The 57,028-nt window shown below is 56.9% G+C and carries 54 protein-coding genes and 1 tRNA gene (1 of these 55 only partly in view); 16 read left to right on the forward strand and 39 right to left on the reverse strand.

The annotated features are described in order from the left end of the window. A protein-coding gene (yfbR, locus tag MXM41_RS06235; protein WP_325930556.1) for a 5'-deoxynucleotidase crosses the window boundary here: on the forward strand, positions 1 to 301 show its 3' portion. It extends 299 nt beyond the left edge of the window; only the last 301 of its 600 coding nucleotides appear in the window; its start codon lies off the left edge, out of view; the stop codon is at positions 299 to 301. 79 nt (positions 302 to 380) lie between these two features. On the opposite strand, the gene MXM41_RS06240 is transcribed toward yfbR, so the two are convergent. The 4 genes from MXM41_RS06240 to yfbV all read right to left on the reverse strand — a co-directional run bounded on the left by MXM41_RS06240 (position 381) and on the right by yfbV (position 4,004). Beyond that, positions 381 to 2,213 carry an SLC13 family permease gene (locus MXM41_RS06240; protein WP_325930557.1) on the reverse strand — a complete coding sequence of 611 codons (1,833 nt, stop codon included), beginning with the start codon at positions 2,211 to 2,213 and terminating at the stop codon, positions 381 to 383. Positions 2,214 to 2,290: 77 nt separating this feature from the next. Further along, positions 2,291 to 2,950 carry a sugar phosphatase gene (locus MXM41_RS06245; protein WP_325930558.1) on the reverse strand — a complete coding sequence of 220 codons (660 nt, stop codon included), beginning with the start codon at positions 2,948 to 2,950 and terminating at the stop codon, positions 2,291 to 2,293. Between the two features lie 11 nt (positions 2,951 to 2,961). Beyond that, positions 2,962 to 3,456, reverse strand: a complete 495-nt coding sequence (locus MXM41_RS06250; RefSeq protein WP_032612801.1) for a YfbU family protein — start codon at positions 3,454 to 3,456, stop codon at positions 2,962 to 2,964. A 92-nt stretch (positions 3,457 to 3,548) separates the two neighbouring features. Beyond that, positions 3,549 to 4,004: a terminus macrodomain insulation protein YfbV gene (yfbV, locus tag MXM41_RS06255; protein WP_325930559.1), complete on the reverse strand. Its 456-nt coding sequence runs from the start codon at positions 4,002 to 4,004 to the stop codon at positions 3,549 to 3,551. Positions 4,005 to 4,340: 336 nt separating this feature from the next. On the opposite strand from yfbV, the gene ackA reads away from it, so the two are divergent. After that, positions 4,341 to 5,543, forward strand: a complete 1,203-nt coding sequence (ackA, locus tag MXM41_RS06260; RefSeq protein ID WP_325930560.1) for an acetate kinase — start codon at positions 4,341 to 4,343, stop codon at positions 5,541 to 5,543. Between the two features lie 76 nt (positions 5,544 to 5,619). Next, positions 5,620 to 7,758, forward strand: a complete 2,139-nt coding sequence (gene pta, locus MXM41_RS06265) for a phosphate acetyltransferase (RefSeq protein ID WP_325930561.1) — start codon at positions 5,620 to 5,622, stop codon at positions 7,756 to 7,758. Positions 7,759 to 7,812: 54 nt separating this feature from the next. Here pta and yfcD read toward each other — a convergent pair whose 3' ends face one another. The 3 genes from yfcD to yfcF are packed head-to-tail and all read right to left on the reverse strand — an operon-like array spanning position 7,813 to position 9,662. Further along, a complete protein-coding gene (gene yfcD, locus MXM41_RS06270; RefSeq protein ID WP_325930562.1) occupies positions 7,813 to 8,355 on the reverse strand; it encodes an NUDIX hydrolase YfcD in 543 nt (180 codons plus the stop codon). Positions 8,356 to 8,410: 55 nt separating this feature from the next. Beyond that, positions 8,411 to 8,962, reverse strand: a complete 552-nt coding sequence (yfcE, locus tag MXM41_RS06275) for a phosphodiesterase (RefSeq protein WP_325930563.1) — start codon at positions 8,960 to 8,962, stop codon at positions 8,411 to 8,413. 55 nt (positions 8,963 to 9,017) lie between these two features. After that, a complete protein-coding gene (yfcF, locus tag MXM41_RS06280; protein WP_325930564.1) occupies positions 9,018 to 9,662 on the reverse strand; it encodes a glutathione transferase in 645 nt (214 codons plus the stop codon). A 142-nt stretch (positions 9,663 to 9,804) separates the two neighbouring features. Here yfcF and yfcG point away from each other — a divergent pair, with 142 nt between their 5' ends. The 4 genes from yfcG to MXM41_RS06300 are packed head-to-tail and all read left to right on the forward strand — an operon-like array spanning position 9,805 to position 12,328. Further along, complete coding sequence (yfcG, locus tag MXM41_RS06285) at positions 9,805 to 10,434, forward strand: GSH-dependent disulfide bond oxidoreductase (RefSeq protein WP_325930565.1); 630 nt, start codon at positions 9,805 to 9,807, stop codon at positions 10,432 to 10,434. Between the two features lie 51 nt (positions 10,435 to 10,485). After that, entirely contained in the window at positions 10,486 to 10,848 is a 363-nt protein-coding gene (folX, locus tag MXM41_RS06290; protein WP_325930566.1) for a dihydroneopterin triphosphate 2'-epimerase, read from the forward strand. Between the two features lie 19 nt (positions 10,849 to 10,867). Further along, the gene (locus tag MXM41_RS06295; protein ID WP_325930569.1) at positions 10,868 to 11,761 is read left to right on the forward strand and encodes a TIGR01777 family oxidoreductase; all 894 of its coding nucleotides are present in this window, start codon (positions 10,868 to 10,870) and stop codon (positions 11,759 to 11,761) included. Between the two features lie 57 nt (positions 11,762 to 11,818). Continuing rightward, positions 11,819 to 12,328: a GNAT family N-acetyltransferase gene (locus tag MXM41_RS06300; protein ID WP_325930570.1), complete on the forward strand. Its 510-nt coding sequence runs from the start codon at positions 11,819 to 11,821 to the stop codon at positions 12,326 to 12,328. Between the two features lie 79 nt (positions 12,329 to 12,407). On the opposite strand, the gene hisP is transcribed toward MXM41_RS06300, so the two are convergent. From hisP to pdxB, 15 genes are all read right to left on the reverse strand, one after another. Further along, on the reverse strand, positions 12,408 to 13,181 hold the full coding sequence (gene hisP / locus MXM41_RS06305; RefSeq protein WP_139563302.1) for a histidine ABC transporter ATP-binding protein HisP: 774 nt from the start codon (positions 13,179 to 13,181) through the stop codon (positions 12,408 to 12,410). Between the two features lie 8 nt (positions 13,182 to 13,189). Continuing rightward, on the reverse strand, positions 13,190 to 13,903 hold the full coding sequence (locus MXM41_RS06310; protein WP_325930571.1) for an ABC transporter permease: 714 nt from the start codon (positions 13,901 to 13,903) through the stop codon (positions 13,190 to 13,192). Beyond that, the gene (locus tag MXM41_RS06315) at positions 13,900 to 14,586 is read right to left on the reverse strand and encodes a histidine ABC transporter permease HisQ (protein ID WP_103180501.1); all 687 of its coding nucleotides are present in this window, start codon (positions 14,584 to 14,586) and stop codon (positions 13,900 to 13,902) included. The genes MXM41_RS06310 and MXM41_RS06315 overlap by 4 nt, the downstream gene beginning before the upstream one ends. A gap of 83 nt (positions 14,587 to 14,669) precedes the next feature. Further along, a complete protein-coding gene (hisJ, locus tag MXM41_RS06320) occupies positions 14,670 to 15,452 on the reverse strand; it encodes a histidine ABC transporter substrate-binding protein HisJ (protein ID WP_032612831.1) in 783 nt (260 codons plus the stop codon). A gap of 241 nt (positions 15,453 to 15,693) precedes the next feature. Further along, positions 15,694 to 16,476, reverse strand: coding sequence for a lysine/arginine/ornithine ABC transporter substrate-binding protein ArgT (argT, locus tag MXM41_RS06325; protein ID WP_039030953.1), 783 nt, complete (start codon positions 16,474 to 16,476; stop codon positions 15,694 to 15,696). Positions 16,477 to 16,772: 296 nt separating this feature from the next. Then, entirely contained in the window at positions 16,773 to 17,342 is a 570-nt protein-coding gene (locus MXM41_RS06330; RefSeq protein WP_325930575.1) for a UbiX family flavin prenyltransferase, read from the reverse strand. An 89-nt stretch (positions 17,343 to 17,431) separates the two neighbouring features. Further along, positions 17,432 to 18,949: an amidophosphoribosyltransferase gene (gene purF, locus MXM41_RS06335; RefSeq protein WP_325930576.1), complete on the reverse strand. Its 1,518-nt coding sequence runs from the start codon at positions 18,947 to 18,949 to the stop codon at positions 17,432 to 17,434. 33 nt (positions 18,950 to 18,982) lie between these two features. Further along, complete coding sequence (gene cvpA / locus MXM41_RS06340) at positions 18,983 to 19,471, reverse strand: colicin V production protein (RefSeq protein WP_039030950.1); 489 nt, start codon at positions 19,469 to 19,471, stop codon at positions 18,983 to 18,985. Between the two features lie 255 nt (positions 19,472 to 19,726). Beyond that, positions 19,727 to 20,428, reverse strand: a complete 702-nt coding sequence (dedD, locus tag MXM41_RS06345) for a cell division protein DedD (RefSeq protein ID WP_325930578.1) — start codon at positions 20,426 to 20,428, stop codon at positions 19,727 to 19,729. Continuing rightward, positions 20,418 to 21,686, reverse strand: coding sequence for a bifunctional tetrahydrofolate synthase/dihydrofolate synthase (folC, locus tag MXM41_RS06350; RefSeq protein WP_325930579.1), 1,269 nt, complete (start codon positions 21,684 to 21,686; stop codon positions 20,418 to 20,420). Before folC ends, dedD begins: the two co-directional genes overlap by 11 nt. Before the next feature lie 68 nt (positions 21,687 to 21,754). Beyond that, complete coding sequence (gene accD / locus MXM41_RS06355) at positions 21,755 to 22,660, reverse strand: acetyl-CoA carboxylase, carboxyltransferase subunit beta (RefSeq protein ID WP_103825166.1); 906 nt, start codon at positions 22,658 to 22,660, stop codon at positions 21,755 to 21,757. Positions 22,661 to 22,802: 142 nt separating this feature from the next. Then, positions 22,803 to 23,462, reverse strand: coding sequence for a DedA family protein (locus MXM41_RS06360; protein ID WP_250584995.1), 660 nt, complete (start codon positions 23,460 to 23,462; stop codon positions 22,803 to 22,805). 27 nt (positions 23,463 to 23,489) lie between these two features. Further along, positions 23,490 to 24,302, reverse strand: a complete 813-nt coding sequence (gene truA / locus MXM41_RS06365; RefSeq protein WP_325930584.1) for a tRNA pseudouridine(38-40) synthase TruA — start codon at positions 24,300 to 24,302, stop codon at positions 23,490 to 23,492. Beyond that, on the reverse strand, positions 24,302 to 25,315 hold the full coding sequence (locus tag MXM41_RS06370) for an aspartate-semialdehyde dehydrogenase (RefSeq protein ID WP_325930585.1): 1,014 nt from the start codon (positions 25,313 to 25,315) through the stop codon (positions 24,302 to 24,304). Before MXM41_RS06370 ends, truA begins: the two co-directional genes overlap by 1 nt. 67 nt (positions 25,316 to 25,382) lie before the next feature. Next, positions 25,383 to 26,519: a 4-phosphoerythronate dehydrogenase PdxB gene (gene pdxB / locus MXM41_RS06375; RefSeq protein ID WP_325930587.1), complete on the reverse strand. Its 1,137-nt coding sequence runs from the start codon at positions 26,517 to 26,519 to the stop codon at positions 25,383 to 25,385. 114 nt (positions 26,520 to 26,633) lie between these two features. Between pdxB and flk the strand changes: the two genes are divergently transcribed. Continuing rightward, positions 26,634 to 27,638 carry a flagella biosynthesis regulator Flk gene (flk, locus tag MXM41_RS06380; protein WP_325930588.1) on the forward strand — a complete coding sequence of 335 codons (1,005 nt, stop codon included), beginning with the start codon at positions 26,634 to 26,636 and terminating at the stop codon, positions 27,636 to 27,638. A gap of 41 nt (positions 27,639 to 27,679) precedes the next feature. Here the strand turns inward: flk and MXM41_RS06385 are convergent, their stop codons facing one another. Beyond that, complete coding sequence (locus tag MXM41_RS06385; protein WP_325930589.1) at positions 27,680 to 28,858, reverse strand: MFS transporter; 1,179 nt, start codon at positions 28,856 to 28,858, stop codon at positions 27,680 to 27,682. A 67-nt stretch (positions 28,859 to 28,925) separates the two neighbouring features. Beyond that, positions 28,926 to 30,143 carry a beta-ketoacyl-ACP synthase I gene (fabB, locus tag MXM41_RS06390; protein WP_325930590.1) on the reverse strand — a complete coding sequence of 406 codons (1,218 nt, stop codon included), beginning with the start codon at positions 30,141 to 30,143 and terminating at the stop codon, positions 28,926 to 28,928. Positions 30,144 to 30,301: 158 nt separating this feature from the next. Here fabB and mnmC point away from each other — a divergent pair, with 158 nt between their 5' ends. Then, a complete protein-coding gene (gene mnmC, locus MXM41_RS06395; protein WP_325930591.1) occupies positions 30,302 to 32,302 on the forward strand; it encodes a bifunctional tRNA (5-methylaminomethyl-2-thiouridine)(34)-methyltransferase MnmD/FAD-dependent 5-carboxymethylaminomethyl-2-thiouridine(34) oxidoreductase MnmC in 2,001 nt (666 codons plus the stop codon). Between the two features lie 95 nt (positions 32,303 to 32,397). Here the strand turns inward: mnmC and MXM41_RS06400 are convergent, their stop codons facing one another. The 6 genes from MXM41_RS06400 to prmB form a co-directional block, all read right to left on the reverse strand. Beyond that, positions 32,398 to 32,676: a YfcL family protein gene (locus tag MXM41_RS06400; RefSeq protein ID WP_325930592.1), complete on the reverse strand. Its 279-nt coding sequence runs from the start codon at positions 32,674 to 32,676 to the stop codon at positions 32,398 to 32,400. A gap of 9 nt (positions 32,677 to 32,685) precedes the next feature. After that, the gene (locus tag MXM41_RS06405; protein ID WP_325930593.1) at positions 32,686 to 33,234 is read right to left on the reverse strand and encodes an elongation factor P hydroxylase; all 549 of its coding nucleotides are present in this window, start codon (positions 33,232 to 33,234) and stop codon (positions 32,686 to 32,688) included. After that, the gene (locus MXM41_RS06410; RefSeq protein ID WP_325930594.1) at positions 33,234 to 34,043 is read right to left on the reverse strand and encodes a sulfite exporter TauE/SafE family protein; all 810 of its coding nucleotides are present in this window, start codon (positions 34,041 to 34,043) and stop codon (positions 33,234 to 33,236) included. The genes MXM41_RS06405 and MXM41_RS06410 overlap by 1 nt, the downstream gene beginning before the upstream one ends. Beyond that, positions 34,043 to 34,867, reverse strand: coding sequence for a penicillin-insensitive murein endopeptidase (gene mepA / locus MXM41_RS06415; protein WP_325930596.1), 825 nt, complete (start codon positions 34,865 to 34,867; stop codon positions 34,043 to 34,045). Before mepA ends, MXM41_RS06410 begins: the two co-directional genes overlap by 1 nt. Positions 34,868 to 34,869: 2 nt before the next feature. Beyond that, the gene (gene aroC / locus MXM41_RS06420; RefSeq protein ID WP_325930598.1) at positions 34,870 to 35,955 is read right to left on the reverse strand and encodes a chorismate synthase; all 1,086 of its coding nucleotides are present in this window, start codon (positions 35,953 to 35,955) and stop codon (positions 34,870 to 34,872) included. A gap of 74 nt (positions 35,956 to 36,029) precedes the next feature. Further along, positions 36,030 to 36,962: a 50S ribosomal protein L3 N(5)-glutamine methyltransferase gene (gene prmB / locus MXM41_RS06425; protein WP_325930599.1), complete on the reverse strand. Its 933-nt coding sequence runs from the start codon at positions 36,960 to 36,962 to the stop codon at positions 36,030 to 36,032. 157 nt (positions 36,963 to 37,119) lie between these two features. Here prmB and smrB point away from each other — a divergent pair, with 157 nt between their 5' ends. Continuing rightward, positions 37,120 to 37,671 carry an endonuclease SmrB gene (smrB, locus tag MXM41_RS06430; protein ID WP_325930600.1) on the forward strand — a complete coding sequence of 184 codons (552 nt, stop codon included), beginning with the start codon at positions 37,120 to 37,122 and terminating at the stop codon, positions 37,669 to 37,671. 45 nt (positions 37,672 to 37,716) lie between these two features. Here the strand turns inward: smrB and sixA are convergent, their stop codons facing one another. From sixA to MXM41_RS06450, 4 genes are all read right to left on the reverse strand, one after another. After that, complete coding sequence (gene sixA / locus MXM41_RS06435; protein ID WP_325930601.1) at positions 37,717 to 38,202, reverse strand: phosphohistidine phosphatase SixA; 486 nt, start codon at positions 38,200 to 38,202, stop codon at positions 37,717 to 37,719. A 210-nt stretch (positions 38,203 to 38,412) separates the two neighbouring features. Then, positions 38,413 to 40,560, reverse strand: a complete 2,148-nt coding sequence (gene fadJ, locus MXM41_RS06440) for a fatty acid oxidation complex subunit alpha FadJ (protein WP_325930602.1) — start codon at positions 40,558 to 40,560, stop codon at positions 38,413 to 38,415. Beyond that, a complete protein-coding gene (gene fadI / locus MXM41_RS06445; RefSeq protein ID WP_325930603.1) occupies positions 40,560 to 41,870 on the reverse strand; it encodes an acetyl-CoA C-acyltransferase FadI in 1,311 nt (436 codons plus the stop codon). The genes fadJ and fadI overlap by 1 nt, the downstream gene beginning before the upstream one ends. A gap of 156 nt (positions 41,871 to 42,026) precedes the next feature. Beyond that, a complete protein-coding gene (locus MXM41_RS06450; protein WP_325930604.1) occupies positions 42,027 to 42,311 on the reverse strand; it encodes a YfcZ/YiiS family protein in 285 nt (94 codons plus the stop codon). Positions 42,312 to 42,682: 371 nt separating this feature from the next. Between MXM41_RS06450 and fadL the strand changes: the two genes are divergently transcribed. Next, a complete protein-coding gene (gene fadL, locus MXM41_RS06455; RefSeq protein ID WP_325930605.1) occupies positions 42,683 to 44,005 on the forward strand; it encodes a long-chain fatty acid transporter FadL in 1,323 nt (440 codons plus the stop codon). Between the two features lie 47 nt (positions 44,006 to 44,052). On the opposite strand, the gene mlaA is transcribed toward fadL, so the two are convergent. Further along, complete coding sequence (gene mlaA / locus MXM41_RS06460) at positions 44,053 to 44,805, reverse strand: phospholipid-binding lipoprotein MlaA (protein WP_250585033.1); 753 nt, start codon at positions 44,803 to 44,805, stop codon at positions 44,053 to 44,055. Between the two features lie 316 nt (positions 44,806 to 45,121). Between mlaA and MXM41_RS06465 the strand changes: the two genes are divergently transcribed. The 5 genes from MXM41_RS06465 to MXM41_RS06485 all read left to right on the forward strand — a co-directional run bounded on the left by MXM41_RS06465 (position 45,122) and on the right by MXM41_RS06485 (position 47,676). Next, positions 45,122 to 46,063 carry a formate/nitrite transporter family protein gene (locus MXM41_RS06465; RefSeq protein WP_325930606.1) on the forward strand — a complete coding sequence of 314 codons (942 nt, stop codon included), beginning with the start codon at positions 45,122 to 45,124 and terminating at the stop codon, positions 46,061 to 46,063. 75 nt (positions 46,064 to 46,138) lie between these two features. Then, positions 46,139 to 46,210, forward strand: a tRNA-Arg gene (locus MXM41_RS06470). Positions 46,211 to 46,372: 162 nt separating this feature from the next. After that, the gene (locus MXM41_RS06475; protein WP_325930607.1) at positions 46,373 to 46,594 is read left to right on the forward strand and encodes a hypothetical protein; all 222 of its coding nucleotides are present in this window, start codon (positions 46,373 to 46,375) and stop codon (positions 46,592 to 46,594) included. A gap of 273 nt (positions 46,595 to 46,867) precedes the next feature. Next, entirely contained in the window at positions 46,868 to 47,044 is a 177-nt protein-coding gene (locus MXM41_RS06480; RefSeq protein ID WP_325930866.1) for a hypothetical protein, read from the forward strand. A gap of 92 nt (positions 47,045 to 47,136) precedes the next feature. Next, the gene (locus tag MXM41_RS06485) at positions 47,137 to 47,676 is read left to right on the forward strand and encodes a DUF2058 domain-containing protein (RefSeq protein WP_325930608.1); all 540 of its coding nucleotides are present in this window, start codon (positions 47,137 to 47,139) and stop codon (positions 47,674 to 47,676) included. A gap of 42 nt (positions 47,677 to 47,718) precedes the next feature. Here the strand turns inward: MXM41_RS06485 and MXM41_RS06490 are convergent, their stop codons facing one another. The 4 genes from MXM41_RS06490 to MXM41_RS06505 form a co-directional block, all read right to left on the reverse strand. After that, positions 47,719 to 49,083, reverse strand: a complete 1,365-nt coding sequence (locus tag MXM41_RS06490; RefSeq protein ID WP_325930609.1) for an HlyD family type I secretion periplasmic adaptor subunit — start codon at positions 49,081 to 49,083, stop codon at positions 47,719 to 47,721. Further along, positions 49,070 to 51,256 carry a type I secretion system permease/ATPase gene (locus MXM41_RS06495; RefSeq protein ID WP_418936765.1) on the reverse strand — a complete coding sequence of 729 codons (2,187 nt, stop codon included), beginning with the start codon at positions 51,254 to 51,256 and terminating at the stop codon, positions 49,070 to 49,072. The genes MXM41_RS06490 and MXM41_RS06495 overlap by 14 nt, the downstream gene beginning before the upstream one ends. Before the next feature lie 102 nt (positions 51,257 to 51,358). Continuing rightward, positions 51,359 to 52,708 carry a TolC family outer membrane protein gene (locus MXM41_RS06500; RefSeq protein ID WP_325930610.1) on the reverse strand — a complete coding sequence of 450 codons (1,350 nt, stop codon included), beginning with the start codon at positions 52,706 to 52,708 and terminating at the stop codon, positions 51,359 to 51,361. A 169-nt stretch (positions 52,709 to 52,877) separates the two neighbouring features. Then, a complete protein-coding gene (locus MXM41_RS06505) occupies positions 52,878 to 56,915 on the reverse strand; it encodes a retention module-containing protein (RefSeq protein WP_325930611.1) in 4,038 nt (1,345 codons plus the stop codon). Positions 56,916 to 57,028: the final 113 nt, after the last annotated feature.

Raw genomic sequence — 57,028 nt, forward strand, 5'->3', positions numbered from 1 at the left:
CCAGCAAAAGCTGGTTGAGATGGTGCCGGAAGAGCTTCGCGATATCTTTGCGCCTTTAATAGACGAGCAGAGCTACAGCCAGGAAGAGCACTTCATTGTGAAACAGGCCGATGCGCTATGCGCCTACCTGAAGTGTCTTGAGGAGTTGTCTGCCGGCAACCACGAATTTTTGCTGGCCAAAACCCGGCTGGAAAAGACGCTCGAGGCGCGACGCAGCGAGGAGATGGATTACTTCATGGAGGTGTTTGTCCCGAGCTTCCAGCTGTCGCTGGATGAGATAAGCCAGGATTCACCGCTGTAGTTTTGTGCCGGTTAGCGGCTACGCGTGACCCGGCCTACTCCCCCGTAGGCCCGGTAAGCGTAGCGCCGCCGGACAAGTCTCAGAACGGAAATAACACCGGGATCATCACCACGCACACCACCATCACCAGAAGGGTGAACGGCACGCCGAGTTTTACAAAGTCGCTGAAGGTATATCTTCCGGGTCCCAGTACCAGCGTGTTAACGGGTGACGAGACCGGCGTCATAAAGGCCGCGGAAGCGGCCATCGCCACCATCATCGCGAAAGGATAAGGTGATACCCCCATCGATTTAGCCATCGCCAGGGCAATAGGCGCCATCAATACGGCCGTCGCGGTATTGGAGATAAAGAGCCCGATGGTGGCGCACATAATAAACAAGCACATCAACATCATATAAGGGCCATAGCCGCCGCCCAGCTCCATCAATCCTTTCACCACTAAATCGACCCCTCCGGTTTTTTGCAGCGCCAGCGCAAAGGGCATCATACCGACAATCAAAATGATGCTCGGCCAGTGGATCGCTTTGTAAGCGCTTTCAGCGTCGATGCAGCGAAATTTTCCCATCAGTAAACAGGCGATAATCGCCGCCACCGGATTAGGAATTTCGTCGGTCAGCATCAGAGCGACCATCAGCACCAGACAAAAAATGGCGTGCGGCGCCTGACTGTGGGCGGGCGACGCATCGCTGACTTCAACAGGCAGGTTGAGCACGACAAAGTCTCGCCCTCTCTGACCCAGTTGGGTAATCAGCTTCCAGTTGCCTACGACCAGGAAAATATCCCCCAGCTGCAGCGGCTCATCCACTACCGAGCCGTCCATCGCCTCGCCGTCGCGCTTTAACCCGACGACGTTTAAACCGTAGCGGGTACGAAATCCTATTTCGCGAATAGTTTTACCCAGCAGCTCCGATTCGGGGATCAGCGAAACTTCGGCCATCCCCACATCCAGCGCCTGATCGGAGAAGTACTCCCCGCGCAGGACCATCGGCTCCAGCAACTGTTCGCTGCAAAATTCGCGCAGGTCGACCTCTGCGGAGGACATATCAATGAGCAGCACGTCCCGGGCGCGAAACTCCGATACGCCGTTTACATTGACGATAACCCGGCGAAAACGGCGCCAGCGTTCAACGCCGATGACGTTGGCGCCATAGCGTTCGCGGAGTTTTAAATCATCCAGTCGCTGTCCAATCAGCGGCGAACCGGGGCGGATCGCCAGACGGCGCGCCCGTCCGGTGAGGCGATACTCTTTGATCAGATCGCGAAAGGTGCGGCGCTTCCAGCCGTCGCGGGTTTTGTCCTGCTTTTCGCTTTTCAGGGCAAAGCGGGTCAACAGCATGTAGATAATGCCCATCACCAGGATGACCAGCCCCAGCGGGGTGACGCTAAAGAAGCTGAAGCCTTCCAGACCTTCTCGCAACAATTCACTGTTTACCACCAGGTTTGGCGGCGTGGCCACCAGCGTCATCATGCCGCTGATAAGCCCGGCAAAGCTCAGCGGCATCATCAGTCGGGATGGCGAGATCTGCATACGCATGGAGACACTCAGCACCACGGGAATAAAGATTGCCACCACGCCGGTGGAACTCATAAAAGCCCCGAGCCCGGCGACGGTAAGCATCAAAAAGACCAGCATTTTGGTTTCGCTGTTGCCCGCCACACTCACCAGCCAGGAGCCCATGCTGGTCGCCACACCGGTCCGCACCAGGCCGTCCCCGATAATAAACAGAGCAGCAATCAAAATAACGTTGGGATCGCTAAAGCCGGAGAAGGCTTCCGTGAGGGTTAAGGTACCACTCAATACAAAAGCAACGATCATCAGCAGCGCCACGGCATCCATGCGGACTTTGCCGGTAGCAAAAAGAACAATGGCAATAAGGAGCAGGCTTAACACCCAGATAAGTTCACCGTTCACAACAGATCCTTGTCAGAAGAGAGTGATACCGATAGTGCCATAAAAAAGCCCCAACAATGTGGGGCTAAATCATGGGATTACATTTTCCGCGAGACTGTTACATTCCCGTCAGGCGTGCGGCTTACGGTAAGTGACTCCAGCGTGGTGAGCACAAAGTCCGCCTCATCCAGACGCGGTGAGTTGGCAGGGACATTGACGGCAATGACGTGGCTTCCGGCATTGAGGCCCGCCAGCACGCCGGCTGCGGCATCTTCTACCACCACACACTCTTCAGGCGCCAGACCCAGCATCTCCGCGCCCAGTAAAAAGGCATCGGGCTCCGGCTTACCGCGCTTGACCCGCTCCGCGGTGATAAAGACTTCCGGCAGCGGCAGTCCTGCTGCTTTATGACGCGCATGGGCCACAGGAATCGAACCGGAGGTGACGATAGCCCAGGGGATCGCCGCTTCATTCAGGTGCCTGAGCAGCGCCTGCGCCCCTGGCAACGCCGTGATACCGTTGGTATCGGTGGCTTCGACCTGCTCAAGCCAGGTAAACTCTGCCTGGATATCCGCTTCACTTCTTCCCTGGAGAAAATGCCGTAAAGAGGTTATGGCCTGTTTGCCATGGATAAAATTCAGTACGTCCTGATGGTCGATGCCATGTCTGTCGGCCCAACGGCACCAGGAGCGTTCAACAACCGGTAGCGAATCGACCAGCGTACCGTCCAGATCAAACAGAAAACCTTTACACTGCACATCTACCTCCGTCAGGCATTAATAATTTGTTGGATTTCGTTGCTGCTCAGATGGTACTGACGCGGGCAAGCGTGCCACACGCTGAGCATGCGCTGATATTTGTCCCACATCGGCGTCTGGGCATTAAAGCCATGCGTACCGGCATCGAAATGGGTGTAGCGACCTTCCACGTTGACCATAAAGCGGACATAGCTCAGATAACGGGATTCGGTGGCCGCATCATAACCCAGGAAGGTCACACGACGTTCGTCGATAGTCTGGGCATCTTTCAGGTTGGTCCAGGAAACATGCAGGGCGTGATACATCTCCATAATGTCGATGACGGTGCGGCAGGTCTCTTCTTTCAGTTCGCCAAACTCGCGATCCAGCTCGCGCATCTGCAAACCAAAGCCACGTTCGACGATAGTCTGCAAGCGGCGATAGCGCTCTGCGTTGTCGGGATCAAGCATAGTCATCATTTTGTACTGGTTAGACAAAATCAGACGTTGAGCGTGGGTCATTTCCATCTTTCGACTCCTGTTGCGCATGGCAGCTTTAAAAAAAGACACGGTAACGGTGGGTTACTGTGCCTTCTTTTGGTCATCGTTTCGATGATCAATCACAAGTCATCGAGGAATGTTTTATCAAGTTGCTTGAATGCCCGCTTCAGGGTATCGGCCAGTGCCTGATAATCGGGTTTCCCCTCTACCGGTGCGAGCACCTGGCCGGCATCCTGCAATTTACCGCGCACTTCATAAAACCAGGACAACACGGACGGTGGCAACGGCGTGACCGAACGTTTGCCCAGCCACCACAGCCCCTGCATCGGCAGGCTCAGGGCAAAGAGCGCGGTAGCAACGGCAGGGCCAAGCTGGCCGCCCAGTGCAATCTGCCAGCACAGGGTAAAAACCGCGACAGGCGGCATCAGGCGAATAGCGTGTCGGGTAGCGCGGATTACGCGGTTTTCAATAAAGACGGGCGCCAGGCGCTTTTCCATAGGCCACGTCTTTGAATAATGCTGTCCCCGGCGAAACAGGCTAAAGAAGCTCACGGAAGGATTCTCGGGTGTCGACATGGCTTACCTCAACTTCACATATAAAGATTAAAAAATTCATGCAAAACCACAACTGGTCATGACAACGTTCAAAAACTTTTGTCAGCGCTACCCAGTATCGGGTATCCTGTGCCGGCCTGCAAAGGCCTTAGACGAGGAACATTCACTCGTCAAATTATCGCATATTATGCCATTGCCGGAAAAATGCGCAAAATGGCATAAAATCATATGTATTCTTTTCGTCATGCCAGAATGTCCTTCCGGCATGATGTTAATCATAAATGTCAGCGATATCTTGCGCTACGATCATTGACTCACTGACGTTTTTTTAGCCACGTATCAATAATAGGTACTTCCATGTCGAGTAAGTTAGTACTGGTTCTGAACTGCGGTAGCTCTTCCCTCAAATTCGCCATCATCGATGCGCTCAACGGTGAAGAGTACCTTTCTGGTTTGGCCGAATGTTTCCATCTTCCTGAAGCACGTCTGAAGTGGAAAATGGACGGCAGCAAACAGGAAGCGGCTTTAGGTGCAGGCGCCGCTCACAGCGAAGCGCTGAACTTTATCGTTAACACTATCCTGGCACAAAAACCGGAACTGTCCGCGCAGCTGACCGCAATCGGTCACCGCATCGTGCATGGTGGCGAGAAGTACACCAAATCTGTGATCATTGATGACACCGTTATTCAGGGTATCAAGGATGCTGCACCATTTGCGCCGCTGCACAACCCGGCTCACCTGATCGGTATCACCGAAGCACTGAAATCCTTCCCGCATTTAAAAGACAAAAACGTGGCCGTGTTCGACACTGCGTTCCACCAGACCATGCCGGAAGAGTCTTACCTCTACGCCCTGCCGTACAGCCTGTACAAAGAGCATGGCGTTCGTCGCTACGGTTTCCACGGCACCAGCCACTACTATGTGACTCAGGAAGCCGCGAAAATGCTGAACAAGCCAGTGGAAGAAGTGAACATCATCACTTGCCACCTGGGCAACGGCGGTTCCGTTTCTGCTATCCGTAACGGTGAATGCGTTGATACCTCCATGGGTCTGACCCCGCTGGAAGGCCTGGTGATGGGTACCCGTACCGGTGACATCGACCCGGCTATCATCTTCTTCCTGCACGACAACCTGGGCATGAACGTTGATCAGATCAACACCATGCTGACCAAAGAGTCCGGCCTGCTGGGTCTGACCGAAGTCACCAGCGACTGCCGTTACGTTGAAGACAACTACGCTGAAAAAGAAGACGCTAAACGTGCAATGGACGTTTACTGCCACCGTCTGGCGAAGTACATCGGCTCTTACACTGCGCTGATGGACGGTCGTCTGGATGGCGTAGTCTTCACCGGCGGTATCGGTGAGAACGCCGCAATGGTACGCGAGCTGTCCCTGGGCAAACTGGGCGTGCTGGGCTTTGAGGTTGACCATGAACGTAACCTGGCTGCGCGCTTCGGTAAGTCTGGCTTCATCAACAAAGAAGGCACCCGTCTCGCAATGGTTATCCCAACCAATGAAGAGCTGGTTATCGCGCAAGACGCGAGCCGTCTGACTGCCTGATTCCACACCGCCAGCAATGCTGGCGGTGCTGTTTTGAAGCCCGCCTGTTTTCGGCGGTAACGAAAGAGGATAAATCGTGTCCCGTACTATTATGCTGATCCCGACCGGAACCAGCGTAGGCCTGACCAGCGTCAGCCTCGGTGTGATCCGTGCGATGGAACGCAAAGGCGTTCGTCTGAGCGTGTTTAAGCCAATCGCTCAACCGCGTGCTGGTGGCGATGCCCCAGACCAGACTACCACTATTGTTCGCGCAAACTCCAACCTGCCCGCCGCTGAACCGCTGAAGATGAGCCACGTTGAGTCTCTGCTCTCCAGCAACCAGAAAGACGTGCTGATGGAAGAGATCATCGCTAACTATCATGCTAACGCCCAGGATGCGGAAGTGGTGCTGGTTGAAGGCCTGGTCCCAACGCGCAAACATCAGTTTGCTCAGTCACTGAACTTCGAAATCGCCAAAACCCTGAACGCGGAAATCGTGTTTGTAATGTCCCAGGGTACCGATACCCCGGAACAGCTGAAAGAGCGTATTGAGCTGACTCGCAGCAGCTTCGGCGGCGCGAAAAACAGCAACATCACCGGCGTAATCGTTAACAAGCTGAACGCCCCGGTTGACGAGCAAGGCCGTACCCGCCCTGACCTGTCCGAAATCTTTGACGACTCGTCTAAAGCGAAAATTGTGAAAATCGATCCGGCTAAGCTGCAGGAATTCAGCCCGCTGCCAGTACTGGGCGCGGTGCAGTGGAGCTTTGATCTGATCGCGACCCGTGCAATCGATATGGCGCGTCACCTGAACGCCACCATCGTGAACGAAGGCGATATCAATACCCGTCGCGTGAAGTCCGTGACCTTCTGCGCGCGTAGCATTCCGCATATGCTGGAGCACTTCCGTGCAGGTTCCCTGCTGGTAACCTCCGCCGACCGTCCTGACGTGCTGGTTGCAGCCTGCCTGGCCGCGATGAACGGCGTGGAAATCGGTGCAATCCTGCTGACCGGTGCCTATGAAATGGACCCACGCGTCAGCAAGCTGTGCGAGCGCGCGTTCGCCACCGGCCTGCCGGTGTTCATGGTGAACACCAACACCTGGCAGACCTCTCTGAGTCTGCAGAGCTTCAATCTGGAAGTGCCTGTTGATGACCACCAGCGTATCGAGAAAGTGCAGGAATACGTTGCCGGTTGCATCAATCCCGACTGGATTGAGTCCCTGACCGCAACCTCCGAGCGTAGCCGTCGTCTCTCTCCACCAGCCTTCCGTTACCAGCTGACCGAGCTGGCACGTAAAGCGGGCAAACGCGTTGTTCTGCCAGAAGGTGACGAACCGCGTACCGTTAAAGCGGCGGCTATCTGTGCCGAACGCGGTATCGCGACCTGTGTGCTGCTGGGTAACCCGGATGAAATCACCCGCGTTGCCGCCTCTCAGGGTGTTGAGCTGGGTTCTGGTATCGAAATTGTTGACCCGGAAGTGGTGCGCGAAAGCTATGTTGCCCGACTGGTCGAGCTGCGTAAGAACAAGGGTATGACCGAAGCCGTTGCCCGCGAACAGCTGGAAGACAACGTGGTTCTCGGGACGCTGATGCTGGAACAGGACGAAGTAGACGGTCTGGTTTCAGGTGCCGTTCACACTACCGCGAACACCATCCGTCCGCCACTGCAGCTGATCAAAACCGCACCAGGCAGTTCTCTGGTCTCTTCCGTGTTCTTCATGCTGCTGCCGGAACAGGTTTACGTTTACGGTGACTGCGCGATCAACCCGGATCCAACTGCTGAACAGCTGGCAGAAATCGCGATTCAGTCCGCTGACTCTGCGATTGCTTTCGGTATCGAACCGCGCGTAGCGATGCTCTCCTACTCCACCGGTAACTCTGGTGCAGGTAGTGACGTAGAGAAAGTGCGTGAAGCAACTCGTCTGGCGCAGGAAAAACGCCCGGATCTGGTTATCGATGGCCCGCTGCAGTACGACGCCGCCGTTATGGCTGACGTGGCAAAATCCAAAGCGCCTAACTCACCGGTTGCCGGTCGTGCTACCGTGTTCATCTTCCCGGATCTGAACACCGGTAACACCACTTACAAAGCGGTACAGCGTTCTGCCGACCTGATCTCCATCGGGCCGATGCTGCAGGGTATGCGCAAACCGGTGAACGACCTGTCTCGTGGCGCGCTGGTAGACGATATCGTCTACACCATCGCCCTGACCGCGATCCAGTCTTCACAGCAGTAAGCTGCACCCTAACGTAAAAAGGCGACCCCAGGGTCGCCTTTTTTATTATCGCCGTTAAGCTTCTTCGTGCTTTACCGGTTCGTTGCTGGCATTGCGGCTCATCCACAGGGCCAGCGCTTTTAACGAGTCCGGGGTAAAATCATCGCATCGGGCGGTGATCTCCGCCGGGGTCATCCAGCAGACTTCACTCACCTCTTCTTCCTGCAGCGCAAACGGACCGTGGGAGACGCAGCTAAACAGGCCTCCCCAGACGCGGCAGTGACTGTCTTCGAAGTAGAACTGGCCATGTTCGGCAAAGGGCACGCCGGCAATCCCCAGCTCCTCTTCCGCTTCACGGCGAGCGGAATCAAGTAACAGCTCATCGGCCTGGACTACGCCGCCGGCAGTGGCATCGAGCATGCCGGGCATGAAGTCTTTTGTTTCGGTACGGCGCTGCACCAGAATATTGCCCATACCATCATGCACCACGATATAGGTCGCGCGATGACGCAGGCGCTGAGCCCGCATCTGCTCGCGGCTCGCCTGTGCGATGACTTCATTGTCTTCGCTGACTATATCTACCCACTCAGTACTTGCCAAATGACTCTGCTCCACCATCGGGAAACCTTCTCTTTAAAGCGCTCTCACGGCGCGTTTACTGTTGAGGAGTAAGTTACGGATTAATCCTGGACTGTGCAATAACCTGGCTGTCATTCAGCGTCATAACGCACAAATGGTCCTTTTCCAGCATCCCATAGCTGGGGAGGAACCCACCTTTCGGCAGGCTGACGGAGCCTGGGTTGAAATGAATAATGTCACCCCGCGTTTCCGCGACCGGAATATGAGTATGACCGTAAACCAGGACATCGCCAGCATTCAGCGCGGGCAGGTTATCCGGGCCAAACAGATGACCGTGGGTGACAAACAGGCGGCAGTTTTCCAGCAGGATCTGCTGCCAGGGTGCGGTGATGGGAAAGTGCAGCAACATCTGGTCAACTTCGCTGTCGCAGTTGCCCCGTACGGCGATAATTTGCGATGCACAGGCGTTAAGTCGCTCTGCAACCTCAGCAGGGGCATAGCCTTCGGGCAGCGGGTTGCGCGGGCCGTGATTCAGCACATCGCCCAGGATCACCAGCCATTGCGCCCCGCTCTGGTTAAACAGCGAAAGCACCTTTTCGGTCGCCGGTAGCGAGCCGTGGATGTCCGATGCAAACATCAGCTTCATCAGTGACTCCTTATAGTCAAAAGCCACCCCATCATACCCGAATCAGCAGGGCTTATCAGCCAGCCCGCTTCGCCGAAAGCGCCACATAACGCTGCACAGAGGCGCGCTGCCACTGGAAGCTGGCATAATCCACCAACGGCTGTGGTACATCGTCGCCATTGAGCACCAGCCGGTTAAGCATCAGCGCCAGATCGGCATCCGCAATGCACCATTCCCCGAATAAATTCTGATTGCCGTGGGCCAGGAGCGATGTGGCGCTATCATACAACTGTTCTGCCGCCCGACGGGCAGTTTCGCTCAGGGCCGCTTTTTTCACCCCGGCAAACACCACATCGGTAGAGCGCTCCTGGCGGATTGGCATCAGATCGCTGCGCAGCCATGCCTGAATCTGGCGCGCGCGGGCGCGTTTTTGCAGATCGAGGGGATAGATCCGCTCCCACTCTGGCGGCGCAAAGCGCTCTTCCAGATATTCGGTAATGGCGGAGGATTCGCTGAGTTCAAAACCGTCCACATCGAGTACCGGCACGCGACGAGTCAGCGTATAGCCCCGCCACTGCGGCTGGCGGTTTTCCCCGCGACTGAGATCAACGGTCTTGAGGGTAAAAGGCAATCCCTTCTCGGCCAGCGCGACATACACGCTCATGACGTAAGGTGAGTAATAATCGGCATCTGACCACAGGGTAATCGCAGGTTGGCTCATAAGATCCTCGTAACGCTTCGGGTGGGGTTTATATCCAAAATATAACCTCCTGGCCCGGCTGTCACTTGATGAAAACTCACGATTTATCATCACCGCCTATACTCGATCCTGTACAGAAAAAAGCGTTATGACAGGAGTTGCGATGATTGACCTTTATTACGCCCCTACCCCCAATGGGCATAAAATCACCCTTTTTCTGAAAGAGACCCAGCTGGACTACCGCATCCTGCCGGTTGATACCAGCAAAGGCGAACAGTTTCGCCCCGAATTTCTTGCTATTTCACCCAATAATAAAATTCCGGCCATTGTCGATCATGCCCCGGAGGATGGCGGAACGCCGCTGAGCCTGTTTGAGTCCGGTGAAATTTTGCTTTATCTGGCGGAAAAAACCGGCAAGCTGCTGAGCGGCGAATTACGCGAACGCCACGTCACGCTGCAGTGGCTGTTCTGGCAGGTGGGCGGTCTGGGGCCGATGATCGGTCAGAATTTTCATTTTAACCACGCCGCGCCGCAGCCCATTCCCTATGCCATCGAACGTTTTCAGGTCGAAACGCAGCGGCTCTATAACGTTTTGAATAAGCGGCTGGAAAAATCGCCCTGGCTGGCGGGCGATCACTACAGCATTGCGGATATCGCCTGCTGGCCGTGGATCAACACTCATGAACACCATCGCGTCGATCTGGCCTCATGGCCGGCGGTGAACAACTGGTTTGAACGCATCCGTACCCGCCCGGCCACGCAGCGTGCGATGCAAAAAGTGCAGCAGATATAAACGCTTTCCTCATGTATTATGGTGGCGATAATGACACGGAGGAAGCCTGCAATGTCCCAGCTCGACGCGATTATTCGTATTAAAAATTTACGCCTGCGCACCTATATCGGCATCAAAGAGGAGGAGCGCGCTAACCGTCAGGATATCGTTGTTAACGTGGTGATCCACTACCCGGCCGACAAGGCTCGGGCCAGTGAAGATATTAATGACGCACTGAACTATCGCACCGTCACCAAGAGCATTATTCAGCACGTCGAGAATAACCGCTTCTCTTTACTGGAAAAATTAACTCAGGATGTGCTGGATATCGCACGCGAACATCACTGGGTCACCTATGCTGAAGTCGAGATCGATAAACTTCACGCGCTGCGCTACGCCGACTCCGTCTCTATGACGTTAAGCTGGCAACGCTAAGCGCAACCCTGGAGGTTGTATGAAGATCCTGGTAACCGGCGGCACCGGCCTGATTGGCCGGCATCTGATCCCACGTTTGCAGGTATTGGGCCATGAGCTGACTGTGGTCACGCGCAGCCCTGAGAAGGCGCGCCAGCGACTCGGCTCCGGCATCGATATCTGGAAAGGGCTGACGGAACACCAGGATCTTAACGGCTTCGATGCCGTCATCAATCTGGCAGGCGAGCCCATTGCCGACAAGCGCTGGACGGAAGAGCAAAAACAGCGTCTGTGCAACAGTCGCTGGAACATCACCCAGCGGCTGGTGGATATGGTTAAGGCCAGCGACAACCCGCCGTCGGTGTTTATTTCCGGTTCGGCATCGGGTTATTACGGCGATTTAGGCGAGGTGGTGGTGACCGAAGAGGAGCCGCCGCACAACGAATTTACCCATAAACTGTGTGCCCGCTGGGAGCAGATTGCCTGCGGCGCGCAGAGCGATCGGACCCGCGTCTGCCTGCTACGCACCGGCGTGGTGCTGGCCCCTAAAGGCGGTATTCTGGCGAAGATGCTGCCGGTGTTCAAGCTCGGCCTCGGCGGCCCGGTCGGCAACGGGCGTCAGTACCTGGCGTGGATCCATATCGACGATATGGTCAACGGCATTCTCTGGCTGCTGGATAACGACCTGCGCGGCCCGTTCAATATGGTCTCCCCCTACCCGGTGCGTAACGAGCAGTTCGCCCATGCGCTGGGTCACGCGGTCCACCGTCCAGCGGTCGTTCGCGCGCCTGCCACCGCTATCCGCCTGCTGATGGGGGAATCCTCAGTGCTGGTGCTGGGCGGCCAGCGTGCGCTGCCGAAGCGCCTGGAAGCTTCCGGCTTTGCCTTCAGGTGGTATGACTTAGAAGAGGCCCTGGGAGATGTGGTAGGTTAATTCTGCCCCGTTGGCTGTGTTAATTTGTCCTGCCCGCTCCCCAATTCAGGCGTCACAATGGCAACGATTACTACCCCCAGGCTAAGGCTCTCCCCTTTTGAGCCCGCCGACTGGCCCTTTTTCCTCCGGCTTCGTGAATCCCCCGAGATCATGCGCTATATGGCCGCGATCGCCCCGGAAAAAGAGACCCGACGCCTGTTTGCCGCCCGCCTCATCACCCCGCACACTTTTGTGATCCGTGAGCTTAATGACGATACCCCGCTGGGGGATATTGGGTTGCAAATCAGCCCCCACTACCCTGAAGAGGCCGATATTGGTTATACCGTAATCCCTGCTGCGCAGGGCCGGGGGATTGCCAGCGAGGCGCTGCGCGCCGTGTGCGAATACGCTTTTATCCGGGCAGGCGTCAAAGCGGTTAACGCGTATGTGCTGGCGGAGAACGGCGGGTCGGTGCGGGTATTAGAAAAAGCGGGCTTTGTGCGTACGCAAGTGCTGGAAAAAGCGTATGAGATAAATGGTGTACGCTATGACGACTGGGTGTACCGGCTGGAGAGTGGTGCGGCCTGATGCCCTCACCCTGGCCCTCTCCCACAGGGAGAGGGGACAAACTGTAGGCCCGGTAAACGTAATGCCCCCGGGCATAAAACTACTTCAACGACCCTTTCAGGAACTGCTGCAGGCGCGGGCTCTTCGGATTACCTAACACCTCATCCGGATGCCCCTGCTCTTCGATCTTGCCCTGGTGCAGGAAAATAACGTGGTTAGAGACGTTGCGGGCGAAGCCCATCTCGTGCGTCACCACCACCATCGTTTTCCCCTCTTCGGCGAGCTGCTGCATGATGCGCAGCACTTCCCCTACCAGCTCAGGATCGAGGGCGGAGGTCGGTTCATCAAACAGCAGCACTTCCGGCTCCATCGCCAGCGCACGGGCGATAGAGACACGCTGCTGCTGACCGCCGGAGAGATGCACCGGATATTTCATCTGCTGGCGTTCGTCGATACCCACTTTCGCCAGATATTTCTCCGCACGGGCACGGGCTTCCTGCTTGCTTAAGCCCAAAACCTGCACCGGGGCTTCCATGACGTTCTCCAGCACCGTCATGTGGCTCCAGAGGTTAAAGTGCTGGAACACCATCGTCAGACGGGTACGCAGCATCCGCAGCTGGTGTTTATCCGCCACCTTCAGCTGGCCGTCTTTGTCCTGCACCAGGTTGATGTTCTCACCGCTGACCACAATCGAGCCGGCGCTTGGTTTTTCGAGGAAGTTAATGCAGCGCAGGAAAGTACTTTTACCCGAGCCTGACGAACCGATAATACTGATCACATCGCCCGCATTCGCCTGCAGCGACACCCCTTTCAGCACTTCATGTTCGCCGTAGCGTTTGTGCAAATCGATAACGTTTAATTTGTTCTCAGCCATCTTAATTCTCAGTGCGTCGAAGGTTTGACATGCTGCAACCAGCGTTTTTCCGCTTTGCGGAACAGGCTAATCAGGACATAAGAGATGATTAAATAGAGCACTGCCGCGATCCCGAAGGCGGTGAACGGCTGATAGGTCGCCGAGTTAATATCGCGGGCAATCTTCAGCAGATCCGGCACGGTGGCGGTAAAGGCCAGCGCCGTGGAGTGCAGCATTAAAATCACTTCGTTACTGTAGGCGGGCAGCGCAATGCGCAGCGCCGAAGGCAGAATAATGCAGCGGTAGAGCTTCACGGAGGAGAAGCCGTACGCGCGCGCCGCCTCAATCTCACCGTGAGGTACGGAGCGAATCGCCCCCGCAAAAATCTCAGTGGTATAGGCGCAGGTGTTCAGGGTCAACGCCAGCACGGTACAGTTAAGCCCGCTGCGGAAGAACGCGTTCAGCATCTCGGTGCCTTTGACGATTTCCAGCGTGTACATCCCGGAGTAGAACACCAGCAGCTGTACATACAGCGGCGTACCACGGAACACGTAGGTAAACAGCCAGACAGGGAAGCGAATGTACTTATTGCTTGAGACGCGGCCAATGGCGAGGAATATTGCCAGAATGCCGCCCATCACCACAGAAGAAATCAGCAGCCAGAGGGTGATCGCCACACCGGTAAAGCGGTATCCGTCGGTCCACAGCAGCGATTTCCAGTATTCCTGAATAATCTCGATCACAGGTCAGCCCTCTTCACACCCACGGAATAGCGACGTTCGAGCAGCAGCAGCACGCCATTGGAGACGGTGGTAAACACCAGATAAATCACCCCGCAGACAATCGCGAAGTAGAAGGGCTCCCAGGTACTTTTGCCTGCCAGCTGTGTGGCTTTTACCACATCTTCCAGCCCCAGTAATGAGACCAGCGCCGTCGCTTTGAGGATAACCTGCCAGTTGTTGCCAATCCCCGGCAGCGCAAAGCGCATCATGGCCGGAAACATGATGCGGCGAAACGTCTGTGAGGAGGTAAAACCGAAGGCCGTGGCCGCTTCGATATGCCCTTTCGGCACGGCGAGATAGGCCCCGCGGAAGGTTTCGGTAAAATAGGCGCCGTAGATAAAGCCCAGAGTGATGATACCGGCCACCATAGGATCGATATCAATTTGCGCCATACCGATGGCATCCGTAATGCCATTAAGCGCGATTTGCAGACCATAGAAAATCAGCAGCATCAGCACCAGGTCAGGAACACCGCGGATAAGGGTGGTATAACCCTCAAACAGCAGCGCCATCGCCCGGTTCGCAGAAAGCTTCGCCCCCGCGCCAGCAAGGCCGATTAACACGGCCAGCACCACCGAACTGAGAGCCAGTTCAAGGGTGACCAATGCGCCTTGTAAAATTACGCCAGAAAATCCGTACAGCATACCGCCTGCCCTGTCGTGAGTGGTGTAGCCGTGTCTTTTCCCCTCCCGTGCCGGGAGGGGCCGCACGTTAATGAGTGGAGTGATTAACCACCGTAGACATCAAAATCGAAGTATTTCTTCGCCAGTTTTTCGTACGTGCCGTCTGCACGCATCTCAGCAAAGGCTTTGTTCAGCGCTTCACGCAGTTCGTTGTCTTCTTTACGCAGCCCCATACCGGTGCCCACGCCGAAGAGTTTCTCGTCCTTAATGGACGGGCCGCCAAACTTGTAATCTTTGCCCACCGGCTGTTTCAGGAAGCCTTCGCTGGCGGCGACTTCGTCCTGGAAGGCGGCATCAATACGGCCCGCAGTCAGGTCAGCGTAGATATTCTCCTGCCCCTGATAAGAGACGATTTCGATCCCTTTTGGTGCCCAGTGCTCGTTACCGAAGGTCTCCTGAGTGGTGCCCTGCAGCACGCCCACGCGTTTACCCTTCAGTGACTCAAGAGTCGGCTGAATATCAGAGGATTTCGCTACCACCAGACGAGAGTCCGCTGCATAAAGCTTGTCGGTGAAGGCAATTTCCTGCTGGCGTTTTTCGGTAATAGAGAGGGAAGACATGATGGCATCGATTTTTTTCGCTTTCAGCGAAGGGATCAGCGCATCCAGTGGGTTTTCAACGAAGGTACACTCTGTTTTGATACGTTTGCACAGCTCTTTCGCCAAATCGATATCAAATCCTACCAGTTCACCCTGCGCATTCTTCGATTCGAAGGGGGCATAAGTCGGGTCAGTACCAATACGAACTTTTTGCGGAATTGCTGCGAATGCCGCAGTAGCGCTGGAAAAGGCCAGAGCCAGAGAAAGTGACAAAACCAGTTTTTTCATATCTATCCTCAACAGACTGTCTTCTTACGGGATTTTAACGCCGACGGGGCGCCTTTAATGTGCCACTAATCGCCGCGGCAAGGCAAAAGATTATGCCCGCCAGGCGCAAAAAAGTGCATCACGAGTGCTTAACTATTCACTTTATAACCAACGCGACGCACGATTTGCACCATAAGGGTTCACAAAGGCCCATGTCGCACCATAACAGGGAGTCATTATGGTGCGCCCCCGTCAGTGATGGTTAATCGCCGTAAACATTGAAGTCGAAGTATTTCTTCGCCAGTTTGTCGTAGGTACCGTCTTTACGCAGTTCAGTAAAGGCTTTATCAAACGCCGCTTTCAGTTCGGCATCGTCTTTACGCAAGCCAATCCCGGTGCCGTCACCGAAATATTTTTTGTCTTTGACGGACGGGCCAGCAAAGGCAAACTCTTTGCCTGCAGGTTGTTTCAGGAAGCCTTCGCTCGCCGCGACTTCATCCTGGAATGCCGCATCCAGACGCCCTGCTGCCAGATCGGAATAGATCAGATCCTGGTTCTGGTAAGCCACCACGTCCACGCCCTTTTCACGCCAGTTGGCGTTAGCAAAACCTTCCTGGGTTGATCCCTGCAGCACGCCCACGTGTTTCCCTTTCAGCGAGTCGATGGTCGGCTGGATTGGGGAGCCTTTCGCCGCAATCAGACGCGAGTCCGCCGCGTAGAGTTTCTCAGAGAAGGCGATCTCCTGCTGACGCTTTTCGGTGATCGAGAGTGAAGAGATAATCGCGTCGATCTTCTTGGCTTTCAGGGACGGGATCAGCGCGTCGAAGTCGCTGCCCACCCAGGTGCATTTCACGGACATGCGTTTGCACATCTCATTTCCCAGGTCGATATCAAACCCAACGAAATCCCCCTTCGCATCTTTCGATGAGAAGGGGGCATAGGTTGCGTCTGTACCGATACGTACGTTCTGTGGGAGGGCCGCAAAGCTGCTCGCCGCTGCGCTTAATCCCACCAGCAAAGACAGAGCCAGAACCGTCTTCTTCATACATTACCCTCAAGTGTCGTGATTTTCTTATGTAATAGATTGTGTTGTGTGTTGTTGCAGGCAATCTCTTGCAGGTCTTATGCCACATTGCGCTCATCGCAAAATTACGGCGTTAAATATGTTAACGAAAGGTTGCAGGATTGCCTTAATGGTGAAAGATAGCAGGTCTGCCAAACGAACCGCAGTGGCAAGAAGGGAAAAAAGGAATTAAATGTTGAGGATATGATCGCTGTTGCAGAATTGCCCTGAAACAGGGCAAGTTGTGGTGGTCTGCACCCTGGCAGGACCTTTTCTCGTCAGACACCCTGCCAGCGCGTAAACAGATCGTCCGGCAGAGCAATATCAAACTGATCAAGTACCCGGTTAACGGTCTGATTGATCACATCATCCAGCGACTGCGGACGGTGATAAAACGCCGGCACCGGGGGCATAATTACCGCGCCCAGTTCGGCGGCCTGGGTCATCAGGCGCAGATGGCCCAGATGGAGCGGGGTTTCACGCACGCAGAGCACCAGCGGACGGCGCTCCTTCAGCACCACATCAGCCGCGCGGGTCACCAGCGTATCGGTATAGCTGTTGACGATGCCCGAAAGGGTTTTGATGGAACAGGGCAGGATTACCATCCCCGCGGTTTTAAACGACCCGGAGGAGATGCTGGCGGCGATATCGCGCGCATCGTGCACCACGCCGGCCAGCGCCTGAACGTCACGCAGGGAAAAATCGGTTTCGAGAGAGAGGGTCTGGCGCGCGGCCTGGCTCATCACCAGATGGGTTTCAACGTCGGCGACGTCGCGCAATACCTGCAGCAAACGCACACCATAAATCGCGCCGCTGGCCCCTGAGATCCCCACAATTAATCGTTTCATGATGTTCGCCCTTGCTGATACAGGGCTGACTGTGCAGGATTTTGGCGGGAGTTGCAAGCGAGGGCGGACGCCCTCGCCTGTGATGACGATTAACCTTCGTTGTGCATCTCTAAACTTTCGAGATCGTTCGCCAGCTGGACGGCTTTCGCGTCGTCGTTGCGCAGCGAATCGAGATAGTCCAGGTACTGCTGATCCACATCTTTGGTGACGTAGATACCGTTAAATACCGAGCATTCAAACTGCTGAATATCCGGATTCTCGGCGCGCACCGCGTCGATCAGATCGTTCAGATCCTGGAAAATCAGGCCGTCGGCACCGATGATCTGGCGGATCTCATCCACTTCACGACCGTGTGCAATCAGCTCGTTGGCGGTAGGCATGTCGATCCCGTAGACGTTCGGGAAGCGAATTTCAGGTGCCGCAGAGGCCAGATAGACCTTCTTCGCACCCGCTTCACGAGCCATCTCGATAATCTGCTCAGAAGTGGTGCCACGCACGATGGAATCGTCTACCAGCAGCACGTTCTTATCACGGAATTCCGCGCGGTTGGCGTTCAGCTTGCGGCGGACCGACTTACGGCGCAGCTGCTGGCCCGGCATGATGAAGGTGCGGCCAACATAGCGGTTTTTCACAAAGCCCTGACGATAGGGTTTACCCAGAATACGCGCCATCTCCAGCGCGATATCGCAGGAGGTCTCAGGGATTGGGATCACCACGTCAATATCAAGATCTTCCCACTCGCGGGCAATCTTCTCGCCGAGCTTAGTGCCCATGTTGACGCGGGCGCTGTAGACGGAGATTTTGTCGATGAAGGAGTCCGGACGGGCAAAGTAGACGTATTCGAACAGGCACGGATTGCTGACCGGGTTTTCCGCACACTGGCGGGTAAACAGCTGGCCTTTTTCGGTGATGTAGACCGCTTCGCCAGGGGCAACGTCACGCAGGAACTCAAAGCCCAGCGTATCCAGCGCCACGCTTTCAGAAGCCACCATATACTCGGTGCGGCCATCGCCGATGTCGCGCTTGCCCAGCACCAGCGGACGAATACCATTCGGGTCGCGGAAAGCGACCATACCGTGGCCGATAATCATCGCAACGCAGGCATACGCGCCGCGAATCAGGCGGTTAGTGGCTGCCACCGCCGCAAAAATGTTGTCTGCTTCCAGCGGATAGTGACGGAAGTTGTCCAGCTCGCTGGCAAAGACGTTGAGCAGAATTTCAGAATCAGAAGTGGTGTTAATGTGACGACGCTTCTCTTCAAACAGCTTCTTACGCAGCTCGTGAGCATTGGTCAGGTTGCCGTTATGAGCAAGCGTGATGCCATACGGCGAGTTAACGTAGAACGGCTGAGCTTCAGAGGCGCTGGAACTGCCAGCAGTCGGGTAACGAACGTGACCAATACCCATGTTACCTTGAAGACGCTGCATATGGCGGGCTTCAAACACATCGTTTACCAGGCCGTTCGCCTTACGTAAACGGAAGCAGTTGTGTGCATCAATGGTGATGATACCCGCAGCATCCTGCCCACGGTGCTGAAGCACCGATAATGCGTCATAAATAGACTGGTTTACCGGCATGAAACCGGCGATACCGACAATACCGCACATTCGTCATTTCCTCGTTAAGCCACATCTCAGGGTTTATGCCCTGGGCAAAAAACTCGACGAGCTTTGCAGATAGTCAAAGAACCATCTGATGATGAAGCTGAACTGCGGGATCAGCTGCGATTTTTGCCAGTCTTCACTCTTTGAGAACCCGGTAAAGGTATCAAGGAAGAACAGTATCGCGGCAACGATCAGCGCGCCTCGTAAGGCTCCGAAACAGATCCCAAGCACCCTGTCCGTTCCTGACAAACCGGTTTTCTCAACCAGCTGGCCAATCACATAGTTAACAATGGCGCCAACAATCAGCGTCGCGATAAACAGCACCGCGATGGCAATCCCATTTCGAACCAGTTCATCTTCAAAGCCCGTGAACCAGACAGACAGGTAAGTGTAGTAATGGCTGGCAACAAAGAAGGCGCAGCCCCAGGTTACCAGCGATAACGCTTCACGAACAAAGCCACGGATCAGGCTAACCAGACAGGAAAAACCTATCACCGCAATGATGGCGTAATCAATCCAGACCATATGTGTCCCACGATCAAACGCCCTGTCATCCAGTTCGGGGCGAATTCTAACAGAAAAAGAAAACGTTTGCGTAGGGATTTCCTTCCCGCGCGTAAATAAAAAAAGCGCTGAAAAAATATTCAGCGCCGTGGGCAGTTTGCGCCTCTCCGGACGTCTGCCTCCCCCTCATCCCGGCCTTCGCCCTCAAGCGAGAGGGCGAAAATCCTACCCTCTCCCCTGGGCGGAGAGGGTCAGGGTAAGGGGAAAATGCGTACGTTAATTCACGCTGTAGTTCATCACCACGCCGCTCAAACCGGAGAGTTTATTCAGCTCCCCAAGCGACCCCTTCAGCTTGTCTCTTGACGCATCCGGGCCCACAAGAATACGGGTGATTTTACCCTGTACCGGCGTGGAAGGTGAAGTGTAAACGCGATATCCCGCGCCACGGAGTTTGGCCACCACCTCGTTGACCTTATCAGCATTTTTCAACGCCCCGAGCTGCACAACGTACGCTTTACCGGTGGGGGCAGGCTTCTCTTCTGCTGCCGCTTTCGCCGGTGGGGTTTCTGTGGCCGCTGCCAGCTGCTGGCTGGTGTTATCGCGCTGCGGTTTCGGCTTCTCAGCCGGTTTCGGTTTTTGTGCCGGTTTTGGTGCGTACTGCTCAACCGGGGCCGGAACGGGATCCAGCTCATTGTTATTGCTGGCAGCCAGACGCGCGGGATCTAAAGATGGGGCCGCGGCATCGCCCGCCCGCACCTCTTCCGCAGCCCCTTCTGGAGGCTGCGCAGGCAGCGCCTGCGTCGCCGCCGGGAGCATATCCGGCTCATCCCGGTCGCCCGGTTTCGGCACCAGCGGGATCGCCGCGAATTCATCCTGGTAATGCTTTTTCTGTCCATCAAGCAGCCCCGGGAGAATAATCACCCCCAGCGCCACCAGCACAATGGTGCCTGCTAAACGGTTCTGAAACTTACTTGCCACCGGTTCTCCCCGCATCCATTACGTCCATGACGTGTGCCACCGTGTGGAATGAACCACACACCAGCACGGTATCTTCTGGTCTGGCATCGGCCATTGCCGCCCGCCAGGCCTGCGCCACGCTTTCAAAGCGCTGCCCTTTGCCAAGATGCGCCAACAGCTGTTCGGCAGTCGCTCCGCGCGGGCCTTCCAGAGGTGCACAATACCAGCTATCGACCACACTCTCCATGCAGGCCAGCGTGCCGCCAATATCTTTATCATGAAGCATACCGATAACCGCCAGCACGCGCCCGGTTTTTGGCAAGGATTTGAGACGTCCTGCGAGATAGGCCGCGGCATGAGGGTTATGCGCCACATCCAGAATCAGACGCGGTGATTCGCTAATTATCTGGAAACGCCCGGCCAGAATCGCATTCTGAATGCCGTCACGCATCGCCTGCTCGCTTACTGCCAGACCGCTGGCGCGCAGCGCGGCGAGCGCCGTCGCAGCATTCGGCTGCGGCACCTGCGGCAGCGGCAGGTTGTCCAGCACGCCGTTGGCATCTTCAAAGCGCCAGCCATTTTCCGCCACGCTGTAGCGCCAGTCCCGATCACGACGCTGAAGCTGAGCGCCTTTCTCCTGGGCCACCCCGGCGATGGTGTGCGGCATGTCGGGTTCACCGACGATGGCCGGTTTGCCGGCGCGGAAAATACCGGCTTTTTCTCGGCCAATGCTCTCGCGATCCGGTCCCAGCCAGTCGGTGTGATCCAGTGCGATGCTGGTGACCACTGCCACATCCGGATCCACAATATTGGTGGCGTCCAGGCGCCCGCCCAGCCCCACTTCCAGGATGACCACGTCCAGCTGCGCCTGCTTAAACAGCCACAGCGCCGACAGCGTGCCATATTCGAAATAGGTCAGCGACGTATCGCCGCGCGCGGCTTCGATTTGCGCGAAGGAGGCGGTGTGCGCCGATTCCGCTAACTCCGCGTTCTGCACCCGCACGCGCTCGGTATAACGTACCAGGTGCGGAGAGCTGTAAACACCCACCCGGTAGCCGGCCGCCATCAGCATGGCTTCCAGCGTGCGGCAGGTGGTGCCTTTGCCGTTGGTGCCCGCCACGGTGAACACAAAGGGAGCTGGTTTCAGAACGTCAAGGCGCGCCGCGACCTGGCTGACGCGCTCAAGTCCCATGTCGATGGCTTTACTGTGCAGGTTTTCCAGATAAGAAAGCCACGCGGCCAGAGGCGACGTGGCTTGGGGAAGAGTGATATTTTCCATGTTGCGCGCTTTTCAGTTACGGTTAGAAAGCAAAAGGGCAGCGCCACTGGCCCTGCCCTTTTCAGTTATCAGGCCTCGGGTTCCTGATCCGGTACCACCACACCTTCGCGCGGCTCATCCGGGCTCGGCGACGGCAGATTCATCAGCTTCGCCAGGATGCTGGCCAGTTTCAGGCGCATTTCCGGACGGCGAACGATCATGTCGATAGCGCCTTTTTCGATAAGGAACTCACTGCGCTGGAAGCCCGGCGGCAGCTTTTCACGAACCGTTTGTTCGATAACGCGCGGGCCGGCAAAGCCGATCAGCGCTTTTGGTTCAGCGATATTCAGATCGCCCAGCATCGCAAAACTTGCCGATACGCCACCCATGGTTGGGTCGGTCAGTACGGAGATGTACGGCAGTCCGCGCTCTTGCATTTTCGCCAGTGCTGCGGAGGTTTTCGCCATCTGCATCAGCGACATCAGCGCTTCCTGCATACGGGCACCACCGGAGGCGGAGAAGCAGATCAGCGGGCAGTTGTCTTCCAGCGCCTGCTCAACGGCACGCACGAAACGCGCCCCCACCACGGAACCCATTGAGCCGCCCATAAAGGAGAACTCAAACGCCGCCGCAACAACCGGCATCTCGTGCAGCGTCCCTTTCATCACCACCAGGGCGTCTTTCTCGCCGGTCTCTTTTTGTGCTGAGGCCAGACGGTCTTTGTATTTCTTGGAGTCACGGAACTTCAGCACATCTTTCGGCTCAAGCTCGCTGCCCAGTTCAACCAGAGAACCTTCATCCAGCAGGCTATGCAGGCGGTTACGCGCTGACATACGCATGTGATGATCGCACTTCGGACAAACTTCCAGATTACGCTCCAGCTCGGCGCGGTACAGAACCTGGCCACAGCTGTCACATTTGGTCCACACCCCTTCAGGAATACTCGCTTTGCGGGTTGGGGTGATATTGCTTTTAATTCGTTCAATCCAGCTCATTGATAACCTTTCTGCCTGAACCAGGTTTGCTGTAAGGGGCGCATAATGCCATTTTTGCCCCCGACAGACCATGAATGTTGCACATTAAAACATAACAGCCCGAAACTTTGGATAAAAAAGTGGTCGAACCGCAGTCGTGCCTTTATTTTGCTTGTTTTGCCGCCGCGCGCCGGTGACGAATCACTTCGATAACGCCCGGCAAAATCGACACCACAATAATCCCTACGATCAGCAACTTAAGGTTTTCCTGAATCATTGGGATGGTACCGAAGAAATAGCCTGCGTAGGTAAAGCTGAGTACCCATAACAGCGCGCCAGTCACGTTATAGAGCGCGAACTGACGGTACGACATGTGACCCATACCCGCAACAAAGGGGGCAAAGGTTCTGACGATGGGCACAAAACGCGCGAGGATGATCGTTTTGCCGCCGTGTTTCTCATAAAACGCATGGGTTTTATCGAGATAGCTACGACGGAAAATCTTCGAATCCGGGTTACTGAACAACCGCTCGCCAAACAGCCGACCTATAGTGTAGTTCACCGCATCGCCAAGGATCGCGGCGATGAGCATCAGGACGACCATAAGATGAACGTTGATATCGTTGGTTTCCAGCGACGCCAGCGCCCCTGCCACGAACAGCAGCGAATCGCCCGGCAAGAACGGCGTCACTACCAGCCCGGTTTCACAGAACAGGATCAGGAACAGAATGGCATATACCCAGACGCCGTAATCAGCGACCAGCTCTGCCAGGTGAACATCAATATGCAGAATGAAATCAATGAGAAAGCGAATTAAGTCCATATTATCTAAACCTTTATTGCACGGCTGTCAGTCCGCTAAAAACAGCGGGCCCATTGGCGGTTTTGGAAGGTCAAAACGATCCGGGTAATCGACCGAGACCAGATACAGCCCTTCCGCTTTCGCCGTTGCTGCCGCCAGCGTTCTGTCCTTCGCTGCCAGCAACTCTGCAATCCAGCTCTCCGGCTGGTGTCCGGCGCCTACTTCCATCAGGCTGCCTGTAATATTCCTGACCATATGATGAACAAAGGCATTGGCTTTGATATCCACCACCACATACGCCCCATGACGGCTGACGTTAATGTGCATCACGTTGCGCCACGGGGTGCGGGACTGGCACTGTACCGCACGAAACGAGGTAAAGTCGTTTTCGCCAATTAAGACCTGCGCCGCGCGGTGCATGCGATCGGCATCCAGCGGTTCATAAAAATGGGTGACGCCCTGGCCTAATACCGCCGGACGAAGACGCTGGTTATAGATGATGTAGCGGTAGCGGCGCGCGGTGGCGCTGAAACGGGCATGAAAATCATCCGGCACATTTTTGACCCAACGCACCGCGATGTCACCAGGCAAATTCGCATTTACCCCCAGCGTCCAGGCCGCGTCTTTACGCACCGCGGTGGTGGTAAAGTGCACGACCTGTCCGGTGCCATGCACACCGGCATCGGTACGACCGGCGCAAAAGACGCCGATCGGTTCATTCGCCACCTGAGAGAGCGCTTTTTCCAGCTTTTCCTGGACGCTGCGCACCTCATTCTGACGCTGCCAGCCATAATATTTACTGCCGTCGTACTCAATGCCGAGGGCAATCTTATGAACCGGCTTTTGTTCCACTTCAGACATCAGTACAGATACTCCTGCACCAGTTTTTCAGCGACTTTTACCGCCATCAGCGCGCCGCCGAAACGGACGTTATCGGCCACCGACCAGAACTGGATCTGCTCCGGCATGCCGTAGTCGTTGCGTACGCAGCCGATGGAGAGACGAGCGTTGCCCGTTGCATCGCCCACCTGGGTCGGGAACTCGCTCTCTTCGGACAGCTCAATATCTTCGCCACGGCCAAAGGCGTCACGCGCCTCTTCCGCCGCCAGCGGACGCATAGCTTCAAAGCTCACCATCTGGGCATGGCCATAGAACACGGGCGACTGCACGCAGCTGGCGGAGATCATCAGCCCCTCATCCTGCAGGATCTTGCGCACTTCATCGACGATACGGCGCTCTTCACGCACGCTACCTTCACGATCCGGCAGCAGCGGCAGCATGTTGAAGGCCAGCTGTCGCCCAAAGAGGTCATCTTCATCAACCGGAATGCCGTTCAGCAGCTTCGCGCTCTGTCCGGCCAGCGCATCCACCGCTTTTTTACCGCGGGCAGAGACCGACATCAGGCTGGTCACGGCGATACGGGACAAGCCGCCTTCATCGATCAGTGGTTTCAGGGCTGACAGCAGCTGGCTGGTCAGGCTGTCCGGTACGGCAATGATGTTACGGTTGCGGTAGTCGGCCAGCACGAAGGGATTCACCTCCGGCACCACCAACGGCACGTCCGGCTCAAGGGCAAACAGGCCGCTTAAATCAATGACCAGACAACCGGCGTTGGTGGCATCTTCAATATACGCAGCGGAGGCTTCTGTCCCGGCGGCGAAAAAGGCCAGCTGCGCCTGAGTCCAGTCGAACTCGGCCGCGTCCTGAACCACAACGGATTTACCCGCAAAACGCAGATGTTCGCCCGCGCTCTCGTTACGCGCCAGGGCATAGATGTCGCCCACCGGGAACTGACGCTCGGCAAGGGTTTCGAGCAGGGCTTCGCCCACGGCGCCCGTTGCGCCCAGTATGGCAATGTTCCAGCCTTCAGACATGGTGGTTTACTCCAGAAATAAAAAAGCGTCCCTGGCGGAGTATCCGCCAGGGAGCATTAAGAAGACATTAACGAACCGGGTGATGAACGGCGTTGAACCCCAGCTTATGCAGCAGCGATGCCGCAGCAGGGTCATCACACATCACGTACAGAGAAGACCATTCGCGGCGCTCAACGTAATGCTTGCGCAGCTTGTCAAATTCCCCCGGCATACCCGCTACTTTTCGCAGCAGCGCGTCATCGCGGCGCACATCATACACTAAATGCACCAGCCTTTTCAGCGTTCCCTGATCCAGCGGGCCGTGCAGAGTGATGCGGCCAAAATCCGGGGTCGGTAACAGGGTATCCAGCGCCACCTGCTGGGATTTGCCGATAAACGTGCTGTAAGCCTCGAACACCTGAGTCGTGCCGCGAGCTTTGCCCTCAAGGGTATAGCCCGCGATATGCGCGGTGCCGATATCCACTTTTTTCAGCAGAGCCACGTTGAGATCCGGCTCCGGCTCCCATACGTCCAGCACCACGCTGAGATCCTGACCGGCATCCAGACGCTCCAGCAGGGCCGCGTTGTCCACCACCGGGCCACGGCAGGCATTGATCAGGATAGTGCCCGGCTTCAGGCGGCTTATCAGCGCGTCATCTACCAGATGGCGCGTTTTATACGGCCCTTCCTTAAACAGAGGGGTATGGAAGGTGAGCACGTCACATTCGGCCACCAGTTGAGCCAGGCTGCGGAAATCCCCTTCGTCGCCACGATCGGCGCGGGGCGGATCGCACAGCAGCGTGCGGATGCCTAACGCCTCAAGGCGCTTTTGCAGGCGGCTGCCAACGTTACCGACGCCGACAATACCCACGGTGCGGCTGGTAAGGGTAAACCCGTCACGCTCGGCCAGCATCAGCAGGGAGGAAAAAACATACTCCACGACGGCGATAGCGTTGCAGCCCGGCGCGGCGGAGAAGCCGATCCCGGCCTGCTTCAGCCACGCGTCATCCACATGATCGGTTCCCGCGGTTGCCGTGCCGACAAACTTCACCCCTTTGCCAGACAACAGCGCCTCATTCACTTTTGTCACCGATCGCACCATCAGCGCGTCGGCATCCTCCAGCTCGGCGAGCGGAATGGGGCGTCCGGGAACGGCCTTAACCTCACCCAGGCGGCTGAACAGCTCGCGGGCGTAAGGCATATTTTCATCAACGAGGATTTTCACGTCTGAGTACCTGTTTGAGAGGAAGTCAACCGGTCAAGTGTGCCATAATCTGGCCGCCAGGCATATACGTAAACCTGGTTAACGATGAGTAACGAATTTAAGGATTTTTTGCCGATGCAGCCCATTTCAGGTACGCCGCCACAACCTCCGGGTGATGGCCCGCGTCCATCCCACATCGCGGGCGAACAGCCCCTCTCCACCCAGCAACGTACTGTACTGGAACGTCTGATCACCCGGTTGATAGCCCTGACGTCGCAGCAGAATGCGGAGGTGTGGGCCGGAGTCAAACACGATCTGGGATTAAAGAGTGATGCGCCCATGTTGTCGCGCCACTTCCCTGCAGCAGAGCAAAACCTCAACCAGCGCCTGAATACCGCGCAGCAAAACCACACCACCCGGCAGATGGTCTCCCAGTTGACGGAGCTGCTCAATCTGGGCAATAACCGCCAGGCGGCCAGCGATTTTATTCGCCAGCAGTATGGCCAGACGGCCCTTAACCAGCTCACCCCTGAACAGCTCAAAACGGTGCTGACGCTGCTGCAAAATAATCAGCTCAATATTCCACAGCCGCAACAGCGCCCTGCAACGGAACGTCCGCTGCAGCCAGCAGAACACAATACGCTGAATCAGATGGTGACCAAACTGGCCGCCGCCACGGGCGAACCGACCAAGCTTATCTGGCAGTCGATGCTGGAGCTGTCGGGCGTAAAGGCGGGAGAATTAATACCGGCCAGACAGTTTACCCATCTTGCCACCTGGCTGCAGGCGCGCCAGACCCTGAGTACCCAGAGCGCGCCAACGCTACATACCCTGCAGGCCGCACTGAAACAGCCGCTGGAAGCCCAGGAGTGGGACAACATTCAGGACTATGCCCGGCAGAACTGGCAGGCGGCGCCACAAACGGTGCTGACCACCGCCCAGGTTCAGGATCTGCTCAATGAGATCTTTACCCGCCGCACCGAGCGGGAAAATGGCGTTCCGGAAGCCCGCAATATTCAGCCGATCTACAGCCCGCTGTTTGCCCCGGTGGTTGAAACCTTCAGAACGCTGTCTGCCCGTCCGGGCCTGATGTTAGTGGCGTTAGTCATAGCGCTGGCGCTTTTCTGGCTGGTCGCGTGATGTGTTGCCCGGTGGCGCTACGCTTACCGGGCAACTCATAATTAACTCCGGCGAAATGCCGCCAGCGTTACCACAATCCCTGCCACCGCTGAAACCGCTCCTGCCAGGAAGACCGACGGATAACCCAGGGAGGTCGCTAAAAGCCCAGCCAGCGGCCCGGTTATCCCGTATGAGATATCCTGAAACGCGGCATAGCCGCCCAGCGCCGTGCCGCGCACCTGTGGCGCGACGCGTTTCACCACCTCCACGCCCAGCGCCGGGAAAATCAGCGAACAGCCGCAGCCGGTTAAGGCCGCACCGAGCAGAGCAACAGAGGCATCGGGAGCCTGCCAGAGCAAGACCAGACCAATAGTTTCAATCACCAGCGACGCCACCGCCACCTTTACGCCGCCGAAGCGATCCGGCATCCAGCCGAACAGCACCCGCATCAGTACAAACGCGCCGCCAAAAGCGGTGAGCGTAAAACCGGCCATCGCCCAGCCGCGGCTCATAAAGTACAGCGAGACGAAGGTACCAATCACCGCAAAGCCTACGCCCTGCAGCGCAAGGCCCAGACCCGGCTGCCATATTTGACCCACGACGCTCCACAGGGAAGGACGTTCGCCTTTGTGGGGAGGAACCTTGCGCACCGTGCCGTTAAACGCCCAGGCCACCAGCGGCAATGCCATTGTGGTAGCGGCCAATGCCGCAAAGCCAAACTGACTGTGAATTAACAAACCCAGAGGTGCGCCAGCGGCCAGCGCACCATAAATAGCCATCCCGTTCCAGGACATCACTTTGCCGGAGCGCGCCGGCCCCACCAGCCCCATCCCCCAGGTCAGGGTGCCCGTCAGCAGCTGGCTTTCACCAAAACCGAGAATTAAGCGCCCCACCACCAGCAGCGCAAATTTATACGCCGCGTCCACGGGCAGCAGAGCGGCCAGTAACCACGCGCCGCCCGCCAGCCCGCAGGCAAGCATCCCCTGCAATGCCGAGCGTTTTGCGCCGTGCTGATCTGCCAGACGGCCGGCATAGCCACGGGTTAATACCGTGGCTAAAAACTGAATACCCACGGCGATACCGACCATGGTGTTGCCATAGCCCAGCTCCTGGTGAACAAACAGCGGGATCACCGGCAACGGCAGGCCAACGGTCATATAGGTAAGGAATACGGCAAACGCGATACGGAACAGGGAAGTATTCCCCGCGGAGGCATTTTTATCTGAGGTAACGGCCGGCATGCATAACTCCATGTTGAGGCATAAAAAAAGGGAGCCCCAGGCTCCCTTCTACTCTACATTCAAATGCTTATGCTTTCAGCTTACGCATTACCAGCGTGGCGTTGGTACCGCCGAAACCGAAGCTGTTAGACATCACGGTGTTCAGCTCACGCTCGGTGGTCGCGGTAACGATGTTCAGGCCTGCAGCCTGCTCGTCCAGCTCTTCAACGTTGATGCTCGGCGCGATGAAGCCGTGTTCCAGCATCAGCAGCGAGTAGATCGCTTCCTGCACGCCAGCCGCACCCAGAGAGTGACCGGTCATGGCTTTGGTTGCAGAGATAGCCGGGCTGTTGTCACCAAAGACTTCGCGAATAGCACCCAGCTCTTTCACGTCGCCCACCGGCGTAGAAGTACCGTGGGAGTTCAGATAGTCGATTGGGGTATCAAGGCCGTGCATGGCCATCTTCATGCAGCGCACTGCGCCTTCACCTGATGGTGCAACCATATCTGCGCCATCGGACGTTGCGCCGTAGCCCACGATCTCAGCATAGATATGCGCGCCACGGGCCAGAGCGTGCTCCAGCTCTTCAACCACAACCATACCGCCGCCGCCAGCGATAACGAAACCGTCACGGTTTGCATCATAAGTACGGGAGGCTTTTTCCGGGCATTCGTTGTATTTGGTGGACAGGGCGCCCATCGCATCGAACTCACAGGCCATTTCCCAGCCCAGCTCTTCGCCGCCGCCAGCAAATACGATGTCCTGTTTACCCAGCTGAATCTGCTCGACCGCGTTACCGATGCAGTGTGCAGAGGTCGCGCAAGCGGAGCTGATGGAGTAGTTTACGCCGTGGATTTTGAATGGGGTCGCCAGGCAAGCGGAAACCGCTGAACCCATGGCTTTGGTCACAACATAAGGACCGACCGCTTTCAGGCCGCGCGGGCTACGCATGGCGTCCGCACCGAATACCTGCGCTTTAGAAGAACCGCCGGAACCGGCAATCAGACCCACACGTGGGTTGTTCTGGTAAACATCTTCATTCAGACCAGCGTCAGCAATCGCTTCCTGCATGGAGAGATAGGCGTATATGGAGGCATCGTTCATGAAACGGACCACTTTGCGATCGATCATGCCCGTGGTGTCCAGTTTTACATTACCCCATACGTGGCTACGCATACCGGAATCTTTAAACTCTTCAGAGAAGGTGATCCCGGAGCGTCCTTCACGCAGAGATGCCAGGACTTCCTGCTGGTTATTACCGATGCTGGAAACGATGCCCAAGCCAGTAATCACTGCACGTTTCATTCAATACCTCTGTAAGTCGCACTATTTTAAGTTTCGAGTCGCACAATAGCGTACACTTGTACGCCGAACAAGTCCGATCAGCCAATTTCTGCGGAAATTTGCACCAACAGACGCACATCGTTAAGATCGCGCTACAGCCTGTCAGACGAGTAACTTACGTGAAACAAAACGCTATACAACCCGCCAACCTCGAATTTAACGCTGAGGGTACACCTGTTTCCCGAGATTTTGATGATGTCTACTTCTCTAATGATAACGGACTGGAAGAGACACGTTATGTTTTCCTCGATGGAAATAAGCTGAATTCCCGTTTTCCGCAGCATCCCCGCGATCTGTTTGTGGTGGCCGAGAGCGGATTTGGCACCGGGTTGAACTTTCTCACCCTCTGGCAGGCGTTCGATCGCTTCCGTGCGGCCCACCCTGAGGCTACGCTGCAAAGGTTACATTTCATCAGTTTCGAGAAATTCCCGCTTACCGCCGCCGACCTGCGTCTGGCGCACCAGCGCTGGCCGGAATTAGCGCCCTGGGCAGAGCAGCTCCAGGTCCAGTGGCCGCTGCCTGTCGCGGGCTGTCATCGTCTGCTGCTGGACGGCGGGCGCGTCACGCTCGACATCTGGCTCGGTGATATTAACGAACTGACCGATAAGCTGGACGACTCCCTGAACCAGCAGGTCGACGCCTGGTTCCTGGATGGCTTTGCTCCGGCCAAAAACCCGGACATGTGGAGCCCGCAGCTGTTTGCCGCCATGGCCCGTCTGGCGCGCCCCGGTGGAACACTCGCCACCTTCACCTGCGCCGGGTTTGTTCGTCGCGGCCTGCAGGAGTCGGGCTTCACCGTGCAAAAAACCAAAGGTTTTGGCCGTAAGCGCGAAATGCTCGTCGGAGTAATGGAACAGGAGCGCCCTTCCCCTGCCCGCACGCCCTGGTTTACCCGCACGGCCTGTGATGGGCGTGAAACCGCCGTGGTGGGCGGCGGTATCGCCAGCGCCCTGCTGTCGCTGGCGCTGTTACGCCGCGGCTGGCAGGTGACGCTCTACTGCGCCGATGATGCCCCGGCGACAGGTGCTTCTGGCAATCGTCAGGGGGCGCTTTATCCGCTGCTGAGCGCCCACGATGCCGCGCTGAGCCAGTTTTTCCCGGCCGCCTTTACCTTCGCCCGCCGTCTGTACGATGCCCTGCCGGTGACTTTTGATCATGCCTGGTGCGGCGTCACCCAGCTGGGCTGGGACGAAAAGAGCCAGAAAAAAATCGACCAGATGCTGGCCCTGGGCCTGCCTGAGCAGATTGCCGTGGCGGTCAGTGCTGAGCAAGTAGAAGAGAGCATCGGGGTGGCAACCGGCTGCGGCGGGATCCAGTATCCTCTCGGCGGCTGGCTGTGTCCGGCGCAGCTCACCGCGGCGGTAATTACGCTGGCGCAGACTCTCGGTTTACGGGTGCTCTTTGGTCGTAAGGTGCAGTCGCTGGCGCAGACTGACGCGCAGTGGAGGCTGCATTTTGCCGACGGCGAACGGGCGCAACATGGCAGCGTGGTGCTGGCTAACGGGCACGGCATAAGCCAGTTTAGCCAGACCACACAGCTGCCGGTCTATCCGGTAGGCGGCCAGGTGAGCCATATCCCGGCTGCTCCGCAGCTTAGTCAGCTGAGTCAGGTGCTCTGCTACGACGGATATCTGACCCCACAAAATCCGACCAATGGTCAGCACTGTATCGGCGCAAGCTATCATCGCGGGCAGACCGAGCCGCAGTACAGCGAAGAGGATCAGCAGAATAATCGCCAGCGTCTGCTCGACTGTTTGCCGCAGGCGGCGTGGGTACGCGAGGTGGACGTCAGCGGAGGAGAAGCGCGAAACGGTATTCGCTGCGCCACCCGCGATCATCTGCCGATGACCGGTGCGGTGCCGGATTACGACGCCACGCTGGCGGCTTATCAGGATTTAGCAAACAACAAAGACCAGGCGGTGAGTGCCCCGGAATTCCGTAATCTGTTTGTACTGGGCGGGCTGGGTTCACGTGGGCTCTGTACGGCGCCGCTGACGGCGGAAGTGCTCGCTGCGCAGATGAGCAACGAGCCGATCCCACTGGACAGCCACACGCTGGCCGCGCTCAATCCGAACCGGTTATGGGTGAGGAAGCTGCTGAAGGGGAAAATGGTGAAATAGATGCGGGCCGGGCTCCTCACCCTGACCCTCTCCCCATAGGGGAGAGGGAATAACCCGTAGGCCCGGTAAGCGCAGCGCCACCGGGCGATTACCGATTAGTTCAGGCTGGCCTTCTGAAACAGGCTATCCCACATGCCCAGCACCAGAGACTGGTCGCGCGGAGAAAGCTCGCCCGCCAGAATGGCCTTTTCCAGGCTGCGGGAGACTTCAGCATGCACCGCTTCTGGTGAATGGTCGTCACCGGCTTCCAGCTCGGCAACGGCCAGCGTCAGGTGACCACGCAGATAACCGCTGGCAAACAGTTCATCGTCACTGGCGTGCTCCACCATGTCATCAATTAACGCCAGAATGCGTGATTCAAATTCTGCGATCATCTTCTTTCCTCAGTTAAGATCTTCCGGCCACGGGAAGTGTTCCGCCGTAATGTCCGGCGTGTGGTAATAGTGTTGTAATGCGCGAATAAAGCGCGCCGGGCGTTCCGGAATCCCCTTCTCAAGGTAGTCCATCACCTGGGCATGGACGCGGCGCTGAAACGCGATCCGATCCGGCTCGCAGTCCCCTTCCAGGTTGTCGCAGCTGACGTTAAACGGAAAACCCGCCGCCATGCAGAACAACCATTCGAGCGCCTGGGGTTTGACTTCCACATCTTCAAATTGCCCCTGCGTCGCCGCGTCGCGCCCATCCGGGCAGTACCAGTAGCCAAAATCCACCAGCTCGCGACGGACTTTCCCGGCAATGCACCAGTGTGAAATCTCATGCATTCCACTGGCGTAAAAACCGTGTGCAAAGACGATTCTGTTGTAAGGCACCTCTGCATCAGCAGGAAGATAGATCGGTTCGTCGTCGCCTTTAATCAGACGGGTATTAAAATCATCTGCGAAGCAGTCGTCGAAAATATCAATCAGCTGTTCGTATTTATGCGTACTGTTCATTAGTTCATCCCCAACCAGTTGAGGATCTCCTGTCCGTGGCTGTCATAAAGAAGTTTTGCGCTCATCACGGCCGAGACGATGACAATCATCGGACGAATGAGCTGCTGCCCTTTGCTGAGCACCAGGCGCGAACCTGCCCTTGCGCCCAGAAATTGTCCTGCCATCATCACAAAGCCAGTCGCCCAGAGCACCTTGCCGCCGATGATAAACAGCAGCAGGCCTCCCACGTTAGAGGTGGCGTTCAGCACTTTCGCATGGGCGGTGGATTTGGCGAGGTTAAAACCGGCCAGGGTCACAAACGCCAGCGCGTAAAACGACCCGGCGCCCGGCCCGAAGAAGCCGTCATAAAAACCGACACAGCCGCCGGCAATCAACGCAAACGGCAATCCGTGCAGACGGCGCTGCCGGTCCTCTTCGCCCAGCTTTGGCATCAGCAAAAAGTAGAGACCAATGCAGATAACAAGAATGGGCAGGATCTGGCGCAACACATCGGATTGTACGTGCTGTACCAGCAGCGCGCCGCTGGTAGAGCCGATAAAGGTCATCAGGATATTAAGCTTCTGATCGGCAAGGCTTACCACCTTACGGCGGATAAAATAGAGCGACGCGGATAAGGATCCGCCGCACGCCTGTAATTTATTGGTCGCCAGCGCCTGGGCCGGGCTCATTCCTGTCGCCAGCAGGGCTGGAACGGTCAACAGCCCGCCACCGCCGGCCAGCGCATCAATAAAACCCGCCAGCATGGCGATAAAAAACAGCGCCACCAGCATCAGCGGCGATACCATAAATAACTCAGCAAATTGGTCCATCACAGGGCATGCTCATCCAGTAGCGCCTGGCAGGAAGGCGGCAACGGAGGCGGTGTCTTCTTCTCAGGCTTGGTGGTTCCAGGTTTCGCTGGCTCAAACCAGCTTTGTAATTCCGCGCCGCAGCCATCGCCTGGCGGCGGTAACGGTTGATCTTCACACTCAAGACTGTTCGCCGGGCAGCGCAGACGCACGTGCATGTGCGCGCGGTGCTGGAACCAGGGTCGCACTTTGCGCAGCCAGTCGCGGTCGGTTCCGGCATCTTCGCAGAGCTGCTGCTTGATGGCCGGGTTGACGAAGATACGGGTCACGTCGTTATCTTTCGCCGCCAGCTTGATCATGCTGGAAACCTCCTGCGACCAGAGCGACGGCACAACACGCTTGCCATCGCGGGCAACCAGATCGAGCGCCTGCGGCTTCAGCAGCTGTGCCGACGTCCAGCGAGTTTTCGGCAGCTGCAGGAAGATATCCACATCCAGGCCGGTTTGATGGCTGGCGTGGCCGCCGTTGAAACGTCCACCTGCCGGCATCCCCATATCGCCTATCAGCATCGTGCCTAGCCCCAGGTTGTGCACCTGGTTGCCGAGGCGCTGAATAAACAGCACCAGATCCGGGTGACCAAAGTAGCGACGCTGATCGGTACGCATCACCTGGTAAGTGCTGGATTGCTGGGGCAGCGCCTCGGCGCCAACGATACAGCCGTTAGAAAACCCGCCGATGGACTGGGCACTGCCCGCCACCGGGTGGTTGATTTTTTGCCACGGCGTTGCCGCCAGAGCGGCTCCACTGGCAAGCAGCGCCAGCAGAGCAATTGCGGTTTTTTTCATGGTTACCAGCGTGGAATGGTGGTCGTCACATCCGCATTCTGCGCGCGCTGGCGCAGGAAGTGATCCATCAGCACGATCGCCAGCATCGCTTCGGCGATCGGTACCGCGCGGATCCCGACGCAGGGATCGTGACGCCCTTTGGTGATCATCTCAACTTCTTCGCCAGAGCGGTTAAGGGTGTGGCCCGGCACGGTAATACTGGAGGTCGGTTTCAACGCAATGTTGGCGATAATCTGCTGTCCGCTGCTGATACCGCCCAGAATGCCGCCCGCATGATTGCTCTGGAAGCCCTCTTTCGTTATCTCGTCGCGGTTCTGGCTGCCGCGAAGCTGAACAACGTCAAAACCGTCGCCGATTTCAACGCCTTTCACCGCGTTGATGCTCATCATTGCATGGGCGATGTCGGCGTCGAGGCGGTCAAATACCGGCTCGCCCCAGCCCGGCGGTACGCCGTCAGCCACCACCGTGACTTTAGCGCCAATGGAGTCGCCCTCTTTCTTCAGGGCGCGCATCAGTTCGTCCAGCGCTTCCAGCTTCGACGCATCGGCACAGAAAAACGGATTCTGTTCAACCTGCTCCCAGTCCTGGATCGCCAACGGAATATCGCCCATCTGGGTCAGGCAGCCGCGGATGGTGATGCCAAACTTCTGCGCGAGGTATTTTTTGGCAATGGCGCCTGCCGCCACGCGCATGGCGGTTTCACGGGCGGAGGAGCGTCCGCCGCCGCGATAGTCGCGAAAACCGTATTTTTGCTCGTAGGTGTAGTCGGCGTGCCCCGGACGGAACACATCCTTAATGGCGCCGTAGTCCTGGGAGCGCTGATCGGTATTCTCAATCAGCAGGCCAATGCTGGTGCCGGTGGTGCGTCCTTCAAAGACGCCAGACAGGATTTTGACTTGATCCGGCTCGCGCCGCTGAGTGGTGTAGCGCGACGTCCCCGGGCGACGCCGGTCAAGATCGTGCTGTAAATCGGCTTCGGTTAACTCGATGCCTGGCGGTACGCCATCAACGATGCAGCCCAGCGCCAGCCCGTGGGACTCACCAAACGTCGTCACACGGAATAATTGTCCAATACTGTTTCCTGCCATCACGGCTCCGTTTTCGTTGTTCTGTGTTTGAGCTTTCTGTGTTTGCAATGTGAAACGGGCCGCAGCCCGTTGGATTAATCTTTGTAGATGCTGAAGTGCTCGCGCGCGGCGAGAAGCTGCGCTTTGGTCAGCATGAAGACGCCGTCGCCACCGTTGTCGAACTCGAGCCAGGTGAACGGCACATCCGGATATTGCTCCATCAGATGTACCATGCTGTTACCGACTTCACAAATCAGAATACCGTCATCGGTCAGATAATCCGGCGCGCAGGCCAGGATGCGGCGGGTGAGCTTCAGGCCATCAGAGCCGGACGCCAGTCCCAGCTCAGGTTCGTGGCGATATTCGTTTGGCAGGTCGGACATATCTTCCGCGTCAACGTACGGTGGATTGGTCACAATCAGGTCGTACTGTACTTTCGGCAGGTCACGGAACAGATCGGAACGGATCGGGGTGACGTGGTGGATCAGACCGTGCTCTTCAATATTGTGTTCCGCTACCGCCAGCGCGTCAGGGGAGATGTCAACGGCATCCACTTCCGCTTCCGGGAAGGCATACGCGCAGGCAATGGCGATGCAGCCGCTGCCGGTACACATATCCAGGATATGCTCAGGCTGATGGTCAATCAGGCCAGCAAACTGATTGTTGATCAGTTCTCCAATCGGCGAGCGCGGCACCAGCACGCGTTCATCGACATAGAACTCATGGCCGCAGAACCAGGCTTTGTTGGTGAGGTACGCCACCGGGATGCGTTCGTTGACGCGACGGATCACGCGCTCAACGATGCGGTGTTTTTCGCTGGAGGTGAGGCGCGCAGCGCGCATATCCTCCGGAATATCCAGCGGCAGATAGAGCGACGGCAGTACCAGCTGCACCGCTTCGTCCCACGGGTTGTCGGTACCGTGACCGTACCAGATATTGGCCGCGCTGAAACGGCTGACCGCCCAACGCAACATGTCCTGAATGGTTTGCAGCTCATTCACCGCTTCATCGACAAAAATTTTATCCACTATGTTCTCCAGGGCATGCTCGCTAAATTTTCGGCGGCTAGTGTGCCATGAAGACGGCGATAAATCAGCACTGTCGCTAACGGCTTGCGGGTAAAAAATGCGTTTTGCCGTGCGGCGAGTCAGGTACACTGTCGGAAATAAGAGATGAGACGGACCCATGAAAAAGAAAACATCCTTGAGCCAGGAGGATCAAACGCTGTTTCGCCAGCTGATGACCGGCACGCGTAAAATCAAGCAGGACACCATCGTCCACCGCCCGCTTCGCAAAAAAGTGAGTGAAGTTCCCGTAAAACGACTGATTCAGGAGCAGGTCGACGCCAGCCACTATTTTTCCGACGAGTTTCAGCCGCTGCTGAACACGGAGGGTGCGGTGAAATACGTGCGTGCGGATGTCAGCCATTTTGAACTGAAAAAGTTGCGGCGTGGCGACTATTCGCCGGAGCTGTTTCTCGATCTGCACGGGTTAACCCAGATGCAGGCGAAACAGGAGCTGGGCGCGCTGATCGCCGCCTGCCGTCGCGAACATGTTTTTTGTGCCTGCGTAATGCACGGCCACGGCAAACATATTCTTAAGCAGCAAACCCCGCTGTGGCTGGCTCAGCATCCACACGTAATGGCATTTCATCAGGCACCAAAAGAGTATGGCGGTGATGCCGCCTTGCTGGTGTTGATTGAAGTAGAAGAGTGGCAGCCGCCTGAGCTGCCCTGAGAGGCAGGCGGGTGGCACATGCTACCCGCCTGGATCCGTTTTACGTCAGATAGCTTTCGCCATCTTCAGATTGCAGGGGCTCATCTGCCAGTTGAACACGCCAGAACCCGTTTCAGTGAGGGTGACATTGGCGATGGCAGAGGTGCTGAACATTGGCGGCGTTTCGCCCGGGCAGAGTTCAGAGACCAGATAGCCGACTAACGGCAGATGGGAAATCACCAACGCAGAGGTGACGCCTTCATTGCACAGCGCCTGAAGATAGGCACTGACAAGACCCACGTCGCCACACGGGGTCAGTTCTGGCAGAACATCGACATTGGCTGGCAGGTTCATACACTCCCCTACCACATCCAGCGTCTGTTCAGCGCGTAAGAACGGGCTAACGAGGACACGTTCAATATCCACTTTTTGCCCTTTCAGCCAGGTTGCCATTTGGCGGGACTCGTCACAGCCGCAAGGCGTCAGAGGACGAACAGAGTCACTGGCAGCATCAAGTGCCGCGTCACCGTGACGCATGATAAAAACTTGCATATTGCACCGCTTTTGTTGACCAGGATCACCGGTATTATTACCCCGCGTGAACACTTAACGAGGTAGAAAAACCGATGGCCGGGCATTGTGCCTGATCCATCCGTTGAATGAAACGCTGTTTTTTACCTCAACGGCGTAAGTATAGTCAATGTCAGTTTACAAATTAGACAGGACCAGACCCTTCAACGGCGGATTTACTCTTATTTGACCTTAATTTACAAGGTCAGTTTCCTTGGCTGGCCAAAATCGCAGCCCCTGATCTGCCATCTGCAATAAAGTGTCGCACGGTGTAAACCGCGGCCCATATTGCACAGCCAGTCGTTGTAAAATCGCAACGACTTCACCCGCACCTAAGCTATCCATATAGCGGAACGGGCCACCCAGGAAAGGTGGAAAACCAATGCCAAACACGGCGCCAATGTCGCCATCGCGGGCATTTTTGATGACCTTCTCATCGAAGCAGCGCGCCGCCTCGTTGAGCATCATCATGACGCAACGTTCTGCGCACTGTTGCGCAGACAATTTGCCCTCGCGGCCTGCACTGATAAGCCCATAAACAGCCGGGTCTACCTGTTTCTTGCTTTTACGCCCTTTTGGATCGTAAAGATAGAAACCGCGTCCATTTTTTCTGCCTTTGCGATCGTCGTTCAAAATTGCAGAAACAATGTTTGCAGGCGCGCTAAACCGTTCACCATAAGCGCTTTCCAGCACAGGTATAATTTTAGTGCCGGTATCGATTCCCACCTCATCCAAAAGTTGGATTGGGCCAACAGGGAAACCAAACTTCACCAGCGCATTATCGATATGCTCAACCTTTTCGCCTTCGGTCAACAGGCGCATAGCTTCATTAATATAGGGCGCCAGAATGCGGTTGACGTAGAACCCGGCTTTATCGGCCACCACTATCGGCGTTTTGCCCTGCATCTTTGCCAGCTTAACGACGGTGGCAATGGTCTGCGGGCTGGTTCCGGCGTGCGGAATAACCTCCACCAGCGGCATTTTTTCTACCGGGCTAAAGAAATGCAGCCCAATCACCTGTTCAGGGCGCGCGGCCCGGGCGGCAATATCGCCGATAGGTAACGACGAGGTGTTGGAGGCAAAAATGGTGTGCGGCGCACAGTTCGCCTCTACCTCGGCCACCATCTGCTGTTTAAGCGTCAGATCCTCGAAGACCGCTTCAATGATCACATCGCGATGGCGAAATCCCCGATAGTCGGTGGTACCGGAGATCAGCGCCAGCTGGCGATCGCGCTCACTGGCTTTGATATGGCGGCGTTTGACCTTTTTATCAAGCAGCTGCCAGCTGTACTGCAGGGCGTGGTTGATCCCTTTTGGGTTAATGTCTTTGATCCGCACCGGTAGTTTACCTTTGCTGGCGCTCACAAAGGCGATCCCCCCGCCCATCAGCCCACCACCCAGTACTCCGATCGCCTCAAGCGGCGCAGGCCCGGCTTCGCTGCCGGGATCTTTTTTCACCTCGGTACTGGCAAAAAAGATGCTGCGCAGCGCCTGAGACTGAGGCGTCATCGCCAGCTCGCCAAAGGCTTTCGCTTCTGCGGCATAGCCGCTGCTGCTGCCCTGAGTCAGGCCGGTATGGATAACCTCAAGTATGCGTTTTGTCGCCGGGTAGTTGCCCTGGGTTTTTTGCTCGGTTTTGTTCGCCACCATTTTGAACAGCAGCGCACGCCCCAGCGGACCTGCCAGCACGCGCTCGCGCACCGGTAAGCGACGGTTGTCCGGTTTACCCTTCAGGGCCAGCGCAACGGCGGCTTCCAGCAGGATGGCGTGCGGAACCACTTCATCCACCAGCCCGACTTTCAGGGCCTGACGCGGGCGTAGCTGTTTACCGGCAAGGATCATCTCCAGCGCCGTGCTGACGCCCACCAGCCGCGGCAGACGTTGTGTGCCGCCTGAACCTGGCAGCAAGCCAAGCTGCACTTCCGGCAGGCCCAGCACCGTTTTGGCATCATCGGTACAAATTCGCGCATGGCAGGCCAGCGCCAGCTCCAGGCCACCGCCGAGACATGCCCCATGGATCGCCGCAATCGCCGGGATCGTCAGGGCATGAATTTCAGCCATAATTTGCTGCCCCTGCCGCGCCAGATCTTCCGCCGCCTGCGCGCTTTCGGCCCGGGCAATCATATTGATATCGGCACCGGCAATAAAATTGTCCGGTTTGGCCGAGATAAACACCAGCCCGCGAAGCGTTTTATTTTCTCGCACCTGCTTCAGGATCACGCGAACCTGATCGCCAAACTCCGCTTTCAGGGTATTCATCTTTTCCCCTGGCGCATCAATGGTGACCACCGCCACGTTGTCCAGACGCACATGCAGGGTAAATGCCGTTGTCATCTCCATTATTCCGCCTCCAGAACCATTGCGGCACCCAGGCCACCCGCCGCACACGCGGTGACCAGGCCAAATCCGCCGCCGCGACGGCGCAACTCATGCAGCGTTTGGGTGATCATCCTCGCCCCTGTCGCCGCAAAGGGGTGACCGAACGCGATAGAGCCCCCCAGCACGTTAAAGTTGCTTTCATCCACTTCACCGGTGGCGTGGGTGCGGCCCAGCACATCCCGGGCAAAACGTTCGCTGGCCAGCAATTGCAGGTTGGCCAGGGTCTGCGCGGCAAAGGCTTCATGCATGTCGATCAGCGTCAGATCGCCAAGCGTGAGCCCGGCACGCTCCAGCGCCAGCGGCGTGGACCAGGCCGGTCCCAGCAGCATGTCCTGCCAGACATCAATGGCGGTAAAAGCATAGCTGCGCAGATAGCCGAGCGGCTTCAGGCCCAGCTCTCTGGCGCGGGATTCGGTCATCAGGATCACCGCCGCCGCACCATCGGTTAACGGTGTGCTGTTCGCCGCGGTGACGGTGCCGTGTTTACGATCGAATGCCGGGCGCAGTTTCGCGTAATCCGCCAGCGTGGACGTGCCGCGAATATTGTTATCTTCGCTCAGCGGCTCGCGGAACGGCGGCGTGTAAGCGGTCATAACCTCCTCCGCTAGCTTGCCTTCCGCCCAGGCCTGGGCAGCGCGCTGATGAGAACGGTGCGCCAGCGCATCCTGCTGTTCACGGGTAATGCCGTAAGTCTTCGCCATCTGCTCGGCGGTGTCGCCCATCCGCAAGCCGGTGGAGTATTCCGCTACCGCAGGGGGGACGGGGAGTAAATCGCGCAGACGCAGACGCGAAAACAGCGACAGGCGCTGCCCGGTAGTGCGGGCCTTGTTGACGTCCACCAGCACGCGCGCGAGCTTTTTGCTGACGCCAATCGGTAATACGGACGAGGAGTCGGCGCCGCCGGCAATCCCGGCGCGAATGGTGCCGGTTATCAGGCTTTCCGCGACGTTCGCCACCGCCTGAAAGCTGGTAGCGCAGGCGCGGCTTACGCTGTAGGCATCGGTGTGCACATTCATCCCGGTGCCCAGCACAATCTCACGGGCGATATTCGGGGCTTCCGGCATTTGCACCACCTGGCCAAAGACCAGCTGTTCAATCACCTCGGGAGGGATTTCGCTGCGGGCCAGCAACTCTCCCACCACCATTTTTCCCAGATCGACGGCAGGTATGCCATGAAACGCCGTCGCCTGACGGGCAAATGGCGTACGTAATCCACTGACAATGGCAATGCGATCGCCCTGACGGGTGATTAGCGGTAATGCCTGACTCATAACGCTCCCCTGTAAATAACACATGCGCAAAGTGGTCTGACCTGATAACAGTCTTAACTAAATTTTTACATTAGCCAATCGGGGAGAAGAAAAATTGCGAGCGAACACACAGAGAGTAAACGAAACGCCTCCCGGGAAGGAGGCGTTGAAGGGAAATTAACGCAGACCGAGTTGAAAAATCAGGGATTCTGCTTCACAGCTAAATACAAAGTCGATGTCCAGGCGCACCCCGCCTTCCACTTCAGTGTAGGTGGCGTTGATTGCGCAGGGTTCGGACTCCACGCCGCGGGCCTTTTCGGTCAGCGCGGCCAGCGTCTCTTCGGCATCGGCACGGCTGGCAAACTCACGACTGTAAGAGGCGGTGCAATCCGTGTTGTCCACGATGGTGCCCACATCCATACAGCAGCAAACCGGGGTTTCATCAGCACTGCATTTACTCATAGTAGATTTCCTCTGCATTCGCGCGTGGCGCGAGATAGACACGATGCTGATATTTTACGCCCCGGGCGGAGGTGGCTCCAGTTGTTAATGGCTTAAAAGCCGGTAAGTGAGCAATATCACAAGTAAAAATGATCTAAAACAAAAATCACCCATTCGGAGGAAGCGAACTGGTCACAATTTTGCCAACCAGATCCCGTTTCGAAAAACATATCAGTAAATATTCATAAACACCCTTGCAACATTCTATCTGGTCAGACCTATACTCTCGCCACTGGTCTGATTTCTAAGTGTTACGACAGACCCTACACTTCGCGCTCCTGTTACGGTATGTAACAAATATTGAATAAAAATAACTCAATGAGGTTATGGTCATGAGCCAGAAAACCCTGTTCAAAAAAACTGCGCTGGCAGTCGCAGTGGCAATCGTCTCCACCTCCGCCTGGTCAGCGGGCTTTCAGCTTAACGAATTCTCATCCTCTGGACTGGGCCGCGCCTATTCCGGGGAAGGCGCCATCGCTGATGACGCAGGGAATGCGAGCCGTAACCCTGCCCTGATCATGATGTTTGATCGTCCAACCTTCTCCGCAGGCGCCATTTTTGTTGACCCTGATGTGGATATCTCCGGGCGTTCTCCAACGGGCGCAAGCCTGAACGCGGATAACATCGCGCCAACAGCATGGGTGCCAAACCTGCACTTTGTCGCGCCAATCAATGAACAATTTGGCTGGGGCGCGTCCGTTACCTCTAACTACGGACTCGCGACCGAGTTCAATAACAACTACACGGCAGGGGCGTACGGCGGTAAAACCGACCTGGAAACCCTCAACCTGAACCTGAGCGGTGCTTATCGCCTGGATAATCACTGGAGCTTCGGCGTCGGCTTTGATGCGGTATATGCAAAAGCGAAAATTGAGCGCTACGCGGGTGACCTGGGTCGAATCGTCGCAGGCTCCGGCGCATTGCCTCCGGCCCTGGCACGACAGGTCGCGGGGATCCAGGGTGACACCCAGATTGCCTACCTGAAGGGTGATGAGTGGGGCTTTGGCTGGAACGCCGGTATTCTGTATGAAATTGATAAGAACAACCGGTATGGCTTTACCTACCGTTCTGAAGTAAAAATCGATTTCGATGGCGACTATAAGAGCAGCCTGCCTTCGGCCTACAACCAGATCCTGGGCAACTTTGGTCTGCCAATGGGGACCGATGGCCGTACCACTGGCGGTTCTCTGACCCTGAATTTACCAGAGATGTGGGAGCTGTCCGGATACAACAGAGTCGCGCCGCAATGGGCCATCCACTATAGCCTGACCTACACGAGCTGGAGCCAGTTCCAGGAGCTGAAAGCGACTAATAGCGGTGGTGATACGCTTTTCTATAAAGACGAAAGCTTCCGTGACGCTTACCGCATCGCGCTGGGTACCACCTACTATATGGATGATAACTGGACGTTCCGTACCGGTATTGCATTCGATGACAGCCCGGTTCCGGCAGACAAACGTTCTATCTCCATTCCGGATCAGGATCGCTTCTGGCTGAGCGCGGGTGCAACCTATGCATTCAACAAAGATGCCTCAATTGATGCGGGTGTCTCTTATATGCATGGTCAGAAAGTGTCGTTCCAGGAAGGTCCGTATGAGTTCTCTTCTGAAGGTAAAGCCTGGCTGTATGGCATGAACTTCAACTACGCGTTCTAATTACATCACGATTAAAAAAGGTGAGCCCTGGGCTCACCTTTTCTTTTTTATTCCGCATCGATCTCGGAAAGTTCGTTCTCGATCGCTTTGGCGTTCGGGTTCTCTTCCGGTTTCAGCTTGCCGCCGTTAGCAATGAAGTCGTGGTTCTGGAAGTAGGCTTCACGCACCATCAGGTACGGATCGGAGGACTGACGCAGCAGACCGTCTGAATCCAGCAGCTGCGCGCGCGTCTCTACCCCTTCCAGCGTCCATTTACCAATGGAGAGCGGCCAGGTCAGCCACGACAGCACCGGATAGAGCGTATCGACCATATCACCGCCATCATCACGCAGCGTGAAGCTTCCGTAGAACGGCAGGTGCACGTACGGACCGTAACCCACATTATAGTGACCCAGCGTACTACCGAAACGGTGCGGCTGCTCGCGCTGCAGCTTCGGATTCGCCATCCCGGCAACGTCAATAAAGCCGCCCATCCCTAACAGGGTGTTCAGGAAGAAACGGGTGAAGTGGACCATCCCCTGATAAGGATCGCCCTGCAGGAAGTAGTTCGCCATCACCGCCGGCTCTTCGAGGTTGCTGGTGAAGTTGCTCAGGCCATTACGGGCAGGCTGTGGAACATAATCACGCCATGCCACCGCAACCGGGCGCACCAGATACGGATCCAGCACGTTGTAGTTGAAGTTGTACATGGAGCGGTTAAATCCTTCCAGAGGATCGGAGCGCCCCTGCTGCTCGCCAGAGCTGGCGCAGCCCATCAGCAACGTGGTGCTCAGCGCAACCACCGACAGCCGAAGTTTCATATCTTTCTCCCTGTTAAGTATGGCTATCAGCAAAAGCCATCCGTCATGGCGCTTTCGCGCTCTGTCTGTAAACGTGCAAGTGATTGTATCAGCGCATTTACTGATGTCTACGACCACAAATCGGGGCAATAAACACTCTCTGGTATGATCTCAGAATAGCCTGGCTTTACGTTTTCGTTTGGCTGGCAATTTTATACGGCCTTTGCCGGAGATGTATCGCCTTTGTTGCCATTACGGGAATTTCAGAGCTTACCCACGGGCGACGGGCTAAAAAGCGCTACGCTTAAGGGGTATTTGCCACCTATGGAGCGTTGCGATGGACGAGCTAAAAGAAGAGAAAATAGATAGTCATACCGAAGAGCTGGAAGTGGAAAGCGAGGAGAATCGCCGGGGAAAGAAGATTGAGGTCGACGAGGACCGCCTGCCCTCGCGCGCCATGGCGATTCACGAACATATTCGTCAGGACGGTGAGAAAGAGCTGGAGCGCGACGCCATGGCGCTGTTCTGGTCAGCTATTGCCGCCGGATTATCCATGAGCGCCTCCCTGCTGGCGAAAGGGATTTTCCATGTCGAGCTCGAAGGGATACCCGGCGGAATAATAATAGAAAATCTCGGATACACCTTTGGCTTTATTATCGTGATTATGGCGCGCCAGCAGCTCTTTACCGAGAACACCGTCACCGCCGTGCTGCCGGTAATGCAAAGCCCGACCTGGGGGAATTTCGGCCTGCTGATGCGTCTGTGGAGCGTGGTGCTGCTCGGTAACATTATCGGCACCGGCGTCGCGGCCTGGGCGTTTGAATACATGCCGATTTTTGATGAAGCCACCCGCGACGCCTTTGTGAAAATCGGCATGGGGGTCATGGAAAATACGCCGACAGAGATGTTTGCCAACGCGATTATCTCCGGCTGGATCGTCGCCACTATGGTCTGGATGTTCCCGGCCGCCGGTTCGGCAAAAATCGTGGTAATTATTCTGATGACCTGGCTTATCGCTCTGGCCGATACTACCCACATCGTGGTGGGAACGGTTGAGATTTTGTATCTGGTCTTTAACGGCACCATCCACTGGACCGAATTTTTCTGGCCCTTCGCACTCCCTACCCTGGCAGGCAACATCTGCGGCGGGACCTTTATTTTTGCCCTGCTCAGCCATGCGCAAATTCGCAACGATATGTCGAATAAGCGTAAAGCTGAAATGAAAGCCAAAGAAAAAGCCCGGCAGGAAGAAGAGGAAGAGCGCAAAAAAGCGGTGTGAGTGGCGACACTTTAAGCAGTCAGGCGGTAACGCGCTTAACGCATTGTATAAATGACGTTATACTCGTGCCGCTTTGTCCCCTTAGTTAAATGGATATAACGAGCCCCTCCTAAGGGCTAGTTGCAGGTTCGATTCCTGCAGGGGACATATTCCTGCCTTCAAATCTGTTCTCTTTTCCCCCTATCCGTAAGCCGCTTCCGTATCAATAGCACCCATAAACACAACGTAGCAAGTTGCTGTACTGTACTCTCCCGCCAGCAGAACGTATCCCTGCCCCATCGGGTAATAAAAATTGAACGGAGAAAGTTGATGAAGAAGATCCTGATTGCTCTGGCTTTAATCGCTCCATGCTCTGCCTTTGCGGGCGTCGTGTTCCATCCGGTAGAACGCGCAGTCGTGGTGGCGAATTCCGCGCACCCTGTCGCCGCAGCAACGGTTACCGCGCAGGCAAGAAACCACCGTGCCGCCAGAGTGGATGCCGTTAACTGTAATGACGGGCGCTGCGTTCAGCACGGCAATGTCATTCGGTAAGCGTTACGGGGCCCCGGGTGGCCGGGGCTTAATACTGTTATTTCATCGAATTGATTTCAGCCTGAATAGTATCGGCATCCTGCAGGGTATGAGATTCACTGAGCCCTTTAACCGTAAGCTCACGGATACGCTGCAAACGATGGTTAATTTCATCCATCGCGTCTTCGGCCCGCCAGTATTGCGCTGCGCCTGCTGCGGCCCATTTTGCTGACTGGTCATGCGGCTAGCTATCTGCGGGATGAAAAGATTTCAGAGATCGTCGTTATCGGTGCCGTGGCCGGATTTTGCGTTAACGCTACCGTCAGAATGGGTGCTGACCTCGGGCTACAAATGACGGTGCTAAGAGATGCGGTAATCAGTTTTGAACTTGAGCAGCAAAAACCATTCTTGATGTCACTCTGGGGCTGCTTGCTGCCGATTTTGCTGAGGTTATCTCCTTCACGGAATTAAAAGACCTGCCGAGCCAGACGTCTGTCGCCTGGCACGTCCCTGACGCTCCAGGGTATAATCTGCCAATCATTTGACAGATTTCAGAAACGACGATGACCAAACTCACACTACAAGAGCAGATGCTGAAAGCTGGCTTAGTCAGCAGCAAAAAAATGGCGAAAGTGCAGCGTACCGCTAAAAAATCCCGCGTTCAGGCGCGTGAGGCACGCGAGGCGGTGGAAGTGAACAAGCAGGCGCAAATTGAACGCGATAAAGAGCTTAGCGAACAGCAAAAGCAGGCGACTCTTGCAAAAGAGTATAAAGCGCAGATCAAACAGTTGATTGAGATGAACCGGATCGTGATTGCGAAAGGCGATATCGGTTTTAACTTCACCGACAGCAACCTGATCAAAAAAGTCTACGTAGACAAAACCACGCAAACCCAGCTGATCAATGGCCGTCTGGCGATTGCGCGTCTGGCTTCCGGGGCAGGTCGTGAAAGCGAATACGCCATTATTCCCGCGGTTGTCGCCAATAAAATTATGCAGCGTGATGCGAGCTATATTGTGTTTAGCGGTGAGCTGACTCAGGAAGCGAAAGAAGAAGACGATCCGTACGCTGACTTTGTCGTACCTGACGATTTGATGTGGTAAGACTTTAAGACCCCCTCCCGGGGAGGGGGTCTTTATCTCTTCTTACCGTTCGTGGAACGCCTCCGCTCTCGCCCGCAGTATCGGTTTCAGCAGATACGCCATCACCGTTTTCTTACCCGTAATAATATCTACCGACGCCACCATTCCAGGAATAATTAACAGCGGTTTTTCATCCGTGCCGAGGTGGTTTTTGTCGGTACGCAGACGAATAACGTAAAAACTCTTGCCGTCTTTGTCGGTGACCGTATCGGGGCTGATCTGTTCCAGCGTTCCCTTCAGACCGCCATAAATCGTGTAGTCGTAGGCGGTAAACTTCACCGTCGCCTCCTGACCCGGACGCAAAAACGCAATGTCCTGCGGCCGGATCCTGGCTTCCACCAGCAGCTTGTCGTCCAGCGGAACGATCTCTACCAGATCGTTGCCCGGCTGGATCACGCCGCCGATAGTGTTGACCATCAGCTGTTGTACAACGCCGCGTACCGGCGAGGTCACCAGCGTACGGTTCACCCGGTCGGAAATCGCCTTGCCCGACGCCTCTATTTTGCTGAGATCGGTTCGCGCCTCGTTGAGCTGCCCCAGCGCTTCACTGCGGTAACGCCCGCGCGTTTCGCTGACTTTACTCTCAATCTCCTTGATGGCCGCTTCCGCACGAGGGATGGCGAGCGTGACCGAATCCAGCTGTCCCTGAGTTTCCACCACGCCACGACGCAGGCGGAGCACTTCTACTTTTGAGATAGCCCCTTTGGCCACCAGCGGTTCAGACATGGCGACCTCCTGCTGCTGCAGCCCCAGACTACGCCGGTACTGGCTGGCCTTTCCCTGGAAGTCGAGCAGTTCCTGTTTCTTCTGTATCAGCTGTTCATTGAGCCCTGCCAGTTCGCTCTGAATGCGTTTGTTCACGCTGGCGAAAAGCTCCATCTCGCCGCTGGCGATATCCGGCGCCTGCTTTACAATCTCCGGTGCCAGCGTCAGCGTTGTCGCATCGTTCAACTGAGCGGTTAAACGCTGGATGCGCGCCTGTAGCGCCAGCCGGTCGGCCTCGCTCTCGCCAGCGTTGGAACGAAACTGGGTATCATCCAGACGCAGCAACGGCGCTCCGGCTTTCACCACCTCGCCTTCATGCACAAAGACTTCGGCGACGATCCCCCCCTCAAGGTTCTGTACTTTCTGCAGGCGGGACGAGGGAATGGCTCGCCCTTCCCCGCGCGTTACTTCATCAATACTGGCCAAAGATGCCCAGAGGATCATGGCGATAAAGAAGGCGAAAATAGCCCACAGCGTGACGCGCACCACCCGGGGGGCATCATCCAGCAACGCTTTGTTGACCTCGTTGGTGGTAAAGGGCGCCGGCTGTTTATCGCCTGACAGCCAGCTCATCAGGCGGCTAAGCGACTCAACGATTCGCATGAATTTGTCCCTTCTTCAGTGCGCTCATGACGCTCTCTTTCGGACCGTCGGCAATGATTTTGCCGTTGTCGACGATAATCAGGCGATCCACCAGCGTCAGCAGCGAGGCACGATGCGTGACCATCAGCAGCGTTTTATTCACAATCGCCGGCGCGAGCGCCTTTTTAATCAGGTCTTCGCTGGTGTTATCCATCGAACTGGTGGGCTCGTCCATCAGCAACACGGGCGGGTCGAGCAGCAGCGCCCGCGCCAGGGCGACCGCCTGGCGCTGGCCGCCGGAAAGACTCATCCCCCGCTCCCCTACCTGCATGTTGTAACCGGACGGATGACGGCGGGCAAACTCATGCACCCCGGTCAGTGTGGCTACCCGCAGCATTGTCTCCTCATCAACGTAGCTGGCCCCGTATACCAGATTCTCGCGCAGGGTACCGCTGAACAGATGGATATCCTGCGGCGCGTAGCCAATGTTGTGGCGCAGATCGTGAACATCGATCTGACGGGCATCAATGCCGTCGATCAGCACATTGCCGCTGTCCGGCTGATAAAAACCAACCAGCAGTTTCGCCAGCGAGCTTTTACCCGATCCGCTACGCCCGATGATGCCCACCTTTTCCCCGGGCTGGATGGTCAGCGAGACATTGCTGAGCGAGGCATACTGGTTGCCCGGGTAGATAAAGGTCACGTCGCGCAACTCGATGGCACCGGAGAGGGTTTCCCGCTTCAGTGGCACCTCGTTGTCCTGCACTTCCTGCTCGAGATCCATCATCCGGTCGATGGTGGCTTTGGTCATCCGCGCGCGCTGGTAGCGGGTGATCAGGCTACACAGTTGGCCGATGGGCATCATGGCGCGGCGATGCAGCAGGTAGCAGGCAATCAGCCCGCCCATGCTCAGGTTGCCGCCCATAATGATGTAGACCCCGGCCACGATCAGAGACACGCCGCTGAACTGCTGCAGCCAGGCGGTAAAGTTCACCGCCACATAGGAAAGCGATTTGACCCGCAGCTCCAGCTTGCTCAGCTGACCGGTGAGATGTTCCCACTGATACTGGCGCTCGCTCTGGGCGTTGTTGATCTTGATGGCATCAAGGCCAGTGAGCGTCTCCACCAGCATCGCCTGACGTTCGCTGGCGAGCTGATAGGTTTTACTGACCCGCGACATCAGCGGGCGCTGGATCAGCCAGTTCACCAGCAGCGCCAGCGGATAAGAGAGCAGCGGGATAAACACCAGCGGGCCGCCGATGATGCCAATCACCAGCAGGATCAGCAGGGTAAACGGAAAATCGATAAAGGCGGTCAGCGTCAGCGACGACAGGAAGTCACGAATCGACTGAAACTCCTGAAAGTTCTGTGCAAAGCTCCCCACCCGCTGCGGACGGAGCTTCATCTTCATTCCCAGCAGCCGTTCAAACAGCGCCGAGGAGACCACCAGGTCGGTCTTTTTGCCCGCCAGATCGAGACAAATTCCCCGCAGGATCTTCAGCACAAAGTCGAAAATAAACGCAATGCTGATGCCAATCGCCAGCACCCACAGAGTGGCGGTAGCCTGATTAGGCACCACCCGGTCATAGACGTTCATCACAAACAGCGGGGCGCCGAGCGCCACCAGGTTGACCAGGAAACTGGCGACCATCGCATCCAGGTAGAGGGATTTCGACAGTTTGAGCGTGTCCTGAAACCAGGCGGTGGTACGAGGCAGCGTGGCCGTCGGCTGGGCATCAAACTCATGCTCCGGAGAGATAAAAATCACCCGGCCACTGTAATTCTCCGCCAGCGTCTCTGCCGGAACGGTAATTTCACCGCCTTCCGTTTCGCTGGGTAGCAGACGGGCACGCTGCTGTTCATCCCAGCCAATCAGTACCGCGGTTTGATTGTTCTTCAGCAGCAGAATCGCGGGCAGAGAGAGCGCGGTAATATTTTCCAGCGGACGCTGAACCACCCGCGCCTTAAGCCCGGCACGTCCGGCGGCGCGCGGAAAAGTCTCTGTCGTCAGGGTGTGGGCTTCAAGCGGCAACCCGATGGTCAGGACGTTGCGGCTGGTGATGATGTTATGCAATTTACAGACAATCATCAGCGCATCGAGCAGCGGATCGTCATGGCTTTGCCGCGGATCCTGTCTGCCCTGCGCCTGCGGGGTCATCTCAATGCGATCAGAGGAGTCAATATCAGGCGTCATTCTCTGCCTCAGTATTCTGCAGACGGCGGTCGCAGATAAAAAAAGAGAGGGTTGCTGCCGTTTTTTCTGTCAGCAACAACCCCGTCAGCCTTTCGGGGCGTCTTACTTTAATTCAGGCAGTTCTGCCTGGGAAGATTTCGCTTGATCAAGCGGCTCCGCTGCCGATGGCGGCTGAATGTTCAGGCTCTTGAGCAGTTCACCGGTACGGGCGCTGATGCGGTAGGTGGTAAACATGTCGACGAACTGCAGCTCGACGTAACGGCGCTGGGCGCTGAACACCTCGTTTTCGCTGTCCAGCATATCAAGCAAGGTTCGGTCGCCAAGGCTGAACTGCTCCTGGTAGGCGCTACGCACCTGCACGCTGCGATCGGCGTACTCTTTGGCGATGGGCACCTGCTGCCCGGCGTTCCTCAGGGCGTTCCACGCCAGACGCAGCTCCTCGTTCAGCTGACGCTGGGCGTTGTTTTTCACATCCTGCGCCTCTTTCATTTTGTAGGCATAAGAGGTGAGCGTCGCCTTGTCGCTGCCACCATTGTAAAGGTTGTAGCGCATACGCAGCATCGCCTGCCACTCCTGGCTGTGTCCGCGAGTACCGTCAATGTTGTTATCCATGGTGCGCCCGACCTCAACATTCACATCCGGATAAAACCGCGATTTAGCCGCCTCGTACTGCTGACGGGTCGCTTCCACATCGGCATCAGCCTGTTTGAGCAGTGGATTATTTTCCAGCATTACGGCACGCGCGGCATCCAGCGAAGCAGGTACCGCGATTTTAGCAGGCATGACCAGGGTGTCTGGCTCTTTGCCGGTGATGCTCTGGTAGTTGGCACGGGAGTCTTCGAGGTTAGTTTGCTCTGTCAGCAGGTTGTTGCGCGCCTGCGCCAGACGGGCCTGAGCCTGCTCGAAGTCTGCCTGACGGCCTACGCCCTGCTCGGTACGCAGCCGGATCTGATCGAACACCCGCTCGTGGTTTTTGAGGTTATCTTCCGCCAGCGCCACCATCTTCTGGCGCATCAGCACATCGAGATAACTCTGGATCGCCTGCAAAGCGGTGGATTCACTGGTATTCAGCACCGTCCAGGCCCGTGAGTTGACCGTGGCTTTCTGACGGCCAACCTCGCTGGTAGTGGCAAAACCGTTGAACACGTTCTGTCGCAGGTTGATGGCGGACTCGCTGCGGTGCAGATCGCGCAGATGATCGCCAGCCGCACGGGTACTGGCGTTATCGGTCTGCTCCCAACCTGTACCGGCAGTAAGGTCCAGCGTCGGCAGATAACCGCCTTTAGCTGCACGAAGATCCTGATCCGCAGAGTAGCGGCTGTTTACCGAGGCGTTAACTTCCGGGTGCCATAACAGGCTGTCTTTTACGGCCTGCTCCAGCGTTGTGGCCTGGCTGTGAGTGGCGCTAAGCACCAGAGCCGCCCCCATAGCTATCTGACTGTATTTTTTCATTTTGTCGACTTTCCTTCATATCCCTTGATTATTGGTCAATATCCACCAGAGAAAATCCCATTAGACCGAGGGAAAAAATGCGTCCTGCGATTTTGCGGTCAGACGGATCCGTCGTCTGACCTGAATATGTTTGCCGCGCAGAGCCTGACAGCCTCTGCGCGGCGGCCGATCAGGCGTGCTCGTCTGGTTTGGCGATCAGGTTATCGATCATCGCGTCATTCCCGGCGTCGTAACCCTCCGTTCCGGCTATCGCGCCGCCTTCAGCGGGAACATGTTCGACCTCCGCCGAACCTTCAGCCGTGTCGCCCTGCGGCCCGGCCTGAATCAGGTTGCTGAGATCGTTATGTTCCTCATCATGAATAAGATCGCTGAAGTTAAGCTGCTCCTCCTGACCCGTACTCTGAAGCGTGAATGTCTCGCTCTGCGCATCACCGTCATGCTCGGCCAGTGTCGTCGGCTTGCCGTCATTATCCGCCGTCGTAGTACTGAGCATCAGGTTGTCATCGTCGATTAACGATACGCCGCGATCCGCGTCAGCCAGGCTGTGGTCAGCGTCGTGATCATCAGACGTCAGGCTGCTTTGCGTCTGCTTGTGACTCTCTTCATGGTCACTCTCAGAATGGCTCTCCTCAACGCTGTGGCTGGCCATCTGCGGGTGATCGTCAAGGTTGTCATCGGCGTCGTGCTCTTCCCCGCCGTGTAATTCGCTGACAAAGGTCCCGCCCTCTTTCCCGTCAATGGTGAAGTCGTTTTCGAGCCCTTCGCCGGCGGTTGAGTCCACTTGCAGCGTGATCTCCCCGAAATCGCTCTTACCGTCCGGCAGCTCAACGCTCACCTGCCCGTTGAAGTGGGAGGTGTCGTTATCAAAGGTCAGGGTGTAGGACTGCGTCTCCGCGTTATAACTGACGCTCGAATAGTTGCCGGTAAAGGTCGCGTTTTCCGGAATACCGCTCAGCGTAATGCTATTGAGGTGATCGCTGCTGTCGGAGCTTTCGAGATTGACATCCAGGTTCAGCGTCACCGTGTAGCTGACGGTGGTATTTCCGCCGAGCTCAGAGGACGGTCCGTCACCAAAAACAACCCCTTCGATGCCGTTGGCGTTCTGGAAAGGTGATTTCCCGGTCTCGTTATCGATGACATGCAGGTTGTCGATATCATTGTTTTTACCGTTCTGCGGATGGTCAACACCGGTAACGGTGTAGTCAGCCTCATTACCCTGAACAAAGATATAGTCCTTACCCACACTGCTTTGCGGTAAGCCCTGGTTGCCGGTGATGCCGTTGAGCGGCCTGAAGTCATAGCGATCCTGCGGCCAGTCCCCCTGCTGGTAATAGCCCCCCGTATGGTCGCCGACCACAAAGATATCGGTGTGGGTCTTATCACCGTTGTTGGCGTTGGCGTTACCCTGGCTGTTGTAATAGTGGATCTGATCCGGGCTGTCGGCCTTCGGCACAAAGTCGCCAGGGATCTTGCCATCCGGGCTATCCGGGGTCAGCCAGACATGCACGTTGCTGCCGATCGCCACAATCACGCCGTTCTGGATATCGTAACCGTTCGGATCGCCGCTGCCGCCGTTAATGTGGATGATCTTGTCATCGGTCGTCTCGGAGGTCTTATTGCCTGGAGTGACGGTGACGGTGAGTTTGATGTCGGAATCGGCGTCTGCGTCTGCGTCTGCGTCGGCATCGGCATCCGCATCGGCATCAGCGTCTGCATCGGCATCAGCATCGGCGTCGGCGTCGGCGTCCGCATCGGCGTCGGCGTCCGCATCAGCGTCTGCATCGGCATCGGCGTCGGCGTCTGCATCGGCATCGGCGTCGGCATCGGCATCAGCATCGGCGTCCGCATCCGCATCGGCGTCGGCGTCTGCATCGGCATCGGCATCGGCGTCCGCATCGGCGTCGGCGTCTGCATCGGCATCGGCATCGGCATCGGCATCAGCGTCTGCATCTGCATCCGCATCCGCATCGGCATCCGCGTCTGCGTCTGCGTCTGCGTCGGCGTCGGCGTCGGCGTCCGCATCCGCATCGGCGTCGGCATCGGCGTCTGCATCCGCATCGGCATCCGCATCCGCATCCGCATCGGCATCCGCATCGGCGTCAGCATCGGCATCGGCATCGGCATCGGCGTCTGCGTCCGCATCGGCATCAGCATCGGCATCGGCATCGGCATCGGCATCGGCATCAGCATCCGCATCCGCATCCGCATCTGCGTCTGCGTCGGCGTCGGCATCCGCGTCTGCATCGGCATCCGCATCGGCATCGGCGTCCGCATCGGCGTCGGCGTCTGCATCGGCATCGGCATCAGCGTCTGCATCTGCATCCGCATCAGCGTCGGCATCCGCGTCTGCGTCTGCGTCGGCATCGGCATCAGCATCCGCATCCGCATCGGCGTCAGCGTCCGCGTCAGCATCGGCGTCGGCATCGGCATCGGCGTCTGCGTCCGCATCGGCATCAGCGTCTGCGTCTGCGTCTGCGTCTGCGTCCGCATCAGCATCGGCGTCCGCATCCGCATCAGCGTCGGCATCCGCATCGGCGTCCGCATCCGCGTCGGCGTCGGCGTCAGAATCGGCATCAGCATCCGCATCCGCATCCGCATCTGCATCCGCATCCGCATCTGCATCCGCATCCGCATCTGCATCCGCATCGGCGTCTGCATCAGCATCGGCATCGGCGTCAGCGTCGGCATCTGCATCAGCGTCCGCATCGGCATCTGCATCTGCATCCGCGTCGGCATCCGCATCCGCATCCGCATCAGCGTCTGCATCGGCGTCTGCGTCTGCGTCTGCGTCTGCGTCGGCATCGGCGTCGGCATCGGCGTCCGCATCAGCATCCGCATCCGCATCGGCGTCGGCATCTGCATCTGCATCTGCATCCGCATCGGCATCCGCATCCGCATCGGCATCCGCGTCGGCGTCGGCGTCGGCGTCGGCATCGGCATCGGCGTCCGCGTCGGCATCCGCATCGGCGTCTGCGTCCGCATCGGCATCGGCGTCGGCGTCGGCATCCGCATCGGCATCTGCATCTGCATCTGCATCGGCGTCTGCATCCGCATCGGCATCCGCATCGGCGTCAGCGTCTGCATCGGCATCCGCGTCTGCATCGGCATCCGCGTCGGCATCAGCGTCGGCATCAGCGTCTGCGTCGGCATCGGCATCCGCGTCGGCGTCGGCGTCGGCGTCTGCATCAGCATCGGCGTCTGCGTCCGCATCGGCATCGGCGTCTGCATCCGCATCTGCGTCCGCGTCGGCATCCGCGTCGGCATCCGCGTCGGCGTCTGCGTCGGCATCGGCATCGGCATCGGCATCCGCATCTGCGTCTGCGTCTGCGTCTGCGTCGGCATCGGCGTCGGCATCGGCATCGGCATCCGCGTCTGCATCTGCATCCGCATCGGCGTCTGCGTCTGCGTCGGCATCAGCATCCGCGTCGGCGTCTGCATCCGCGTCCGCATCGGCATCAGCATCAGCATCAGCATCAGCATCGGCGTCGGCATCCGCGTCGGCATCGGCATCGGCATCCGCATCTGCGTCGGCGTCAGCATCAGCGTCCGCGTCGGCATCCGCGTCGGCATCCGCATCTGCGTCGGCATCCGCATCGGCATCGGCGTCCGCGTCGGCATCTGCATCGGCGTCTGCATCGGCGTCCGCATCAGCATCGGCATCGGCATCGGCATCCGCATCGGCGTCCGCATCTGAGTCGGCATCTGCGTCAGAATCGTCAGTATCAAGCAGCGTTAATTCTTCCGGGGGCTCGTCATCAGGGAAATCAAGGCCGATCGTTGGGTAACCTGCTGTAGGGTCAACAATTTCGCCGGTAAGATCGAGCACGACGTGGGTATGAGACCCGCCGCCGCTGCCGCCTGGCTCGCCGCCAGAATTACCGGACTGAGGACCTGCTGCTGGTGCCTCCAGGGTTTGCGTCGGGTCCTGCCCGTCGGCAATCGCCTGCTGGATGGCAGCAACGTCCTGCTGCACCGCCGCCGTTGCTTCGGTGACCCCATGCCCTGAACTGTCCCACTGGCTGTCACGGCCCAGATCCAGCTGTTTGCCGTTCGCCAGAGAGAGGGTAATTGCGCCAGCCGCTCCCGTCTGGACCTGTTCTCCTTCGAGAACGCTGTCGCCTTCGGTCAGCAAACGCTTGCTGCCGTCAGGGCTGACGGCAAATACCTGTCCAATTACTGCTTTGACGATCCCAGATACGCCACTCATATATTATTTCCCTCAATCCTTTTCTCGCCCAATTCATCCGTTGCTCAGGCTTAGAATGCTAAAAGAGTATTTAATTTGTATTAGTAATACGCTGTGCAACTAAGGCTACGATA

The organism is Leclercia adecarboxylata (genome assembly GCF_035787115.1).
GTDB classification, from domain to species: Bacteria; Pseudomonadota; Gammaproteobacteria; order Enterobacterales; family Enterobacteriaceae; genus Enterobacter; species Enterobacter adecarboxylatus_E.

What these genes read in the sequence shown, in the direction of transcription:
- ackA (WP_325930560.1), top strand. Translation starts at nt 4,341, where the DNA reads ATGTCGAGTAAGTTAGTACTGGTTCTGAACTGCGGTAGCTCTTCCCTC.
- MXM41_RS06475 (WP_325930607.1), top strand. Translation starts at nt 46,373, where the DNA reads ATGAAGAAGATCCTGATTGCTCTGGCTTTAATCGCTCCATGCTCTGCC.
- MXM41_RS06315 (WP_103180501.1), bottom strand. Translation starts at nt 14,586, where the DNA reads ATGCTGTACGGATTTTCTGGCGTAATTTTACAAGGCGCATTGGTCACC.
- purF (WP_325930576.1), bottom strand. Translation starts at nt 18,949, where the DNA reads ATGTGCGGTATTGTCGGTATCGCCGGTTTCATGCCGGTAAACCAGTCT.
- smrB (WP_325930600.1), top strand. Translation starts at nt 37,120, where the DNA reads ATGAAAAAGAAAACATCCTTGAGCCAGGAGGATCAAACGCTGTTTCGC.
- yfcF (WP_325930564.1), bottom strand. Translation starts at nt 9,662, where the DNA reads ATGAGCCAACCTGCGATTACCCTGTGGTCAGATGCCGATTATTACTCA.
- MXM41_RS06485 (WP_325930608.1), top strand. Translation starts at nt 47,137, where the DNA reads ATGACCAAACTCACACTACAAGAGCAGATGCTGAAAGCTGGCTTAGTC.
- folC (WP_325930579.1), bottom strand. Translation starts at nt 21,686, where the DNA reads ATGGAAAATATCACTCTTCCCCAAGCCACGTCGCCTCTGGCCGCGTGG.
- fadL (WP_325930605.1), top strand. Translation starts at nt 42,683, where the DNA reads ATGAGCCAGAAAACCCTGTTCAAAAAAACTGCGCTGGCAGTCGCAGTG.
- flk (WP_325930588.1), top strand. Translation starts at nt 26,634, where the DNA reads ATGCAGCCCATTTCAGGTACGCCGCCACAACCTCCGGGTGATGGCCCG.
- MXM41_RS06385 (WP_325930589.1), bottom strand. Translation starts at nt 28,858, where the DNA reads ATGCCGGCCGTTACCTCAGATAAAAATGCCTCCGCGGGGAATACTTCC.
- truA (WP_325930584.1), bottom strand. Translation starts at nt 24,302, where the DNA reads ATGTCTGAAGTGGAACAAAAGCCGGTTCATAAGATTGCCCTCGGCATT.
- sixA (WP_325930601.1), bottom strand. Translation starts at nt 38,202, where the DNA reads ATGCAAGTTTTTATCATGCGTCACGGTGACGCGGCACTTGATGCTGCC.
- argT (WP_039030953.1), bottom strand. Translation starts at nt 16,476, where the DNA reads ATGAAGAAGACGGTTCTGGCTCTGTCTTTGCTGGTGGGATTAAGCGCA.
- MXM41_RS06360 (WP_250584995.1), bottom strand. Translation starts at nt 23,462, where the DNA reads ATGGACTTAATTCGCTTTCTCATTGATTTCATTCTGCATATTGATGTT.
- yfbV (WP_325930559.1), bottom strand. Translation starts at nt 4,004, where the DNA reads ATGTCGACACCCGAGAATCCTTCCGTGAGCTTCTTTAGCCTGTTTCGC.
- MXM41_RS06505 (WP_325930611.1), bottom strand. Translation starts at nt 56,915, where the DNA reads ATGAGTGGCGTATCTGGGATCGTCAAAGCAGTAATTGGACAGGTATTT.
- MXM41_RS06495 (WP_418936765.1), bottom strand. Translation starts at nt 51,256, where the DNA reads ATGACGCCTGATATTGACTCCTCTGATCGCATTGAGATGACCCCGCAG.
- cvpA (WP_039030950.1), bottom strand. Translation starts at nt 19,471, where the DNA reads ATGGTCTGGATTGATTACGCCATCATTGCGGTGATAGGTTTTTCCTGT.
- MXM41_RS06490 (WP_325930609.1), bottom strand. Translation starts at nt 49,083, where the DNA reads ATGCGAATCGTTGAGTCGCTTAGCCGCCTGATGAGCTGGCTGTCAGGC.
- MXM41_RS06330 (WP_325930575.1), bottom strand. Translation starts at nt 17,342, where the DNA reads ATGAAACGATTAATTGTGGGGATCTCAGGGGCCAGCGGCGCGATTTAT.
- folX (WP_325930566.1), top strand. Translation starts at nt 10,486, where the DNA reads ATGTCCCAGCTCGACGCGATTATTCGTATTAAAAATTTACGCCTGCGC.
- aroC (WP_325930598.1), bottom strand. Translation starts at nt 35,955, where the DNA reads ATGGCAGGAAACAGTATTGGACAATTATTCCGTGTGACGACGTTTGGT.
- yfcE (WP_325930563.1), bottom strand. Translation starts at nt 8,962, where the DNA reads ATGAAGCTGATGTTTGCATCGGACATCCACGGCTCGCTACCGGCGACC.
- MXM41_RS06300 (WP_325930570.1), top strand. Translation starts at nt 11,819, where the DNA reads ATGGCAACGATTACTACCCCCAGGCTAAGGCTCTCCCCTTTTGAGCCC.
- MXM41_RS06295 (WP_325930569.1), top strand. Translation starts at nt 10,868, where the DNA reads ATGAAGATCCTGGTAACCGGCGGCACCGGCCTGATTGGCCGGCATCTG.
- MXM41_RS06500 (WP_325930610.1), bottom strand. Translation starts at nt 52,708, where the DNA reads ATGAAAAAATACAGTCAGATAGCTATGGGGGCGGCTCTGGTGCTTAGC.
- yfcD (WP_325930562.1), bottom strand. Translation starts at nt 8,355, where the DNA reads ATGGTGGAGCAGAGTCATTTGGCAAGTACTGAGTGGGTAGATATAGTC.
- accD (WP_103825166.1), bottom strand. Translation starts at nt 22,660, where the DNA reads ATGAGCTGGATTGAACGAATTAAAAGCAATATCACCCCAACCCGCAAA.
- hisJ (WP_032612831.1), bottom strand. Translation starts at nt 15,452, where the DNA reads ATGAAAAAACTGGTTTTGTCACTTTCTCTGGCTCTGGCCTTTTCCAGC.
- MXM41_RS06400 (WP_325930592.1), bottom strand. Translation starts at nt 32,676, where the DNA reads ATGATCGCAGAATTTGAATCACGCATTCTGGCGTTAATTGATGACATG.
- MXM41_RS06410 (WP_325930594.1), bottom strand. Translation starts at nt 34,043, where the DNA reads ATGGACCAATTTGCTGAGTTATTTATGGTATCGCCGCTGATGCTGGTG.
- hisP (WP_139563302.1), bottom strand. Translation starts at nt 13,181, where the DNA reads ATGGCTGAGAACAAATTAAACGTTATCGATTTGCACAAACGCTACGGC.
- MXM41_RS06465 (WP_325930606.1), top strand. Translation starts at nt 45,122, where the DNA reads ATGGACGAGCTAAAAGAAGAGAAAATAGATAGTCATACCGAAGAGCTG.
- fabB (WP_325930590.1), bottom strand. Translation starts at nt 30,143, where the DNA reads ATGAAACGTGCAGTGATTACTGGCTTGGGCATCGTTTCCAGCATCGGT.
- MXM41_RS06370 (WP_325930585.1), bottom strand. Translation starts at nt 25,315, where the DNA reads ATGTCTGAAGGCTGGAACATTGCCATACTGGGCGCAACGGGCGCCGTG.
- yfcG (WP_325930565.1), top strand. Translation starts at nt 9,805, where the DNA reads ATGATTGACCTTTATTACGCCCCTACCCCCAATGGGCATAAAATCACC.
- MXM41_RS06405 (WP_325930593.1), bottom strand. Translation starts at nt 33,234, where the DNA reads ATGAACAGTACGCATAAATACGAACAGCTGATTGATATTTTCGACGAC.
- fadJ (WP_325930602.1), bottom strand. Translation starts at nt 40,560, where the DNA reads ATGGAGATGACAACGGCATTTACCCTGCATGTGCGTCTGGACAACGTG.
- MXM41_RS06250 (WP_032612801.1), bottom strand. Translation starts at nt 3,456, where the DNA reads ATGGAAATGACCCACGCTCAACGTCTGATTTTGTCTAACCAGTACAAA.
- mepA (WP_325930596.1), bottom strand. Translation starts at nt 34,867, where the DNA reads ATGAAAAAAACCGCAATTGCTCTGCTGGCGCTGCTTGCCAGTGGAGCC.
- MXM41_RS06450 (WP_325930604.1), bottom strand. Translation starts at nt 42,311, where the DNA reads ATGAGTAAATGCAGTGCTGATGAAACCCCGGTTTGCTGCTGTATGGAT.
- fadI (WP_325930603.1), bottom strand. Translation starts at nt 41,870, where the DNA reads ATGAGTCAGGCATTACCGCTAATCACCCGTCAGGGCGATCGCATTGCC.
- mlaA (WP_250585033.1), bottom strand. Translation starts at nt 44,805, where the DNA reads ATGAAACTTCGGCTGTCGGTGGTTGCGCTGAGCACCACGTTGCTGATG.